We start from the raw sequence: 57,671 nt of genomic DNA, 5'->3' as shown, positions 1-57,671 counted from the left end.
AAGGTCTTTTCCAAGAAACTCAGCCAGTGTCCCGGAACCAACCCGGCGCATCATTTCCAGTTGGAAAAGCCGGTCTTGAGCATGCACATAGCCTAATGCCCGATAGGCATCGGTTTCGTTTTGAGCATAGATATGAGGGATGCCGTATTTGTCAAAATGTACTTCCACTTCCTCTTTCAGGCCATCTAGTTTCAGTTCACCATTGTATTGGGGACTTTGGTAAAAGATAAAAATCAATAAGCCAATGACCAGCAACAAGGCTAGGAATCCTAGAAAACTTAGGAGTTTTTTCATTTCGGAAAAATTTCAGAAAAGATAAGAGAAAGGAGGATTTGAAAAAATTACCCAAGCAATTGCTTTAGCACAATGAAGGAGTTCAAAATTTAAGATTCTTCAATTGCCTTTAAAATTACTTTGCAGGCTTCTCTGATTTCCTCTTCAGTAATTACCAAGGGCGGTGCAATCCGCATAGAGTCATCGCAAAACAAAAACCAATCGGTAATCACTCCCAGCTCAATTGCTCGGTCGATAATGGGTTTGAGTTCTTCAAATGACTCAAATTCCACGGCCATCATCAGTCCTTTATTCCGGATGCTTTTGATTTTTGGATGTATAAGCAGGCTTTTGAAAAGTTCGGCTTTTGCCTCAACCTGTTCGATCAGGTTTTCTTCCTTCAAAATTTGAACTGTAGCCAATGAGGCTGCAGCGCTGACAGGATGGCCACCAAAAGTGGTAATGTGGCCTAGAAGTGGATTGTTTTTCAAAACTCCCATCACTTCCTTGTTCGCGATAAATGCCCCGATCGGCATTCCTCCGCCCATTCCTTTGGCACAAACCAAAATGTCCGGCACGATATCAAAATGCTCGAACGCCCAGAATTTTCCGGTCCGTCCAAAGCCTGCCTGGATTTCATCCAAAATCAAAAGTGTTCCTGTTTCGTTGCATTTTTTCCGCAAAGCCAGGAAATAATCCTTTTTTGCAACTCGAATCCCGGCTTCTCCCTGGATGGTTTCGATAATTATCGCCGCAGTTTGATCGGTGATTTTCCCCAAATCTGAAGCTTCACCGTAATGAATATGGCTGATTCCGGGTAGTAGAGGACGGTAAGCTCTTTTAAAGATTTCATTTCCACCTACGCTGAGTGAGCCGTGGCTGGAGCCGTGATAAGCATTGACACAGGAAATAATTTCTCTCCGGTTGGTGTAGCGCTTGGCGAGTTTGAGAGCTCCCTCAACAGCTTCCGATCCGCTGTTGACCAAATACACATTGTCGAGCTGGGAAGGTAGTGTGTCGCAAAGTGCTTTTGCCAATACTGTTTGTGGAGTCTGCACATATTCACCATACACCATCAGGTGCAGGTATTTGTCCAATTGAGATTGGATAGCAGCAATGACTTTTGGGTGGCGGTGGCCGACATTGCTTACTCCGATTCCTGAAATAAGATCGGTGTATTTTTCACCGTTTGGCCCAAAAAGATAGATTCCCTCGGCTTTCTCCACTTCGATCAACAATGGAAAGTCCGTGGTCTGGGCCAAATGAGAAAGGAAAAGCTGTCGGTTATTCATTTTTTACACTCTGATCAAAAGCTGGAAAACCGGAAGAAAATGCCCAATGGAAGTTTTTTGCCTTGCTTTTCTTCCAGATAGAGTTCTCCCTGTTCCGGATTTTTTACTTCTCCGAAATTGGACTTGATCAGATTGGCAGCAATCAGAGAGGAGAAGCTGAGGGAATACATGTTGAGGAGAAGGAAGTGGTCTTTCGGATCTAATATCTCCGCACAAGTTTTCAGCATGTCGTTGATTTGCTCCTCGAGGATCCATTTTTCACCTTCCGGACCTCGGCCATAGGCAGGTGGGTCAAGAATAATTCCCTGATAGATATTTCCCCGACGGGCTTCGCGTTTGATGAATTTCATTGCATCGTCCACCATCCAGCGGATTCCGTCCAAACCGGAAGATTCCATGTTGTGCTTGGACCAAGTGACCACCTGCTTCACCGAATCGAGGTGAGTGACATCAGCTCCTGCAGCCCGGCTGGCCACACTTGCTGCACCGGTATAGGCAAAAAGATTTAAAACCTTGGGTTTTTGGCCTGGAAATGATTTGATTTTCTGATATAAATAATCCCAATTGACAGCTTGCTCCGGGAAAAGTCCGATGTGCTTGAAGGAAGTCAGCGCAAGATTCAAGGTCATTTTCAACCCTTCTGCATTTTCATAGCCGATCGACCAATTGTGTGGCATCGATTTGATTTGCTGCCACTGGCCTTTTTCAGGATTGTTTTTTTCTTTGGCAAAGTGAGCATGAGCGAGACTTCTCCACTCTGATTCTGGTAAACTTTTGTCCCAAATTGCTTGAGGCTCGGGGCGGCTGAGGATATATTTTCCGATTCGCTCCAGTTTTTCAAATCCGCCGGTGTCGATCAGTTCGTAATCATTCCAGGGACCGGGGCAGAGGGAGAGGATGGTTTCTTTCATATGGTTATAATTTTTTCTTAAAGGCCATATAGCCTGTCCCGAACTTGTTTCGGGAGAATCTCGCATCGAGGATAACCATCCCTTTGTGTGTCGATTGCATTTTGCTAGATTTCATTGTGCCAAAAATAAGGAATTCGGTTGGCAGTCGCGGTGATCAATTCACATATCCCCCAAACATATTTGCTGGATAGAAAATGCAGCAATTAGGCCAAATAGCTTCGAGTTTTCTTTCGTTCCGCTCCGCTGAAATTTCATTTCAAATCCTGATTAGGACTTTCAAATTGCCCCAAACAATCTTGGAAATGCTTCTTGTTCTTCTTGGGTTCATAAATAATGTAATTTGAGAAGCGGGCTAAAAATCTACGCACTTGGTTTTCAGGATTCTAGTTTTAGTCTGGTTTACTGACGAATTGCAAAGGCTTATTTTTTGTACTTTTGAAATAATCAGTTGTGAAAATTTTAATTTTTCCTTCGATTATAACTTGAGCTTCTCAATTTTTTGACCCCATGTCAAAGAAATTTATCGATATCGAAAAAGCCATCCACGCTAAAAATCCCAAACTCCTCAAATGGATGCCGGGATTTGCTTTGAATTATATCAAGCGGGTGACCCATGAGGAATGGCTAAATTCGATTTTGAATAACCATCAGAATCAAAAAGGACTTGATTTTGCAGACGCCCTGATCAGAGAATTTGAAATGGATGTTAGGCTGATTGGAGGGGAAAATATTCCAAAAACAGGAGGGGTGATTTTGGCGTCAAATCATCCGCTAGGCGGAATGGACGGGATTGCTTTTATGCATGCAGTGGGCAAGATCAGGCCTGATGTGCGGTTTTTGGTCAACGATCTGCTGATGAGTTTTGATAATTTCGATCCGATTTTTATACCGGTCAATAAATTCGGCAAAAACTCAAAAGATGCCAATCAGCGAATTGAAGAGGCCTATTCAAAAGGTTACGCCGTGTTGATTTTCCCGGCAGGCCTGGTTTCCAGAAAACAGGAAGGGGAAATCAAAGATTTACCTTGGAAGAAAAGCTTCATCTCAAAAGCAAAAAAATACCAGCTCGACGTGGTCCCATGCCATATCGGTGGGAGAAATTCTGAGTTTTTTTACAATCTTGCCAACTGGCGAAAGAAAATAGGAGTGAAGGCCAACCTAGAAATGTTTTGGCTTGTCGATGAAATGTATCAGCAACGTGGGAAAAAAGTCGAAATTCGGGTAGGAAAACCCGTTTCTCATGACTTTTTCAATTCAGAAAAATCTGAAGTTCAGTGGGCAGAGTATATGAAAGATTTGGTTTATAAACTGGGAGAAAGACATGAATAAAGAAATGCCGATTATTTCAGCTGTAGATCGCAAGCTGCTTAAAGAAGAATTGAACCCCGAACGCTTTCTCCGGTACACCAACAACGGAGATAACCTCGTATATCTCGTCAATTACCATAATGCACCCAATGTCGTTCAGGAGATCGGGCGGTTGAGAGAACTGACTTTTCGTGCAGCTGGGGGTGGAACAGGGATGGAAATTGATCTCGATGACAACGACACTTGCGAAAACTGCTATGACCAGCTGGTTACCTGGAATCCGGAGGACGAGGAAATCGTCGCCGGGTATAGGGTGATTATGTGTAAAAATGCCATCGAACCGGATGGTTCGATCAATCTTTCGACAACGCATTTGTTCGATTTTTCCGAAAAATTCATCAAAGAATTTATTCCATTTACACTTGAGTTGGGCAGATCATTTGTCCAACCCATGTATCAGCCAAGCCTGGATAACCGCAAGGGTCTGTTCAGCCTAGACAACCTTTGGGATGGGCTTGGAGCAGTGGTTTTACTCAATCCGGATGTCAAATACCTTTTTGGAAAAGTGACCATGTATCCTCATTACAATAGAGAAGGACGTGATTTGTTGCTTTATTTCATGAATCATTATTTTCCTGATCATGAAGGACTTGTAAAGCCAAAAGAGAACCTGAGGTTGAGCTATGAAACGGACATTGCATCACAGCCAAATCCATTTCTGGGCTTGGATTACAAAGAAGGATATAAGTATCTGAACAGCAGGATTCGATCATTGGGAGAAAATATTCCTCCTCTGATCAATACCTATATGAACCTTTCTCCGACCATGCGGACCTTTGGAACAGCACTGAATGATGAGTTTGGGGAAGTGGAGGAGACAGGGATTATGATTACGCTTTCGGATATTTATGAAAGCAAAAAGCATCGGCACATGGATACTTTTGTTAGAGATCAGGTTTATGGAAAGCGGAAAATCTGAAGCAAAGAGAACCCTGATTGTTGGTGCCACGACCAATCCCTCGCGATATGCCTATTTTGCAGCGAAAATGTTTGCTGAAAGAGGCTTGGATTTCATACCTATCGGTATCAAAGGAGGAGAACTTTTTGGTAAGGAAATTCTCGATTTGAGAGCTAAGCCTGAACTGAAGGACATTCACACTATTACACTTTACATCGGTCCAGGTCATCAGGAAGAGTGGATGGAGTACCTGATCGGCCTAAAACCAAAGCGGATCATTTTCAACCCGGGCTCTGAAAATCCCGATTTTTTCAAACGAGCAAAAGAAGCCGGAATTGAGGTTCTCCCTGCCTGCAATCTGGTGATGTTGAGTACCTCCCAATTTTGACTTCTCACTTCCAATTTCCCCAAGATTTCCGAAGGATTTTGGTACAATTGAGTTTTGGGGAAAGCTGGGATAAGTGACTTTTTTTGCCTACCTTGCAGAATCTTAATTTGAACACAAAATCACCTTTCTAAGCCCGTTTTGAGGGGTTTTTCCAGAAAATATGAGTGAAGAAAAACATAAGAATTCCTCTGATTATTCAGCGGATAACATCCAGGTATTAGAAGGCCTGGAAGCAGTTCGAAAGAGGCCTGCGATGTATATTGGAGATATCGGTGTCAAAGGGCTTCACCACCTGATTTGGGAAGTCGTAGATAACTCCATCGATGAGGCCCTTGCGGGACATTGTGACACCATCCATGTGACCGTTCACGAAGATAATTCCATCACAGTAGAGGACAATGGTCGGGGTATTCCGACTGATATGCACCCTAAAGAGAAGAAATCGGCTCTTGAGGTGGTATTGACAGTTCTTCATGCCGGTGGAAAATTTGACAAGGACACCTACAAGGTTTCAGGTGGACTCCACGGTGTGGGTGTGTCTTGCGTCAATGCCTTGTCCTCAGATTTAAAGGCAACGGTTCATCGCAATGGTGTTATTTTTGAACAGGAATTTAAAATTGGGGTGCCTCAATATCCTGCTCGCCAGATCGGAACAACTGAAAAAAGGGGGACAATCATCCATTTCAAGCCGGACACCAGCATTTTTGTTATTTCTGAATTTAAGTATGAGACGATTGCAAACCGTCTCAGAGAAATGTCTTTCCTTAATGCCGGAATCAGGATTACCCTGACTGACTTAAGAGAAGTAGAAGACGGCATACCTAAGTCAGATGAGTTTTTCTCGGAAGGCGGATTGGTTGAGTTCGTTCAATACCTGGATGAGACCCGAGAGAAAATCATCGATTATCCTATTTACATCGAATCCGACCAAAACGGAGTACCTGTCCAGGTAGCGATGAACTACAACAGCTCCTATGCTGAAAATGTGGTTTCTTATGTGAATACCATCAATACTTACGAGGGTGGCTCTCACGTAACCGGATTCAGAAGAGCATTGACAAGGACTCTGAAGTCTTATGCGGATAAGTCCGGAATGCTGGATAAGCTAAAGTTGGAAGTTTCAGGAGATGATTTTCGTGAAGGATTGACAGCAGTGATTTCTGTAAAAGTACAGGAACCACAATTTGAAGGTCAGACGAAAACAAAACTTGGAAACTCTGATGTGATCGGAGCTGTAGACAGTGCTGTTTCGGAAACCCTCCAAAGCTGGTTGGAAGAGCATCCTAAAGAAGCCAAAACCATCGTTGGCAAAGTAATCCTTGCAGCCCAGGCCCGTCATGCGGCCCGAAAAGCGCGAGAAATGGTGCAGCGAAAAAGTGTACTCGGCGGTGGTGGACTTCCCGGAAAACTTGCCGATTGCGCGAATTCTGATCCTACGATCTGTGAATTGTACCTTGTCGAAGGGGACTCTGCAGGTGGATCTGCCAAACAGGGCCGAGACCGTGATTTCCAGGCTATTTTGCCATTAAAGGGTAAGATCCTCAACGTGGAAAAAGCGCACGAGCACAAGATCTACGACAACGAGGAGATCAAAAACATCCTCACAGCTCTTGGGGTGAAGTTTGGAACAGCCAATGACGACAAGGAACTGGACATGTCCGGACTTAGATACCACAAAATCATCATCATGACGGATGCTGATATTGACGGATCCCATATTCGAACCTTGATTTTGACTTTGTTCTTCAGATATATGAGAGCGCTGATCGAGCATGGCTATGTTTACATTGCTTTGCCTCCTCTCTATCTTTTGAAAAGAGGAAAGGATGAGCGATACTGCTGGACAGAGGAGGAAAGAAAACTCCTGACCGCTGACATGGCCAAAGACGGCAAAGAAGACAGCGTTGGAATCCAGCGCTACAAGGGTCTTGGAGAAATGAACCCGGAGCAGCTTTGGACTACCACAATGGATCCTAATGTGAGAACGATCAAGCAGGTGAATATTGACTCTGCAGCAGAAGCCGATCACCTTTTCAGTATGCTGATGGGGGATGAAGTCGCGCCGAGAAGAGATTTTATAGAGAAAAACGCGAAGTACGCGAAAATCGATACCTGATAAAGAAGGGGCTTTTCAGGCCCCTTTTTTTGAATAATTATTAAATTCCCCAATCGATCAGGCAGAGTTTTAGCTTGCTTTTTACCTGAATTTTGAATGTTATGAAATCGAGAAAGGTACAGGCGGCATACAGTGAGATGGATGTCAATCCTTCGAGATTCCATGTGACCGTCAAAAAACAAATTATATACACATGAAATTGGCAGTTGGAGATAAATATGAATCCATAATCCAAAAGAGTGATCTCGTAAGCCGGGATTTGAGCTGGGTTAAATTTAATGAGCGGGTGCTGGACCAATCCAAAAAAGCACAGCGGACTATTTTTGAAAAACTTAAGTTTTTGGCGATTACCGCTTCAAATCTGGATGAGTTTTTCATGATTCGGGTTGGATCTCTTTACAATTACCTGGATTATGAAAAGGAGCGTGTAGACTATTCTGGTCTCCGTGAAGAGCCTTTCAAAGAAAAGCTGATGAAGGATTGTCAGCGATTTCATCAAGACCAGCACGATCATTTTACTCAGGTCATTCTTCCGGAACTTCATCAGGAAGGAATTACAGTTTGCAATGTTACCAAACTGAATGAAGATGAGCAGGAAAAAGTTAGGCAATACTTTCTCAAGGCCATCTATCCGATGCTTACCCCGATGGTTTATGATGGCTACCGGACATTCCCGATTTTGATGAACAAGCTCCTGGTTTTTGGAGTGGTTACTACAAGTCCGGGTGAGCGCAAAGACATGCGGAAAATGAGTTTTGTCCAGATTCCTGCAAATATTCCGAGGTTTTTTGAATTGGAGCGGGAAAACTCCCTGACATTGGTTCCGATTGAGGAAGTGATCCGCGAAAACATCATTTCACTTTTCAGGAATGTGGAGATTGAGTCGGTTAGCATGTTCAGAATCACCAGAAACGGCGACTTTACGCTGGAAGAAAGTGAAGACATGGACGCGAATTTCCTGGAGGAAGTGAAGCGAAAACTGATGGAAAGGAAGACCGGACGAGTCGTGCGGATTGAGATAGAGGAAGGCTATTCCAAATGGATGCTAAACTCCCTGTTAGAGCGATGGAACCTGAGACCGGACTCTGTTTTTATGATCAAAAGAGCCAGTATGATAGACTTTACTGGACTTTGGCAGATTGTCGGTAACAAGAGATTCAGAGAAAGACTTCCCCAAATTCCAGAACCTGTCAAACCTTTATCCTATCCGGAGGAGGGTAGGGCGGATATTTTCGAGATTTTAAAGGAAAAAGATATCCTGCTTCACCACCCCTACAATAACATCGATTCCATTTTAGATTTGATCGAAAAGGCAGCGGATGATCCGGATGTGATGGCGATCAAGATGACCATTTATCGCTTGGCTAAGGAAAGCAGAATTACCAAAACGCTCCTCCGCGCAGCAGAAAATGGGAAACACGTATCTGTTCTTTTTGAAGTGAAGGCCAGGTTTGATGAGGAAAATAACATTCGTGAAGCAAAGAAACTTCAGAAGGCAGGCTGCTTTGTGATTTACGGAATTTCCAATTTGAAGACTCACACCAAGTTGCTTCTGATCGTGAAAAAAGATGATTCAGAAATCACCAGATATGTACACTTGGGATCAGGAAACTATAACGAAGATACCGCACGACTTTACACAGATATTGGATTATTAACGACCAATGAGACCTTGGCAAACGATGTTTCGGAATTCTTCAATGTAATCACCGGCCACTCGGTACCAAGTACCTATCGAAACCTGATTACAGCACCACGTGACATGCGAAATCAGCTGATCCAATACATTGAGGAAGAAGCTGAAAATGCGCGAAATGGAATTCCTTCCGGCATTTTTATCAAGGTAAATTCACTGGAGGACTCTGAAATCATCTATGCACTTTACCGTGCTTCGCAGTCCGGAGTAACTATCAAATTGATCGTCAGGGGTATTTGTTGCCTGAGACCAGGTAGACCTGGATTGAGTGAAAATATCGAGGTACTTTCTTTGGTGGGGGATTTTCTGGAGCACAGCCGAATCTATCATTTCCACAATAAAGGAAACACTCGAACCTATTCCGGAAGTGCCGATATGATGGTAAGAAGTTTTGACAAAAGGTTGGAATCACTTTTCAAAGTCGAGTCACCTTTACTTGAAAAGCAACTGATGAATATTATTGCCTTTAATCTAAAGGACAATGTGAATTCCTATGTGATGCAAGAAGATGGCTCCTATATCGCCAAGCATCCAATTGGTGCCGAACCGGAATTCAATGTCCATAGGGAGTTTTTCAATGTGGATGCTGAAGAAGTACACCAGGTGAAATTGGTGGAATAGCTAATTTGTGAAAATGGAAATGCTCCCGAATTCATTGGATTGGGGAGCATTTTTTATTTCCTTCTTCCGAGAAATACCAATGCTAATCCAGCTACTGTTACAATTCCTCCTGCATAGGTTGGCCAAGATACACGGTTTTCCTTATCTGCAGAAACCTGGATTGGGCCGGCGTCAATCACCTTTTCCTTGGTTGTAAAATCAAATCCGGGCACAAACAGCATTACCAGTCCCAATACAACCAGAATAATTCCTAAAGTCTTCATAAGTGCAATGTTTTATAATTAATTGACCAGCATAGAAGTTGCATTTATCAGGCCAAACTAAAACGGAATGAAAATCGGAATGGAGAAGTTGACTGCTGCCAAGCCAAATAATTGTTAATGATTAGTTTTTGTTCAAATTCTTTTTCCGTAATTCTATTTCTTATTTTTAGTCGTTTTATTTCAATACTAAAGTTTGTTTAATTCTAAATCTAAAGCTTATGAAGAACCTATTTACAATTTTTCTTTTTTTAATCACATTAGGGATTGCTTCAGCACAGGATACCACATCTGTTGCAATTGCTGACTCCGCAGCTGCAAAAGCAGACACTACTTACTGGCTTAAGGAGATTTCAGGGGGATTAAACATCAATCAGGCATCATTCAGCGGAAACTGGACGGGTGGGGGTGTGAACTCAGTCGCATTCAGCACCAATTTGCTGATGAGAGCAAACTACTTAAAGGACAAATGGTCCTGGGACAATACGCTGGATCTCATGTACGGAGTAGTAAAAAATGAAGATGAGGATGGACGTAAATCCAATGACCGGATTTACCTGGATTCTAAAGTGGGCTATAAAATTGGGAAAAAATGGAATGCTTATCTGGCAGTCAATTTCCTGTCACAATTCGCACCTGGATATGATTTTGATGAGGAGCCAAAGGCCTTAATTTCCAATTGGCTCAATCCGGGATATTTGACCTCAGGGGTAGGATTTGAATATAAGCCCAACTCAGAATTCAGCCTTAGACTATCGCCATTTTCGCCAAGGATTACTTTTGTCACTGATACGACTATTTATCGGCACGTAGAAGAAAATTACGGGGTGGAAATTGGTGAGACAGTCAGATATGAATGGTTGGCGTGGAATATCCAGGCAGATTGGAATAAGAAAATTTCCGAAAATCTTGCACTGACTTTAAGGTATTCCCTGTATGCCAATCTTCAGACAATTGCCTTTGAAACGATAGACCACAGATTGGATATTGCCCTTACAGCAAAAATCACAAAAGCGGTCAATGTGACCCTCACATCCTTGACCATTTACGATATTGACCAAGACGAAAAAATACAATTTAGTCAGGGGCTTGCGTTGGGTATTGCATTCAAACGGGGAAATTTCCCTGAACCAAAATAAAAAAAATGCAAATTATTCTTTGGGATTTTGATTTAAATAGAATTGTATTATTTTTGAATTCATTGTGGTAGTTAAATAATAGTTGGTTTAGTTTTCAAATAAAGGGCAGGAGATTTTCTCCTGCTTTTTTATTTCTCTACCTCGGAATAGTTCAATTTTTTTATTAACGCTTATTCAGGATGCAATAGTATAAGGGTAGGTGTAAATCCAGATTTTTGAACCCAATCTTTTCCAGTAGAAAATAGTTGTCAACCCTTATCCGAATGGTAACTTCTCAGGTTACAGCTTAGAAATAAGTGCAAAATTTTCCAATGCGTTTTGAGACAGCACGTTCAGGGTGTCAATTCTGTCCATGAGCTGAATTCTCATCGCCTTTAGAAAGAGTTTTTTAACAAGTAGCAGTGAAATGTTAAATGATGGTAGAGATTAGGAGTTTTAACTAAATGAATGGCAGAGTTTTAATTGATTTCCCATTTCTTTCAATCAGAAAATAAATACTAAACCAACCATCCCTGAGCAGGAATTTATGAATAGGGGTAGGAGCTTGTTCAGTTGTCCTACCTTGGATGATTGACCTTGAAATCCAAAAAGAATCCAAACTACTCCAACTATCTGATGAAAAATTTTTCCAAAATCCGCAGGATCATCCAAGTGTTTCACCGGTACGGTATCCGGCTTTCCGGGGAAAGGAAATTCGATAACCTATATCATGACCTAAAGATGGAACCTGTTTTTGTAATGGGACTAATCTTCGAACTGGAACTGGCATCCCAGGTGTATCTTAAGGATGAAGACGTTTATTCGTTTCAGGAGCCCATTCAGATCATTGATAAATTATTATGAATTGAGATTACTGATTCTGCTAAAAAAAGAAAGGCTTAGACAATTGTCTAAGCCTCGAAGTACGCGCGGAAGGATTCGAACCCTCAACCCTCAGAGCCGAAATCTGATATTCTATCCAGTTGAACTACGCACGCATCTTTTTTTATTATTTAGCCTCAAGTACCGCTTGTACTTTCTCGGCAGCTTCTTTCAGTGTGATGGCAGATTGTACTTTCAATCCTGACTCGTCAATGATTTTGGCACCTTCCTCAGCATTGGTACCCTGAAGTCTTACGATGATCGGAACACGGATGTCTCCAATAGATTTGTAAGCCTCAACAACACCATTTGCGATTCTGTCACAACGAACGATACCACCGAATACGTTGATCAAAATTGCTTTTACGTTTGGATCCTGAAGGATGATTCGGAAACCTGCCTCAACTGTAGTGGCATTTGCTCCTCCTCCTACGTCCAGGAAGTTAGCAGGCTCTCCGCCAGATAGCTTGATCATATCCATGGTAGCCATTGCTAGGCCCGCACCGTTAACCATGCATCCCACGTTTCCTTCCAACTTCACATAGTTCAGTCCAGATTTACCAGCTTCCACTTCCAAAGGATCCTCTTCAGCTAAATCTCTCAATTCTGCCAATTTGGGCTGACGGTAGAGCGCATTGTCATCTACGTTTACCTTTGCATCCACTGCAAGGATTTTGTCATCAGAAGTTTTCAAAACCGGGTTGATCTCAAACTGAGAGGAGTCAGTTCCAACATAAGCATTGTAAAGAGCAGTGGTGAATTTCACCATTTCTTTAAATGCATTTCCGGAAAGTCCCAATTTGAATGCAACTTTTCTGGCCTGAAATCCCTGAAGACCAACTTTTGGGTCGATCCATTCCTTGATGATTTTCTCAGGATGCTTTTCAGCTACTTCCTCGATGTCCATACCGCCTTCGGTAGAGGCCATGATCACATTGGATCCGGTAGCTCTGTCCAGGAGGATAGACATGTAATATTCTTTTGGCTCGGAAGCTCCGGGATAGTAAACGTCCTCAGCAACCAGCACTTTATTTACTTTTTTGCCTTCAGCTCCGGTCTGGATGGTCACCAATGTGCCTCCCAGGATTGCAGCTGCTTTTTCTTTTACGTCGTCCAGTTTCTTGGCAAGAACCACACCTCGCGAACCGGTTTCTTTTACCTCACCTTTTCCACGTCCACCTGCGTGGATTTGAGCCTTGATCACATACCAGGAAGTACCGGTTTGAGCGTTAAGTTTAACAGCAGCCTCGTGAGCAGCTTCAGGAGAATCAGCAACGATTCCTTCCTGAATCCTTACCCCGTAACCCTTCAATACTTCTTTTGCCTGATATTCGTGAATATTCATTCTCTGGAAATTTTTGCCCGAAGATAAGGCGATGATGTGGATAAATCAAACCCAGATTTTTCATTTTTCTTCAAGAAAAGGCTTTAATTCCTGTATTTTAGGGATTTGTTTTACTTTTAAAAACTCAAAAAAATCTACCATGCTGATAGCCAAAGGGATTCATAAATCCTACGGAAGCCTACACGTGTTGAAAGGCGTTGATCTTGAAATTTCCGAATCAGAAATAGTTTCCATCGTCGGTTCGTCCGGTGCGGGAAAAAGTACTTTGCTCCATATTTTGGGAACTTTGGACCAACCAGAAAAAGGTGAGCTGATCATGAAGGGTAAAAATTTACTTTCCTTAAAAGGTGACAACCTCGCTGATTTTAGGAATCAACAGATCGGATTTATTTTTCAGTTTCATAATCTCCTTCCGGAATTTACCGCACAGGAAAACATTCAGGTTCCTGGTTTAATTATGGGATCTTCAGTGGCAGACCTTCAAAAAAAATCCGGTGAATTGGCTGAAATCCTCGGAATCAGTCACAGATTGGATCATAAGCCATCCACCCTTTCCGGAGGAGAACAACAAAGAGTCGCTGTGGCTCGTGCGCTGATCAATAGTCCTGCGGTTGTATTTGCAGATGAACCGAGTGGCAATTTGGATACTTCCAATGCGAGAGGACTTCACGAACTTTTTTTCAAATTGCGAAACGAGCTCAAGCAGGCCTTTGTGATCGTGACTCACAATGAAGAACTCGCAGGAATGGCTGACCGAAAAGTAGTTATGAAGGACGGTTTGATCGTGAACAATTAAGGTTTCTTGAGCTTGGCGATCATCGCACTGACATGTTTTTTATTTTCAAAAAGCCCCTCAAAAACTCCTGCTATCTGGTGGTTTTCGTCTAGGAGGTAAGTGACTCTTTTTGGAATTCTGAGAACCGGGATCAAGGCATCATAGGAATTGCATACGTCTCCGCTGGGATCTGAGAGCAATTCAAACGGCAACAGATGGGCTTTTTTGAATTTTTCGTGAATGTGGATATTGTCCCTGCTAATGCCAAATACAGGCACTTCCATGTCTCGAAATTCGGAAAACTGATCTCTGAATTCACAGGCTTCGGCGGTACAACCCCGGGTGAAATCTTTGGGGTAAAAAAACAGAATTAGTGATTTCCCTTTTAAATCCTTTGAAAGTCGAAGCGTAATTCCAGAGGTGCCGGACAAAGAAAAATCCGGTGCTTTTGAGCCAATATTGAGAGCCATTTAGTTTGGTTTACTGTTAAACCTTTCCGGAACAGCAATGGTTTCCACCAAATAAAATTCCGCAAGCTTGAACTATTCACTGGGTGATTAGCTTTGCAAAAAAAGACCACCTAAAATCACCCATCAGACTTGAAAATCAGCAGTGTCCAGTCCATGCTTTTGGCGGGGATTTTTTTTGCAATGATGAATGTCTCCGTAAAGTTCATTCCTCATATTCCTGCAATTGAGATCGTCTGGTTCCGGTCTGTTTTTAGTTTGATTTTCACCTTTATAGTATTGAGCAACAAGGGGATTTCCGTTTTTGGAAATAACAAAGGGAACCTGATCACAAGGGGAATTGTCGGCAGTATCAGCTTGATTCTCTTTTTCTACACCCTGCAACGTATCCCACTTGCCAGTGCTGTGACCATGCAATATCTGTCCCCGATATTCACGACGATATTGGGCGTTTTTATCCTGAAAGAAAAAGTCAAGCCGATTCAATTTCTGTATTTCGCAATGGCATTTGCCGGAGTTTTGATCATTCAGGGAGTCGATCCAAGAGTTGATCCTTTGAGTGCAGTAATGGGTATTACTTCCGGGCTTGCCGCGGGTATTGCTTATAATATGATCCGGAAATTGAAAACTTCGGAGCACCCCTTGGTGATCGTATTTTATTTTCCCTTAGTCACACTCCCGATTGCTTCTATCATCATGGTTTTTGACTGGGTGATGCCGAGCGGATGGGATTGGCTGATGTTGCTTTGGATAGGATTCTGTACCCAAAGTGCCCAATATTTTATGACCGTAGCTTATCAAACAGGTAACCTTTCGAGAGTCTCCAGCTTGAGTTATATGGGAGTTCTTTACGCACTGATTTTTGGATTCTTCCTGTTTGGGGAAACTTTCCCTTTTGCATCCTACATTGGAATGGCCTTGGTCTTGGTGGGGATTTTGCTGAACTTAAGAGTAAAATAGTAGTGAAATGAGATTACATTTTTTTGATCAGATTCGACTTAAGTTTAAAAATGTAATGATGTTTCACTTTTCCCCCGTTCGATTATTGCCAATTGTTTTGGTTTTAGGAACATGTATGTTCTCTTGTTTTTCAGAAAATGAGGATCCTAACGACCAAAATCTAGAAATCGACTGTGCGGATCTTGCCTATCCTGATACTCTTTTTCATATCAGACCTGATCAAACTTACCTAGTTAATCCAGTCAATTCTCTATTAGGAGAATATTCAGTGATTCCGGATGGCCTTTCTATTGATCCTACTACCGGAGTGATCGATGTCAATACCAGCGAAACTGGGTTGAAATATAAAATTTCCTTTACACCTACAGGCACAAATCAGGTTTGCGAAACCTTTGTCACCATCGGTGGGGTAAATTACCTCGACGGAGTATACATATTAAGTCAAAATCAGCTGACCGCCTCTCCGGTTTATAATGGAGTTCCGGCTTTGGCTTTACCCTGTGATGATGACGATGATGATGATGACGACGACGACGATGACAGTTGCAATTTTGACGCAGACAATCCGACCGGGCAACTGTTAAAAGACCTCGGGTTTGAAATTTCAAGCAAGGGGATAATTGACCTAAAAAAGACCGTTGAAAACGGCACCTTTGGATCTACTCCTGTGAATGGGACAATTCTGGATGTAGAACTTTACTATCAGTTGAATGATTTGAGCGCTTTGGCTTTGAACAAAATTCCCCTCCGATTTTTTTATTATGAAAGGCTTTCTGATGTGCCTCAGCAAGTTTTAGATGATATTGAAGAAAAAAGTAAGTTGATCAATGCATCTTCGGCAACCAAAAATTCTAATTTTAGGCTTTTAGAAACAGTTCGTCCGGCCGGAAAACCTCGTCCTCCCTATGTGGTAATCGTAGCGAGTTTTGAATAATTGGGCCGATTTCCGACCCAAAAATGAAAAGAATACTGGTCTTTATTTTTTTGTTTTTTTTGATCCAGATTCTGAGCGTAACCTTTTCTCAAGACAAAAATCCTAAACTCAGGAGGGCAAACGAACTCTATTTCCTAGCTAACCCTACAGAAAAAGATGACCGTGAAGCAATCAGGCTTTTCGGGGAAGTTTTAAATGAAACTCCTGACAAGAATGAAGCACCTGAATTTATCCAGGCTGCCGAGCATCTGGGAAATTTGCTTTTGACTTATGGGAATTCTTCTGGCGCGATTCAAAGCTACAGGCAGGGAATCTTCTGGGCTCATGCTTATGACTATTCAGACACTTTAGTTTATAACCATCACTTATTTTTGGGAGAAGCACTTTTCTCGCAAAGTGAAATTGACAGTTCCTTGTCCCACTTGCAGGAGGCTGAGCGGCTTCAGACACAACTTAACAGTCTGGGAGAACCTGAAAGGCTTTATAATGCCTTGGGGGTTTATTTTTTTGAAACGGGGAATTATATCCGCAGCGTCTCTTACTTTGACAAAGCCCAGTCTTACCTGTCCGGCGAGCGACCCGAAATGGAGCTTTACGCTAAGTATAGCTTCCAAAGTAACAAAGCATCAGCGCTTTATCACTTAGGTGAATATGACTCTGCCCAGCGGATTTACAATGAGCTATTGAGTTTTGGCATCAATCAGGATCAGATACGGATCAATCTGGCCAATACTTATCTGCAGGAAAATGAGGGTGAAAAAGCTTTGGAAATCCTTGGCCAAATCAGCATAAACTATCAGAATGGCTCACTGTCATTTTACAATCTGAAAGCCAAAACTCAAATCTTATCAAGATTTTTGGACTCTGCTTTAGTCACATTAAACCTTGGAGAAAAGCTGATCCAGGAGGATTCCACACAATCCCGCAGTTTCCAGGAAGGGATTTGGAAGGAAGTAAAAGGGGACTACTTCAGAAGTCTTGGCCAAAACGAAAATGCCTTATCGGAATATCAAAAAGCAATCGTTCAACTTTTGCCGGGCTTTGAAAATTTGGATGTGACATCAAATCCAACCCGATTTGCTTTGGGGATGTCTTCGCTCACAGTATTTGAAATCCTTCGAAAAAAGGCTGAGACTTCTTGGGAACTCTATCGGGAAAATAAAGACCGAGCTTATTTTGAAATTGGTCTGGGAGCATGGGAAAGTGCTTTTGGACTAGCCAGATTTATCTCGGTCAACTTTGACAATGACAAAGCAAGGGTCTTTCTGGGAGAAAAAGTTTTGGGAGGCTATGAATCCGCGATCGATCAATTGATCGGATTTGCAGAAAAAGATGAGGATGAAACACTGATTTTTAAAGCTTTTTCATGGGCGGAGCTAAGTAAATCCGAAGGTTTAAGAATTGGAGCACTGCAAGAATCTCTGAAAAGAAAGGCTGGACTTCCGGCTGATTTGATCCAGGAGGAAGGAAATCTTCTTTTCGAAATCTTCAGAAACAACCAAAAGCAGATTGGAGATGTAACTCCTGCAGTTAAGGCTGAACTTACACAGGAGGCACTGGATCTGGAGGTACAACTCTCAAGACTTCGCGAAAAATTCCGCAAGTATCCGGGTTTTGGAGAGGATATTGAAATTGGTTTTGATCCCAAAGTGCTGCAAAAATCACTTCCGGATAAAGCTTTTCTGCTTTCTATATTTCATTCAAAGTCAAATTTGGTTGTTTTTGGGTTGGAGAATCATTCCTTCTCATGGTCTAAAATTCCCACTGACTCCATTCCTTTTGTTGAATTGAATCGTTGGATTCAAAGCATAACCAAAGAACCCATGGGAAATCGATTTGAGACTGATCTGGCGGTTGCGAAATTTGGCGCCTCTGTTTTTGAAAAGTTTGAAGATCAAATTTCTGATTCCAGAGAATTGATTATTGTCCCGCAGGGGATTTTCAATTCATTGCCGTTTGAGCTTCTGCCATTTTCAGATGGACAAATGCTTCTTGAGAAGACTTCCGTCTTTTACCAGTTTTCTGCTCAGTTTATTACATCAGTCAAGGGAATTAAAAAATTCAATAACCCGATTGGTTTTGCCCCTTTTTCGGAATCGGTCGCTGCTGGTGGGTTTTCAATTTTACCTCGGTCGAATGAGGAATTAGAGCTTGTTCCGGGGGCTAAATATTTTGGAAAGGATGCCACAAAAAAGAAGTTTCTAGCTCAGGCAGAAAATGCAGATTTAGTGCATTTGGCTACTCATGCTGTTGCATCTTCGTCTGATCCCAATGATGCATTTATTGCTTTCTTTCCCGATGACGATGATTTTAGACTTTCGGCTCCTGAATTAGCCTTTCAATCTCTTGAAGGCGCAAAGTTGATTTATTTAAGCGCGTGTGAAACAGGAGCTGGGCAATTGAGTAGAAGTGAAGGGTTTATCAGTTTGGCAAGGAGCTTGGCTTTTGCAGGCGCTGAGCAGATGGTAATATCCCAGTGGGTAAGTGAGGATCGTGTAGCAGCCTATCTAGCAGGCAAATTTTATCAGAACGTTGGAAAGGGTCTGACTTTTTCAGCGGCACTTCAAGAGGCAAAACTCGAACTGCTCCAAGATGAAAGCATGGCGCAGTATCACCATCCTTTTTATTGGGCAAATTTCAGAATGATCGGCCAACCCACAGAAGTTAATATCCTTTCCAGATGGAGTTATGTCGTTTCTTTTATACTGATCATTTTAGCAGCCGGATTTTGGTTTGGATCTAAAAAATGGAAACGAAGGATGGATTGAACAGGGTATGGATTTAAAAAAAAACACCGCAAAGCGGTGTCCTTTCTTAAGCATGGTGGTTACTTTTTCAATTCATTTTGAGTTCGATATCGCTGGAATTTTTGATTCGAGATTCGACTTTTCCATAGATCGATTTGTTCACGTCTTTGTTTATAAGTATTACTCCATCAGTGAGTTCCGCATCTTCAAGTTCTGAAGTACTTACAGTGCTAAACCATCCCTGAGCATCGATTTGGAAAAGCGCCAGTGGATTGTTCACTCCATCCAAAAAGAATAGATCGTCGTCGTCGTCGCTTTCAAGCTCAACTTCAAAATCAAAATCATCGTCATCATTTCCGTAAACCTCAAATCGCATCGGTACAGACCTTCCGTCCTGGTACGTGTATGTTCCCACTAATTGGATACTTGGTTGATTTCTGTTGTCAATCAAGTCGATGTCAAACTCGATTTCTTCGTAGTTTCCAGAAGGTATATTGATGAAAAAATCCACTCCTGAATCAAATTCATTGAAGTCTATCTTCTTGATTTCTTTGAATTTCAATTCCAATTCTTTTTCGAAGTTGTTGCCGCTATCGTCGAGGCCTTCTGTTTCCAATTCGATTTTTTTAATCTGCAGGAAACCACTTTTAACTTCTATTCCTGCATTCAACATTCGAGCACCGGGGTTGGCAGAAGATCGAAGTTTTACGCCCATTCCGATGCGGACGTCACCTTCGCCTATTACATCCGGATCAGCATCTTCGGAGCAAGAAATTAAACCCAAACCTAAAAGGCCAATGGATAATGCGTAAATTCTGTGTGTAGCTTTCATTTTTTATTTGGTTGTTTTCAATTAGTAGGAGTAGGTGCCAACTTTGTAACCACAATCCAAGAAAAAAATAAAATCCTCCGAAATGAGAGGATTTGACTGATTATTGGTGAATAAAAATCAATTCTTAATTTTAAGAATTTGGAGTTTGATCAGATCCAATCGTCCAAAATTGCTGTGATAGGTGTGATTTGGGTCTTCAGTGATTTTCTCAATTCTCTCTTCCGCTTCTGTGATTTTACCCTGCATTAAGTATGCTTTAACCAGGTAATAATCCACCTGATCAGCAAATTCCAGATTAGAGGTTCGCCGGTTTTCTTCTTCGATTTGAGTTAAAAATTCTTCGGCAGCCAATCCAAGATTAGTTTCAAGATTAGCTAATCCTACAAGTAAATATGTCCTGGAATCATAGCTGTTGACACCTTTGGCCAATTCTAAAACCTCCTCATAATCTCCCTTTTGATATGCACTTTCTAAAGAAGAAATTTGATCCGCAGACCTCATTACAGGAAGAGAAAATCCCACCTGATTGCTGGTAATGCTTTCAGGACTTGTAGTAAAAAATAAAACGGCCAGGGCACCAACCAATAGTAAAGTAATAGAGGCGGCTATTCTTCCAATCCAAGTTCCGATGTTGAATTGCGATGTTCGATTCGGTTTGATTTGGATTTTGGCTCTTTCGGAGATAAACTCTTTTTGAGATTCTGCAATGATTGTTTTCCACCCTGCTAATTCTACTGCTTCCAGGCTTATTTGCAATGCACTCAGTTCTTTCAGAAGTTCCGGTTCTGTTTTGATGCTTTCCTCCAATTGTGTTTTTCTCTCTGCCGAAAGCTCACCAGAAAGGAAAGTTTCCAATTCTTCAAGTGTATAATTTTTATTCATGACGCAATGCTTTTTGGAGGTTTTCGGAAAGGGACGGAGAAGATTTGACCTGATCAGTGAGATTTTGTAGGCATTTGTACTTTTTGTTGCGGAGTACCTGCTCGGAACTGAAGTCCAATTTTTCTCTGATTTCCTTCATCGGCAGTTCCTCAAAGTAAAAGAGCGTCAACAGCTGTTTACATTTTTCACCCAACTTTTCGAACAGATCCATGACAAACTTCAGGTTTTCGTTTCTGCTGATTTGCTCGCTGATATCTGTGTCCATTTGATCCTTTTCCACTTCATATTTCTCATTTCTAGCGGAAGTACTTTTTCTTTTTCTCAGCTCGCTGATCCATAGATTTTTGCAAATACTGTAGAGAAATGACTTGATTGAGGCTTCGCCACGGTATTTTTCCAATTTGACCATCTTTACAAAAACGAGCATAACTTCTTGGATTTGATCTGCAGCGTCATCGGATGAACCTGAGTTTTGAAGTATGTAGTGCTCCAACATTCCATAATGCTGGAGATACAACTGACTGATGGCCTGATTGGGATCGGATTTGGATTGGATCTTTTCCAAAATTTCCTGATCAGTCAAATTCCGGTTTAGCTTCATCGGCTATTCAAATCTTTGTCGTGGATGGTTAGAAAAATGTAACCGTAAATTGAGGAATTTTCCTGACCCTTTACCAAAATCGCTAATTCTTGGTCAGATAAGCAGATCAGCTTACCTTTAGTTTTGTTTTTTAAAGTCCCTACATGAAAATCACCAAAGACCTCTATCAAAGCAATCTTGTATTGCTTACAGACTTTTACCAGCTCACGATGGCTTATGCTTATTGGAAAGCAGGAAAAGGGGAACAAGAGGCAGTTTTCAATTTGTTCTTTAGAAAGCATCCCTTTGAAGGCGGATTTACACTGGCAGCGGGCTTAGATTATGTCGTTGATTTTTGCCAGAACTTCAGGTTTGAAAAAGCTGATTTGGACTATCTGGAAGTGATGAAGAACAAGGATGGAACACCATTGTTTGAGGCGGATTTCCTGGATTACCTCCAAAAACTGGAATTTACCTGTGACATCGATGCAGTGGAAGAGGGAACCGTAGTTTTTCCAAATGCGCCATTGGTCAGAGTAAGAGGCCCGCTGATTCAGTGCCAATTGCTGGAAACTCCTTTGCTCAACATTATCAATTTCCAGACCTTAATAGCCACCAAAGCTGCCAGAATCAATGTCGCCGCGCAGGGCGAACCGGTTTTGGAATTTGGTCTAAGAAGAGCACAGGGAATCGACGGCGCTCTGGCTGCCAGTCGGGCTTCATACATTGGGGGCTGTACTTCGACTTCCAATGTGATGGCCGGAAAACTGTTTGGAATTCCCGTCTCTGGAACTCATGCGCATAGTTGGATTATGTCTTTTGAGACGGAACTGGAAGCGTTTGAAGCGTATGCAGATGCTTTTCCGGATCAATGTATTTTTTTGGTAGATACCTATGACACGCTGAATGGGGTGAAAAATGCGATTAAAGTCGGAGAGATTTTGCGAAGCAAAGGAAAAGAAATGATTGGAATCCGCATCGATTCCGGTGACTTGGCATATTTCAGCTCAAAAGCAAGGCAGATGTTGAATGAAGCGGGTTTTCCTGATGCAAAAATTGTTGCTTCCAATGACTTGGATGAGCATATTATTGCCTCGCTCAAATCCCAGGAAGCTGATATTAATGTGTGGGGCGTGGGTACCAAATTGGTGACGGCTTATGATCAACCCGCCTTGGGTGCGGTTTACAAACTTTCAGCAATCAAGAATGCTCAAGGCGAATGGGAGCCCAAGGTGAAAGTTTCCCAACAATCCCTGAAAATCAATATTCCGGGAATACACAATACCAAGAGATATTTCAGCAAGGGAAAAGCGGTTGCTGACATGATTTTTCTGGAAGATCAAGAAATTGATCCAAGAGGAGTAGTGATCATTGATCCGGTAGACGCCACCAGAAGGAAAAGATTGATGCCGGCATTTTATCAAGAAGAAATCCTTCTGAAGCCGATTTTCCATAAAGGAAAAAAAGTCTATAATCTACCCAGCCTCACGGAAATCCGAGATCGCGCTGCAAAGCAACTTGAATCGCTGGACAAGACTCACATGCGCTTGGTCAATCCTCACCTTTATCCGGTGGGTTTGGAAGAAAATCTACACCATTTGAGAATGGAATTGGTTTTGAAAGCAAAAAAATTTGAAAATGAAGAGGAGTAAGGAGAAATCAGCCTTGATCGTCGTCGATGTTCAAAATGACTTTATACCCGGAGGAGCCTTGGCTGTGAATGAAGGTGATTTGGTCGTTCCAACAATTAATGGACTTCAGGAAAAATTCAAGTATGTGGTCGCTACTCAGGATTTTCATCCCTCTAACCACGGAAGCTTCGCTGCAAATCATGCCGGAAAAATGCCAGGTGAACTCATCGAATTAGCTGGACTGACTCAGATTTTATGGCCGGTTCACTGCGTGCAGGGAAGCTCTGGAGCTGATTTTCATTCCGATCTGGATCAAAGCCAATGGGCGGCAGTTTTCCGAAAAGGCAAAAATCCAGAGGTTGATTCGTATTCAGGTTTCTTTGACAATGCCAAAAGGGGAGATACCGGACTTGGAGATTATCTCAAATCTCTTGGAATTGAGCAGGTTTTTGTGTGTGGATTGGCTTTGGATTATTGTGTGAAATTCACGGCTTTGGATTCCAAAAGCCTCGGATTTGAAACATTCTTAATCACCGATGCCACAAAGGCAGTCAATTTGAATCCGGCTGACGGATCGAATGCAATTGCCGAGATGGAAAAGGCAGGAATCAAAATAATAACCAGCAAAGAACTTTAAGCTATGTTTGAATATAATCCGGACAAGCACTATCCCAGCGAAACCGAAAGCAGAGTAGTCATCCGTTTTCAGGATTGCGATCCCCTGAGGCATCTCAACAACGCCAAATATTTTGATTACTTCTTCAATGCCCGGGAAGATCAGGTTCCCAAACTTTATGGCTTGGAGATCATCGATTTGATCAAAACGTACAAAGCTGCTTGGGTGGTCTACAATCACAACATCAGCTATGTCAAGCCTGCGATGGTAGGGGAATGGGTGCGGATCATGAGTCGGATTCTTTGGCATAATCACAATACCATCGTCGTCGAATATTACATGACCGATGATTCTAAGACTCAGCTGAAAACCGTGCTTTGGTCTACCATGCGGTATGTGACTCTTGCCGAAGGAAAATCAACAGACCATACAGGGGCCGTAAAGGACTTTCTGAAAGCCACTTCTGGAAATCTGGATGTTTCCAATTTGAATATCAAGGACCGGGTCAAAGAATTGAAAGAACTGATCGAAAAGGGGATGTGATTCCCCTTTATTTTTCAAATCCATAGTCCCTCTCCACCAATGCTATTCGGGTTTTGTAAGCGGAATACCATTTTTCCCGACCGTACTTTTGGGCGATCAGGTGATCGGAATTGGCTTTCCAATTTTTTATAGCTTCCAGATTTTCCCAATATGAAATAGTGATTCCCAGCCCGCTTCGTACACTTTCATGTCCTAAATATCCAGGTTGTTCCTCGGCCAAGCGAACCATTTCATCTGCCATTTCTCCATAACCCTCGTCAATTTCAGTTCTGAGATTGGAGAAAATCACTGCATAATAAGGGGGTGGTGGGGTATTCGCTATCATTTTTTTTAAAGGGGAATAGGGGTAAGGGAACTTGTAATTGTCTTAGCTAAAATCAGAAGAATTTAACTCAGGAATTGAAGCTGAAGCGAATGAATTTAGCCTAAAAAGGTGAGGATAAGGAGATTGACCTAAATCAAATAAGTCACAGAAAAGCTTAATCTCCTTAACTCCCCCTGAATTTCAACCGTTAACGACTTCTGGAAAATAAGAATCATTAAAATATTAATCAAACCAGCTATGAGAATTATCAATGTTAATCACAAAGTAAAAAGTTTGGGCCTGCTTCTTGGCCTCCTGATTTTCTTCAGCTCCTGCGAAGGGGAATTGGAGGTAGTACAAAGTATCGATGAAGAATTTTCCGGGATCGAGAGAATTGAAATCAATTCTGAATTTATGGAGGTCAATTATGAAGGGAAATCCGCTCAAACCGCTGTAGAGCTGGACGGGCTTTTAGAGTCAAGCCGTTCCGGAAATTTCAAAATTGAGTATTCAAAAGAAGGAAATACCCTTTTCATAGAATTGGATAAAAATGGAATGCTTGGCGGCGGTAATCATAGAGCCTTGATTAATCTGGTTGGGCCAAAAAACCTGGAATTGAATATCAATTCTGGTTCCGGAAAAACCGTGGTTTCGGGAATTGAATTCCCTAATTTGGATATCAACTCCGGATCTGGAAATATTCAGGTCTTCATGGTGAAATCACCTTCCATCAACCTTGAAGTGGGTTCTGGGTCAATTGAAGGATATAACCTCCTCGGTAATGTGGATGCGGAAGCTGGTTCAGGTAAAGTGGAAATCGATCAAATGGAAGGGAATTTGGATATTGAGGCATCGAGCGGTTCAATCAGTGTTAGAAGGCTATCCGGAAAATTGAATGTTGATATGAGTTCTGGCAATCTCGATATGGGTGATGTCTCTGAAATCGAAAGTCTTAAGGTTAGTTCAGGGAATATCTCTGGATCAGGTGTTGGTTTGGGACCAAAAACCCGGTTGGTTACTTCCTCAGGAAGAATTGATATCCAGACTTTTTCAAACCTGAAAGCCTATAATTATGATTTTGAAGCGGGCAGCGGTAAAGTTGTTGTTGGTCAAAGTTCTTCTTCCGGATCTTTGAAAATAGACAACGGGGCAGCCAACACCATAGCAGGTTCTGTGTCCAGTGGATGGATAGAGATTAAGAATTGAGTGAAATTAATCCTTGTACCCCGATATTATTTCGGGGTATTTTTTTTGTCTGAAAACACATGGTTTACCTATTCAGGTACTTGGTTTGAAAGTCTGGATTTTCTGAAAAAAAGAAAGAACATTTCGGGAGAATCGGCAAAAAAGCCGGTTTGACATTTATCAAGAAAATTCCAATCATATAGATGGCACCAGGTTTCTCGATAACTTTGTATGCATGACGAGTAAAATGAGTTTAATTATCAATACTTTATTTGGTAATTCATCATACAAAATCATGTTTCGAAGCGTTATCTATTCAAAGTAGTTTTGGATAAATAGATTCAAAAGCGAGGGATTTTTAAGCCCTATTCGAACATTTTCAATGCAGTCTTCCTTTCTGTGTCGTAGGCCAATTCCCAATTGGCTTAGTTAAAAGGATAGTGAAAAGTTGTTCACATCACCCAAGCCCTGGTCTTTATGGCCGGGGTTTTGATTTTTTACTTTTCCTGAATCAAAATGAAAATCAGATAATTAGGAGACTGATTGAATTTTTTTAAATCAAATAAGGTTTTTGTTTTTGAATTCATAAAAATTCTAAATCATTATTGAGTATTGTAAAAAACCTGTAGATTTCGAAGTTTTACCAATACAAATGATTTCCACTCTCCAACTGATTACGCTCTTTTTACGACTTTCCCTGTCTTTTCAGGGACAGGTTGTCGAGTTTTCGGAATTGGGGATATCCCAGGAAAACATTCATTGCAAGGAACATTCTGCACCTCAAGAAATTATTTCCGAGAATTCAGAATGGATTTATGGAAATATCAGTTTAGCCCGCAAACTTGAAAAAGAGGAAAGGGTAGAGGTTGAAGGTGAAAGTTTTGCAGGGTTTTCTGACCTGTTTTCATTTAGCTTTCCCGAGCAAGTTTCCATTTTGGTCTCCAATCCCACATTTGGAAATAAAGCCCTTAGAGGAAGTCTTCCTCCACTTTACGATTTTTTCCATTCCTGGAAGATCCATCTGAGTTGATTTTTTGCCTTTAGGGCAATGATTTTCGGGCTTTCTGCCGGCTTTTGGCTTTCAGCCAATTTCAAATCATTCACTCAGAACTTATCAAAATGAAACATCAATCGAAGCGTCATGCTTTTGGTGTGGAAGAAATCTTGCATGAATTAAGGCATTTTCTTCCTGCACAGGCACCGCTCAAGGACTTTGTCCATCATAATACGCTGCATGCTTTTCAGCATTTGCCTTTTAATCAGGCACTGAAGCAGGCAAAAACCCAGGTTGGGTACAAAGGATATTTGCCTTTGGAATCCTACCGCAACTTCTACCGGGAAGGTAAAATCAAGGGTGTAATTCTCAAGAATGTACTGGAAGAGCACTTTGGAAAACAGGAGTCAAACCATTGGGTAGTCAAATTACTCGATCAAGAATATCAGGAGAATCAAAACCCAAAAGTTGGCTCCTTCAGGGCCCACTGGAAAAGTGATTATCACTTTAATATGGATAAGGTGGTACATCCTTTTCTGTTCAGGATCTTATCAGCCTACCTGGATCAGGGGATTTCTATCTGGTCTTTTCCCATCGAAACCACTGGCTTTCTCGAGGCGATCAAAAGCCTGCAGACTCAAAGTTATTCCTCAATTCTGAAGGGAAAACGAGCATTGGATCTGTTGTTTGATCCGGAATTATCCCTCGAAAAGCTGCTGGATATTCTGGTCGGGAATCCGGATAGTAATGGCTGGTATTTGTTTGATCAGCAATTTGCCCATCCAGGATGGTCAGGTATGGTTTCCGTGCTTGAATCTCAGCCTGAGTCGCTTTTGGATGCCAAAAAAATCTGCCTGGAGGAGGTCATCAAGTTTGAATGCCTTCTGGAAATCGATGCACTCGACCAAAAATTCGATGAAAATTGGAGCCCGATAGGACACCGATTCCCCTACAGGACAGCTGAGCTGTTTGAAAACAGCCCCTTTGAAGAACTGGATTTGGTCCTACAGTGCTGGCAACAAGCCTACGAGTGGAGCTATTACGATGAAGTTTTGGCCGGAATTTCAGCAGTTGAAGCGACGGCAAAGTCTCCTGAAGCACCGAGCTTCCAAGCTTTGTTTTGCATTGATGACCGGGAATGTTCCACTCGCAGACATTTGGAATACATCGATCCGGAATGCGCTACCTTCGGAACGCCGGGTTTCTTCAATGTGGAATTCTATTTCCAGCCTGAGTTCGGGAAGTTCCATACCAAATCGTGTCCTGCACCGGTCACTCCGAAATACCTCATTAAGGAGTCCGCTAACCATAAAAAACTGGCCAAGGACGCCCATTTTCACCAAAACAGCCATTCTCTGGTACGAGGCTGGGTCAGTGCCCAAACTTTGGGTTTCTGGTCTGGGTTCAAACTGGTGGGAAATATCCTAAAACCATCCAGTTCTGCTTTGGAAGTGTCTTCTTTCAAACACATGGATCCCAAAGGTACACTGACCATTGAATATCAGGGATTGGAGGAAAACGGACTCCAGGTCGGTTTTAAGGTGGAGGAAATGGCAGATCGGGTGGAAGGCTTACTTAGAAGCATCGGTTTGCTGGAAATGTTTTCTCCCCTGGTTTACCTGATCGGACATGGTGCATCGAGTATAAACAATACGCACTATGCAGGCTACGACTGCGGTGCCTGCTGCGGTCGACCGGGTTCTGTCAATGCACGTGTGGCCTCAGCGATGGCCAATCACCCCAAAGTCCGTCAGATTTTGAGCTTTCGTGGAATCGAGATTCCCGAATCCACTCAGTTCCTCGGGGGATTGCATGATACCACCAAGGATGAAATCGAGTATTTCGATGTGGCAATTCTTTCTCCGGAAAATTTGGCTCTTCATCAGGAAAATCAGGGCAAGTTTACCCAAGCCCTCGACTTCAATGCACTGGAGCGATCCAGAAGATTTGATACGCTTAAAAAGGACAAGCCTTTGAACGGAATTCATGAAGCAGTGAAAAAGAGAGCATTTTCTCTTTTTGAACCACGGCCTGAATACAATCACGCGACAAATGCACTTTGCATCATCTCCAGAAAATCCACCATCAAAGGTCTTTTCTTTGACCGTCGGGCTTTTTTGAATTCCTACGATTACAGAAAAGATCCGGAAGGAAAAGCCCTTGCAAAAATCCTAGGGGCAGCTGCTCCTGTTTGTGGGGGAATCAATCTGGAATATTATTTCTCCAGAATGGATCCTGACAAGCTTGGTGCAGGCACCAAATTGCCTCACAATGTGATGGGACTGATCGGTGTGGCCAACGGTGCAGACGGGGATTTGAGAACTGGTTTGCCTTACCAAATGGTCGAAATCCACGACCCAATCCGCCTGATGATGATCGTAGAGCAGGACCCGGAAGTGGTCATGAATGTGATCAAATCCAATCCTTCCACCTACGAATGGATCAAGAATTATTGGGTCCATTTTGTAGTGATCGAACCTTCAACCAAGGAATTTCTAAGGTTCAAGGACGAGGGCTTTGTACCATATCATCCAGTAGCTCACATCGAGCATCTGGACCATCTTCAGGATAAACTCCTGAGTACCAAAGAAAATCTTCCTGTTTACTTAATCGACTCACTCTGATGGACCTTTCACCTTGGATTCAACTGATGATTGGGATACCTCTTGTCGGTTTTGTTTTGAGCATTCTGGTGGCCGAAAATCAGGAAAAAACCCTGTCCAGAGTAGCCTTTTATACTGCAGGGCTGAATTTGTTAAGCGTTTTGGTATTTGTGGTTTTCTGGGCTTTCAATGGGTTTGAGGCAATTAATCTCAAGGAGATGGTTTTGTATAAAACTGACCATTTTGAGTTTTTGGTTGACTTCTTCTTTGATCGGGTTGGAGCAGTATATATGGTAATCGGAGCAATGTTGACCTTCCTGATTACATTTTACAGCAGGTATTACCTGCATCGGGAAAGCGGCTACAAGCGGTTTTTCAATACCGTTTTGTTCTTCTACCTGGGCTATAATGTCACCGTTCTGGCCGGAAATTTCGAAACTCTGTTTGTGGGTTGGGAAATTCTTGGATTGTCCTCCTTCCTTTTGGTGGCTTTCTACCGGGAGAATTACTTACCTACCCGAAATGCCGTCAAAGTGTTTTCGATCTATCGGATTGGAGATGTGGGTTTGATTTTGGCTATGTGGGCAAGCCATCACCTTTGGCATGAAAACATCACCTTTCTCAAGTTGAATAATGCCGAACTTGTTTCTGAACATTTGGCTGGCCATTCGGGAATCGGGATGTTTATTGCCTTGATGCTGCTGCTTGCCGCCGCCGCCAAATCCGCCCAATTCCCTTTCTCATCCTGGCTTCCCAGAGCAATGGAAGGGCCGACACCTTCCTCTGCCATTTTCTACGGCTCGCTTTCAGTACACTTAGGAGTGTTCTTATTGATGAGGACTTTTCCTTTTTGGGAAAATCAGATCACAGTTCGAATCCTTATCGGATTAATGGGCTTGGTTACTGCGATCGTCTCCACCATGATTGCTAGGGTTCAGACTTCGGTCAAAACCCAGATCGGATACGCCTCGCTGACTCAGATCGGGATCATGTTTATTGAAGTTGCCGCTGGTTTGGAAGCTCTGGCATTGATCCATTTTGCCGGAAATGCTTTTCTGAGAACCTACCAACTATTGGTTTCCCCTTCTGTAGTCAGCTACCTGATCCGGGAGCAGTTTTATGGGTTTGTTCCAAAATCCAAGATTCAAAAATCCGGACTAGTGAGCCGCCTGAGAATATCCTTCTACGTCTGGAGTCTGAAGGAGTGGAACCTGGACCGTTTTATCAACCAGTTTGTATTCAGACCGATGAAGGGGCTTGGTCACCGACTGGATTTTCTGAGCTACAAGTCAGTCCTGTTTTACTTCGTTCCCAGCTATCTGATCGGTCTTGGCTTATTGGTGATTGGTTACAAAATCCCGGTTCAGATTCACACTTGGTTGCCATTGCTATTCGCATTTATTGCGCTGCTGATGGTGTTGAAGGCCTTTACCGAGCGGAAATCTGCACGACTAGCCTGGACTTTGCTTCTGATGAACCATTTCTGGATGGTCTTGGCTATAGCCGAAAATGAAAATTTTTCCGGTGGAGAAATAGCCATGTACCTCAGCGGGGTGATTTTCTTCGGGATTTCCGGACTTCTGGTGATTTCCTGGATGAAGAATAACATCGGTCAATCGGGTCTCTACGGGTACCACGGCTACATCCGAAGGTTTCCTTTCCTTGGTTTTCTTTTTCTACTCAGTGTGTTGGGATTGATGGGTTTTCCACTTTCCCCAACATTCATCGGCGAAGATCTACTCTTCAGTCATATCCATGAAGATCAGTACCTGTTGGCCTTCTTTGCCGCACTGACTTTCGTTATGGAAGGAATTGCTGCAATTCGGATTTTCTCAAGGCTTTTCCTTGGAAGCAAGCCTCCAGAACCCGAATTGACTCTCGGGGATTCACTTTCCCCCAGTTTAAAACTAAACGGAAAAACATCCGAAGTTTTCAAAAACACAACTCTCAAAAATTCCATCTAGTCATTCACTCAGGAGGATAATTCCTCTGAAAAAATATTTCATCATGAAAAAAGAAACAAGACTTCAACCACCAAGCGACGGCTGGAAAGGCCTGATCGAAAATTTCGGTTCTGATGCCAGTGCCGGATTTGTGGTATTTCTCCTCGCCATGCCCTTGAGTTTGGGTATCGCCAAGGCATCCGATTTCCCGCCCATTATGGGTTTGGTGACTGCTATTATCGGCGGTATTCTGGTTAGTATTATATCAGGTTCCCGCCTGACCATCAAAGGCCCTGCTGCCGGTTTGATCGTAGTTGTTGCCGGTTCGGTGGCGGACTTTGGAGGAGGGGAGACCGGATGGAAACTCGCCCTTGGAGCCATGGTTGTGGCAGGTTTGGTCCAGATCCTGTTTGGTGTGTTCAAATTGGGCAAGTTGGCCGATATCTTTCCGCTGTCAGCGATCCACGGGATGCTGGCTGCCATCGGGATTATCATTATTGCCAAGCAGATTCCTGTTTTATTGGATGTAAATCCTGACTTGTACAAAGGGATGAGCATTGCGAAAATGATTACTTCCATTCCAATGTTCTTGGCCAATTTCGATCCTCGGGCTACCATGATCGGGGTTTATAGCTTGGCTATTATGCTGGGCTGGCCTTATTTGAAAGATTTCAAATTGGGTAAAATCCCTGCTCCATTGATGGTGTTGATCGTGGCAATTCCTTCAGAATTGGCTATGGATTTCCAGCACACCGAGCCTCCTTATGCCTTGCTTCACATCGGAAATTTGGTGGATAATGTGAAGTACAATGCTGATTTCTCCGGGATTTCTCAGGCTGGCATATTCATCAAATATGTCATCATGTTTGCTTTGGTGGGAACTTTGGAATCACTTCTGACTGTCAAAGCGATAGATCTTTCTGATCCTTTCAAGCGGAAATCCAACAACGATAAAGATCTGATCGCCGTGGGTGTGGGCAATACCGTAAGTGCTTTGCTCGGTGGATTGCCGATGATTTCGGAAGTGGCCCGTAGCTCTGCGAATGTGAACAATGGTGCCAAAACCCGCTGGGCAAATTTCTTCCACGGGTTCTTTATTCTTGCTTTCGTTTTGGTAGCTACACCGGTGATCGAGCTGATTCCCAATGCTGCACTTGCGGCTATGTTGATCACTGTCGGTATCAAATTGGCCCATCCAAAAGAGTTTGTAAATACGTTCCGAATCGGAAAAGAGCAGTTGGCAATCTTCCTGGTGACTATCGCTTTCACGATTTTCGAAGACTTGTTGATTGGTATCGCTGCGGGTATTGTCCTGAAAATGATCCTTCACGTGATTCACGGTACTCCGATCAGCTCCTTCTTCAAAGCTCCGACTGTGGTGTCTTTTGACAAAAATGAGTACCTGGTGGAAATCGACAAAGCTGCTATTTTCTCTAATTTCCTTGGAATCAAAACTAAACTGGAGGAAATCCCGGCCGGATTCAATGTGACTATCGACCTGAAAAACACCAAGTTGGTCGATCACTCGGTGATGGAAAACCTGCACCATTTCCAGCATGACTATGAGGAGCGTGGCGGGCATGTCAAGATCATCGGTTTGGAAAATCACAAGCCGGTATCCGATCATAAGTTGGCTGCCCGAAAACTGATTACTAATTGATCTTTTGCAAAGATTGAATTCGGTATAGGCCAAATTTCAAAATCAACATCTCGGTGATTTAAACACCTGCCTCAAAAGAGGCTGGGAGATTTGATGCATCCTATTCAATCAAAAAATTAAACCTCAAACCTGGTTTAACCGGATTTCGGGCACCATTCAATTGGTGCCCCGGAGTCTCATTTTCAACCAAAAAGCATTTAAACGTGAAAAAATATAGCCATATGCTTCTGTTGGCTGGGATACTTATGATGGCAATTATTACTTCTGCCAAAGCCCAGACTGATAAAGAAGTCAAACTATTTCTGAATCAAGAGCAGACCCACTGGGTCAAAGGAACCGGACTCGGTCAAATCTGGGTCCGGTACACGGACCTGAACCCTGGATCTACGGTTTTTGGTACTCCCAAAGATCAGACCTTTGATGTGGGACTCAGACGGGTCCGCTATCAGGTGATGGGACAGATTACCGATCAGGTTTTTGTCTACACCCAGTTTGGGATAAACAGTTTTGGGTCACTTTCCGGTAGAAAGCCCGGTCTTTTCCTCCATGACGTGACTGCAGAATATGCCGTGATCAAATCCAAACTGAGTCTGGGAGCCGGACTCCACGGTTGGAATGGAACCGTGCGCTATTCCTCCTCTTCGGTAGGCTCAATCCTGGGATTGGATTTGCCTTACATCGAAGAAGCGACCAATGACGTCACTGATCAGTTTGTGAGGAAGCTCGGTGTCTATGCAAAAGGTCAATTGGGGAAATTGGATTATCGTATTTCAGTATCCAATCCCTTCCCGGTTCAGACTGCTTTAAGCCCGATTCCTGTCTTGCCGAACAATGTTTCCAACATTGCTTACTACAGTGCGGCCGCCCCGGCAATCAATTATCAGGGGTATTTCTTCTGGCAGTTTCTGGACAAAGAAGCCAATCAGATTCCCTATATGACCGGTACCTATTTGGGTAAAAAGAGGGTCTTTAATATTGGTGGGGGTTTTTCGACCCAGGATCATGCCATGGAATACCGCGAAATTGACGCCGGACAGGTAATTCAGCAAGGCAGTAAACAAGTCGGCTTGGATGTCTTTTATGACGCACCTATAAATGTGGAAAAAGGAACCGCGTTGACAGCCTATGCGGCATTGATTGATTACGATTTCGGTCCAAACTACCTGCGAAGTGCCGGGGCAATGAATCCCGCAAATGGAGTAAATGATCAGGGATCTTTCAATGGTCCCGGAAACAATATCCCGCTAATCGGCACCGGGCAGGTTTACTATGCACAGGTAGGCTATTTGATGAAAAAGGACCTGCTGGGCAAACTGGGCACACTTCAGCCCTATGCCCAATTTATCGTTTCGGATTACCAGCGAGTGGAAACAGCGATCACTACCTATGATGTAGGCGTCAACTGGCTTCAGGCAGGGCATCGGTCCAAGCTTTCGTTGGATTACCAAAGCAGGCCGATCTTAGCAAAAGGGGAGACTGAAAAACTGGTTAAAAATGAATCAGATCCCCGCAAAGGCATGCTCGTGCTGCAATACCAATTTTCATTTTAAGTAAGGTTATGTTGATAAGTTGACCAATAGCCCCGGAGGATTCCTCTGGGGTTATTTTTCAAAACCCCAGTTTAGAATTCGCTGAAGGAAGCGTACTTGAATTTTTATAAAAACTGTCAACAATTTCAGTTTTGCAGGTGACAAAAGTTCTGATTACTGATACTAAAAGAAAGGCTCCCCTTATGTCGTTTTTCTTTTAAGCCAATCTTAAGATTTAGCTAAGGAAACCTGAAGGAGGGCACCGCTAAATTTACTTAACATCCTAAAAGTCAAAACCATGAATGAGAAAATTAACCGGATGGAGTTTCTTAAATCCCTGGGATTGAAAGGAGCTTCTTTGTTTGCAGTTTATTGTGCTGCCTCGGGTTTGAGCAGTTGTGTCAACGAAAGCATGGACCCGACTTTGCCTCCGGGTACAGGAGGAAACACCAATGAATTGGTTCTTGATCTCACCAATCCAACCTATTCCAAATTGAACACAGTTGGCAATTATGTCATCGTGAACAGTATCGTTATCGCAAGGGTATCTGAAACAGCCTTTGCCGCGGTCACACAGGTATGTTCTCACGAAGGGAAAAAGAAGGTCAATTTCCGAAATGGGGAATTCTATTGCCCTGAACATGGGGCAAGGTTTGGTACTGGAGGAAATGGACTGAATTCGGAGGGGAAAAAAGGACTGAAAACCTATCAAACAGAATTTAGCGGAACAAGCCTTAAGGTTTTCTTATAAAGATGAACCGAAACTTAATAAAGAAGCTGTTGCCACTCGTTTTGGCAGGATGTATTGGATTGAGTTGGATGCCGGAGGCCAAAGCCCAGGATGATTTGCTGAAGATGTTGGATGAGGAGCAATCCAAGGATCCTGTCTATACCCTGGCAACCTTCAAAGGCTCCCGGATGATCAATGGACAGACCATTGAGACTGTCTCCAAAAACCATCTCAACTTCTGGATTTCCCACAGATTCGGGGCTGTCAACAGCGGGTTCATCGCCAATTTCTTTGGCTTGGATGAAGCAAAAATCCGATTGGGATTGGAGTATGGACTGACTGATAATTGGTTGGTAGGAGCGGGGAGGAGTTCTTTGGAAAAGACCTACGACCTTTATACCAAATACAAGGTACTGAGGCAATCCAATAAATTTCCGGTCACTGTCACCGGCTTGGCAGGCTGGGCAATCAACACCATGGAAACTGGCTACGTGATGGAATCAGGGGCAGAAATGCGCTTTGACAACAACATGGAGCGTTATTCCTATTGGGGACAGGCCCTGATCGCGAGGAAATTCAACGAGAAACTTTCCCTTCAGGTGATGCCGACTTTCCTTCATTACAATAAGGTCGAGGATCCCTCTATTTCCAATGACCTTTGGGCATTGGGCTTTGGCGGAAGGTATAAGTTGACAAAGAGGTTTACGCTTTCAGGAGAATATTACCATGCCTTTTCCGATCCAGGATCCTATGAGGCAAGTACCGGAAAAGCTTATCCCTATCATGATGCCATTTCGATCGGAGTGGATATCGAAACCGGCGGGCACGTCTTCCAACTACACTTTACCAATTCCAGAGGCATGATCGAAAAGCATTTCATCGGACAGACGGTGGGTTCTTGGGAGGACGGAGACATCTATTACGGATTCAACATTGCACGGACATTCAGCTTTGACAAAGGCGCCAAACACAAAGACAAATGAGAACTTATTTAAAAGTAATCGCATTGATTTTCCTGCTCCAGGTCGGCCATGCCCAAGGGCAAACCCTGTATGGAACGTCAACGGGAGAGGTTTCCTTTTACTCCGATACCCCACTTGAGACCATTGAGGCGGTAAACAAAAAGACAGGAAGTATCATCAATTCCACTTCCAGGGAACTGGCAGTACAGATGAAAATCACGGATTTCGCCTTTCCCAATAAACTGATGCAGGAGCATTTCAATGAGAATTACCTGGAAAGCGAAAAGTACCCTACGGCCACCTTTAAAGGAAAAATCAAAGAGCAGGTGGATTTGACGGTATCAGGTTCTTACCCTGTAAATGCCGAAGGAAGCTTAACGATTCACGGGGTAACCAAGCCCGTAACTGTACATGGAACAATAGTGTCTAATGGAAGCGAGCTAAAGTTAGACTTCAAATTTCAGGTGAGGACAGAGGACTATCAGATTGAAGTTCCCTCTCTGGTAATAACCAAAATAGCAGAAACAATCGATGTAACTGGCAAAATGACTTTGGCAAAAAAGTAAGCATAGGATTGGTTTAGGTTGAAAAAGGAAGGTCTGTGACTTTCCTTTTTCTTTTCCAGATGGCCTTTCATACCCATATTCAGAAACAATAGGCATTCTCCAAACAGTCTTAGTAGGTCAGCCATCCCATAAGCTAATGGAATAAAGGTTAACTTAGGAATAGGTTTTTTTGATCGGACATATGACCAAACCCAATAATTCTTCTAAAAGGATTTTAGAAAATAAGAAGCAAAAAGTGCTCTCTTTCCCATCTTTCTTAATCCGTGTAAGCCGCTTTGCTTTATTTGCTTTTTCCCTGGTGGTGGTTTCAGTCAGTATTGGGACATTTGGTTATCGATTTTTGGCAGATCTTTCCTGGGTGGACAGCTTTTACATGGCCTGTATGATTCTGACCGGCATGGGACCCATCACAGAGATGAAAACCGATGTAGGTAAGTTGTTTTCTTCCTTTTATGCCTTGTACAGTGGAGTTGCCTTTTTGAGTATTACGGCAGTTTTTTTTGCTCCCATTATCCACCGACTTCTACATATCCTACACGTGGAAGACTCCAATCCTGAAAACTTCTAATCCATGAACCTGAAAAACATCCAAACCGAAATTGATGCCGGCTACCTCTATCAGCTTTTGGCAGATCACGAAGAGGACGAAAACGTGGCCGTGGTTTTCCGTCAAATGAGTGAGATCGAGCATACCCATGCGGTGGCTTTTGCCAAGAAATTCAATTTGGATCCAGCGCAACTTCCCAAGCCTTCGGGGAGAGCGAAAACGTTGGCTTTCATCGGTAAGATCTTCGGCTATGACTATGTGCTTGGAGTTTTGTTGGATACCGAGAAGAGCATCTCTACGGCCATCGCCGGAGCCAGACAAAAATCCAAAACCACCTCCTCCATCTCTGATACCGCCCACGTCACGATCCTCAAAAATATCCTGAACAGCTCCAAAACAGTTTCTGGATCCAATCTGGCCCGATTTGAAAAGCGACACCGATCCGTTGGAGGCAATGCCCTTCGAGCGGCGGTCTTGGGCGGTAATGACGGCCTGGTCTCCAACTTCAGTTTGGTAATGGGTATCGCCGGAGCCACGAGCGGTCAGGATACCGTGCTGTTGACTGGACTCGCAGGCCTTTTGGCAGGTGCATTATCCATGGCTCTGGGCGAATGGATCTCGGTGAAGAGTTCACAGGAACTTTTTGAAAATCAAATGAACCTGGAAATGGAGGAATTGGAGGCCAATCCGGAGGGGGAGGAGCAGGAATTGGCGTTGATCTATCTTTCCAAGGGTGTGCCTGAAGTGCAAGCGCTTCAAATGGCGAAGAAAGTCATTGGCGATACCGATCATGCCCATGAGGTGTTGGTGAAGGAGGAACTTGGGATCAATACCCAGGATCTACAAGGATCAGCAATGGAAGCGGCCATCACCTCTTTTATTTTATTTGGAGTGGGAGCGATTATTCCGGTGATCCCGTTTATGTTTCTGGGAGGACTCAAAGCCGTTTTGGTCAGTGCCTTGTTCAGTGCGATCGGCCTTTTTGGGATTGGTTCAGCCATTACGCTATTTACCGGAAAGTCCATTTGGTTCTCCGGATTCCGTCAGGTGCTGTTTGGCTTGGCTGCCGCGGCGATCACGTTTGGAATAGGCAAGTGGATTGGCGTATCAATGGCAGGTTAGGTGATCGATTGATCCGCCACCTCGGCGTAGTCTACTACTTTTCCCAGCTGGGAGTAGAATGTTTGCCTAATCGTAGTCCACGATGGCCATCGGGAGCATCTACGCTTTTTTATCTTTTAGAATTTGTAATTCCATTACCCTAAAGCTGTCTGAATGATTGGGCTAAAGCCCAGAATGGCCTGTGATAATTTTCTATCCCCCAGCTGAAGCTGGGGGCAATTCATAGACTGGTTTCCAGCTTATTGAATTGGAATGTGGCATTCCCCCATTCCAAAAATGGTTCACAAATATCATTGGGCTTTAGCACAAGATGGGGAAATGGATTGGGCTAAAGCCCAGATGCCTATTGCATGATTTCTACCCCCCAGCAACGATAGCTATCGGGGCAGGAGGCAATTCATGGATGGGTATTTATCGGCTATGAATTGGAATGGTGCTTTAGCCCATTCCTAAAGGAGATTACCTATCACCTCGGGCTTTAGCCCAAGATTGGGAAATGGGTTGGGCTATATCCCTTTTGTAAAGAATCCAAAAATCCATAAATTATTGACGCTGTTCTTTATCCAAACCAATTTCTAGATTTTTATGCCGAAAAGGTTTTCCCGTCTTGCTGATCTTTTACAAAAACAACTGGAAGTCATTCCTGCCTCAAATTTCCAAATTTCATTTTCCCTGATTAGCCCTGATGGGGAAGAACGGGTTTTTGGTTCACCTCCGCTGGGATTTTCCCTAATTCTGAAAAACGACCAGGCAATCGCTGCACTGAGTACGATGGATCAGGAAAATATCGCCAGGGCTTATTTGATGGATGACCTTGAAGTAAAGGGCGAATTGATGGAAGCCCTTTCCCTGCGGGATCTTTTTTCCGACTCCAAGGGCTTCAATTTTGTTTGGAGATTGATTCAGCCCCTTCTTTTTGGTCAGGTCAAAAGTGACAAAAAGTGGATCGCCCAACACTACGATCTGGATGAGAATTTCTTCCGGCTTTTTTTGGACCGAAGACACCGTGCCTACTCTCAGGCGGTATTTTCATCCGATGAGGAAACTCTGGAAGATGCCGAATCAAGAAAATTCCAATTCGCCCTTGATGCTGTACATGCGAAGCCCGGAGACAAAATCCTGGAAATAGGAGGGGGCTGGGGTTCTTTCGTGGAATATGCCGGGCAAAGGGGAATTCACGTGACTTCCTTGACGATTTCTGAGCGATCTCAGGCTTTTGTCCAGAAAATTATAGACGATCAAAACCTTCCCTGCAAAATTTTGCTGGAGCACTTTCTTCACCATAATCCCGGAATCCAATACGATGCGATTGTCAACTGTGGGGTGACTGAGCATTTGCCGGATTACAAGTCTTCACTCCAGCAATACCAAAAACTGCTCAAGCCAGGCGGGCACCTCTACCTGGATGCCAGTGCCGATAGGGTACGAAATTCTCACGGGACTTTCATGAACAAGTATGTCTTTGAAGGAAACGGCCACCTGATGGTGTTGCATGACTACCTGGCCGAAGTGGCCAAAACGCCGTTTTTGCTTCGGGGAGTTTGGGATGATACCCATAATTATTACCTGACTTGCCGGGAATGGGCAAAGCGCCTGGATTCCAATCGGTCAATCATCGAAGAAAAGTGGGGGAAAGCCTTACACCGAACTTTTCAACTATACCTCTGGGGCAGTGCCCATGGATTTTTGCAGGGTGCCATCCAAGCCTATCGAGTGGTGCTGCAGCGGCCGAATCTGTAAGGGGATTTTCCTGGGGAGGCAAATTCGAGTAGTGGATAGTAGGTCAATGTTTGGAAATCTTAGATCCGAAGGATCAAAACAATTCATAACCCCCGGTGTAGCCGGGGGTAAAATCACAACAATAAAAAAGAAGCCCTGAAGGGGCGATAGATTGAAGTTTCACCCTTTCAGGGCTCAAAGGAAGAGGATTCAATGGCTACCCTGCACTTCGTACAGGGTCATGAATAGTTTGGCTCCTTCGGAGCTACCTAAGAAGTCGATTTGATTTTTTTAGAATTTTCGACTTTCCAAATCTTACTATTCTTTCATCTTCCTGGGGGTGCCAAAGCGGATATTCATTTTAATAAATTAAGGCCTAGGACCAGCCTCCCTGTTTGCAAAAAACCAATTAATCAAAGTTGCGAGTTGCTAAATGTCCTTAATTCCCTTAATGGTTCAATTTCAGCCAAATGATGGATAAAAAGGTGATTTTAAAAGCGAATTCCCTAATCCAAACTTTGGAGCACCAATCGGACCAATTCGGCTTTGTCTGCATTTGGAATCCATCGGGCCACGATGACCAAATCGTTTTCCTGATCCACATAGACCATATTTGTTCCGGCACCGATATGCAGAAAAGCAGTTTTTGGAGCAGCAGGAACTTCTTTTTGATCGTTGTTTAGGAAATAGTTCATAAATCCGTAGCCGGGTTGGGCGGGTGTTGGAGTGCGTGACTTGTCGATCCAGGAGCTTGGAATTAGCTGTTTCCCATTCCAATTGCCATTTCGCAAAGTCAAATAACCAAACCTGGCTTGATCCCATGCCGAAAGCATCATTCCGCCTCCCCAATGTGAGCCTCCGCTGATGGATTGCATGATTTGTCCGTCCAAGATCACAAAGGAATTCTCATAGCCAGTCCATCGCCAAGTGTCAGATGCTCCGATCGGGTCCATTATTTTTTCTTTCAAAACTACCGGAAGTGGTTTTCTCCAAACATTCAAAAGGGCCAGCGCTAGGACATTTACACGCGTGTCGTTGTATTCATAAACTGCACCGGGGGCATTTCTGGGGCGAGTTCTCCATTCCTTGGCTTCCCCGCTTGGTCGGTCCGCCCAGTCCGGTTTGCCCCAAAGGCTACCTTCCCAATCCGAGGTTTGCCGGAGCAGGTCATCCCAGCGGATTTTCCGGTTGTGCTCTGTCGAGAAAAGCTCAAAAACATCGTCTTCGAACAGGTGATCTGCCTTGTTCATCCCAGCCCGAATCGGATCATAAGGATAAATCGGCGCCATGTACGGGTAGACCAGGTCCTTTTCATCCCTGATCAAACCCTCTACGACTGCCAATCCCGCAGTGGTCGAAAGAAAGCTTTTGGCCACACTGAAAGTCAAATCCACACGCTCAGGTTCTCCCCAAGTTCCCACGACATAGCCTTTGTAAATTATCAATCCGGAGGCTGGGCCTCGGGTTTTCATCGGTCCAACTGGATAGCCAAAAGGCTCTCTGCCGAAAGCACTTTCGTAATGCGCGATTTTCAGGTTTGGGTTTTCCTTGCTCTCGTGGGATTTGGCAAATTCGATGGCCTCTGAGATTTTAGCTTCGTTTAATCCCAGCTCGTTGGGCTTTCTGGATGCCCAATTGTTTTTCTCCGGAAAATAAGTCTGGGCTGGAAGTGAAATAACCGAAAAACTTAAATACAGAAGGATTAGTACCTTTTTCATAGATCAGGTGGTTTGATGCGATTTTAGGCATTTTGGGCGGTTGATTTTTTCCGTTTGTCAAACTTTAAACAGCCCTTCAAAACTTATGAACACATTTGAATATCGATAGTTGTTTAAATTAAATTGACTTTGCCGAACCAGCTTAAATTGTACAAGTTTTAGGAGGTTTGTTTTTGCAGAGTTGGAAGAATTATGAAAGAAGAAAAAATCTACATTGTCGGGGCCGGGTTAGCCGGATTGATTGCTGCCCTGGAGCTGGAAAAAGCCGGATTTTCACCGATTATTCTGGAAGCTTCCGATGGAATAGGTGGCAGAATGAAAACCGATGAAATTGACGGGTTTTTACTTGACCATGGATTTCAGGTGTTGAATACCGCCTATCCAGAGGCGAAAAAGTACCTGGATTTTCAGGCTTTGCATTTAAAAACCTTTGACCCAGGAGCTGTGATTTTCGAGGGAAAGGACTTTTATACCATCACCGACCCGATGAGAAATCCTCTCAAAATTGTCGGAATGGCTTTTTCCAAAGTCGGAACCTTTCTGGATAAGGTGAAGATGTTTAGCCTGACCCAAGATTTGAAAAAGAAATCCATTGAGGAAATATTCAACGAACCGGCAATTCCCACGCATCAGTATTTGAAAAATTATGGCTTCTCTGAGTTGATTATCACCAATTTTTTCAAACCTTTTTTCAGGGGGATTTTCCTTGAAAAGCACCTGAATACCTCCTCCCGAATGTTTGAGTTTGTGTTCAAAATGTTTTCCCTGGGCCATGCAGCTGTGCCTGAAAAGGGCATGGGCGAAATTCCGGCCATGATCCGCCGACAGCTAAGTACAACTCAGATCTATTTCAAAACTCCTGTAAAGCAAATTGAAGGAAAGACAATTCATCTGGAAAATGGAGAGACTTTGGAAGCTGATCGAATTATTATTGCAGTTCAACCAGACAAGGTGATGAAGCAACTTCAGGGACAGTTTGCACCTGCTCATCAGGTGACGAACCTGTATTTTTCCCTTCAGCGATCCTTCATGGCCAAACCCATGATCGGACTGGTGCCTGGCGATCATTTGGTGAATAATATTGTCTTCATGGATGACGTGTCCAAAGCCTATTCAAGCAATGGGAGGGCACTTTTATCAGTTTCTGTTTTGGAATCTGAACTGAGTGAAAATGAACTCATAAAAGCTGTTCAGGCGGAATTGGAGTCGATTTCCGGAGTAAAGTCGGAATATTTCAAGTTTGTCAAATCCTATCAAATTCCCTACGCCTTACCCAACTTGGATGATCTGAAATACAGCATTCCGATCACAGAATGTAAAGTTACAGATCATGTGTACTTGGCAGGAGATTATCTGCTTAATGGCTCAATCAATGCTGCGATGACCTCAGGCAGGATTGCTGCCGAGGCAGTGGTGCATAGTTATATGCAGACGCATTGATTGATTCACCACAGAGTTCACAGAGGAAAAATGAGAGGGCGCAAAGGATTTTTACCCGATGGCGGTATACGCAAAGGTTTAATTAATTAAATAAACTGATCGGACTTTCGAATTTTACCAAAATCACACTTGTTAAAAAAAAGTAATGGCGCTGAAAATCCATTTCCAGCGCCTTTTTTTTAAATCCGAAATCCGAAATCCAAAATCCGAAATCCAAAATCCGAAATCCGAAATCCGAAATCCTTATTTCTTCAAAGGGGTTTCATCGCATTCTACATCACCCGCCACATACTGCATCCCATCTAGGTAGAATTGAAGTAAATCTGGGTTTTCAAAACTCTGCGCATTGTGAGAAGGTGAGATGTACATCACTTTTCCTTTGCCTTCAGGTCTGATCCAAGCGACATAGGTTTTTCCTTCGGTCAGTTCCTGACCTTTTCTTTGGCTTTCAATCTCCGAGTTGTTGAAGTAGAGCAAAGGTTTGAAATCCAGCTCGGCATAGGCGTTTTTGTAGAAATAGGGTTCGTCGACGTGATTGAAACCTTCTGCTGGGAAGGCCTGCACCAAGGGGTGTTTTGGATCTTCCAATCTTACCTGAATAGGCTGTTGTTTTGGATGGTAGTCGAAGCTTGCCCCCAATAAACGGCTAAAATCCCAGGAATTGTTCAGTGTCGTCACCCCACCGTGAACAACCAGCAAACCGCCACCTTTTTCGACGTACCTGAGTAGATTAGCTTCCAGTTCCAAGGCTTTTTTCATAGAAGTTGCTGAATCCACAGCGGTATTTTCCTTCAATTTGTCCCAGAAAAGATTGCGGTGATCACCGATCGAGCAGGTATTGTTCAGGATCACGGCGTCATACTTTTTAAGGTTTTTGGCTTCAAATTCAGCGATATCCTTGCTGCCGGTCACGGAAAAAGTCCCGCTTTTTTCCCCGACGATTTTGAGCATTTCTTCGGTATGCGGGATCACCCAATGGTTGAATCCGGTGTGCAGGGAGAAGACCAGGATGTTTTTCTTTTTAGCAGGGAAAGTGGCCTTTTCGGGTGCAAGAGATTGGATTTTGTCTTTCCAGGCCTGATCCAAAGTGACTTCTTCAAGGCTTTGTGCGCAGGCAAAATTCAGGGTGAACAGGAAAACGATTGCGTAGAAAATGGGACGCTTCATAGGTTAATGGGATAATTGACTTGAGTCTTTGTGTGAGATTTTGATAACTTGAATTCTCAAGCCCAATAACCTCAATTTTCAATGCGTTTCAAAAGCATTTTCCTTGGACAGCTCTTTTTTCTGGTTTTTTCTACGGCATCGTTTTCGCAAAAAGTAGATCTGAAAGAAACTTCCAGCGGAGTGGATTTTCTGATTGACAATCAGCGTGTTTTGACCTATCAGACAGCCACCACCGAAGTGCCGGAAGGTGTGAAAGCTGACTTTAAAAAATCAGGCTTTATCCACCCAATTACCTCGCCTAGTGGCCAGGTTCTCAGTCGAGTGCAACCTCCGGATCATTACCACCATTACGGGATTTGGGGGCCTTGGACACGTGCCACCATCAGTGGGAGAGAGGTGGATTTTTGGAATTTGGGGGACGGAAAGGGTCGCGTAGACTTTGCAAAAATCCTCTCCAAAAAAGTGGCTGGCGGTGCAGCTGAGTTGAATGTCCGACAAAATCACTTGGATCTAAAAGCTCCGGAAAGTGAGAAGTTGGCCATTGAAGAAGACCTTCGCATCAAAGTAAAACCGGCTGACAAAGGTCGGTATATGGTCGATTATACCACGACGATATCCACCAAAATCCCCGGCGGAATCCTTTTGGACGACTACAGATACGGTGGTGGAATTGGTTTTAGAGCCACTGAATTGTGGGGAGATGCGAACAGCACAATCCTGACTTCTGAAGGGAAAAGCCGGAAAGATGCCGATGGCTCCAATGCCAAATGGATTATCGTGAAAGGCAAAACTGCCGATGCTTCAGGACAAAGCGGTATTCTTTTTCTAAGCCACAATACCAATAAATCCCATCCCGAACCGCTTCGTGTGTGGCCGTTGGGTCAATACAAAGGAGAGGGAAATGTTTTTATCGAATTTTGTCCGATTCGACACGAATCTTGGGAAATCCAGCCCGATCAACGATATACCTTGAAATACAGAATGATTGCCTTCGATGGAGAACTTTCGCCTGAGGAGGCCGAAGCTTATTGGAGAGCATTTGTGAAATAAATAGACCCTTTACTACCTGATATTATAGCTATGGAAAGAAGAGATTTTATAAAAAAAACCGCTCTGGCAACGGCTGCTTTTGGGTTTCCAACGATTGTACCTGCCTCTGTTTTTGGCAAAAATGCCCCAAGCAACAAGATCAACATCGGCCAAATCGGTTGTGGTAGAATTGCCCGGGATCATGATTTACCCGGAACTTGGCAGCATGATGTAGCCCGGATTGTGGCTGTCTCCGATGTGGACAGCAAGCGGATGGCTGATGGGAAAAAATTGATTGAGGAGTATTACACCAAAAAGCTTGGTGAGAAATACATGGATGTGAAGCAATATGGCAACTACCGTGAAATGCTTCTCAGCAAGGACATCGACGCAGTGATCATTTCCACACCAGACCATTGGCATTCTCAGCCGGCTATGGAAGCTGCTTTGGCAGGAAAGCATATCTATGTCCAAAAACCAACTTCTCTGACCATCCGTGAAGGCAGACAATTGGTCAATGTGGTCAATAAAACCGGAGTAGTACTTCAATTGGGAACACAACAGCGATCCAGCGAGCAATTCCGTGTGGCTGCTGAATTGGTGAGAAACGGTCGAATAGGAAAACTTCATACGGTAAGAATCGGCCTACCCGGAGATCCAGCCGGTCCGGCAGCACCAGTAATGCCGATCCCTTCAAATCTCAATTTTGGCATGTGGCTGGGATCTACTCCAGAGGTGGATTATACCGAAATCGGCGTTCATCCGCAAAACGATTACAGCCGTCCTGGATGGCTCAGGCTTGAGAATTATGGTGCTGGGATGATTACCGGCTGGGGTCAACACCATTTTGATTCAGCAGCTTGGGGAATGGATACCGAACTGACTGGACCAAGATTTATTGAAGCAGTAGCAGAATTTCCGAGATCCGGACTTTGGAATGTCCATGGTGATTTCATGGTCAAAGCAGAATATGACAATGGTATTACCATGCTAACCTCGGGAGGATATCCAAATGGAATCCGCTACGAGGGAACTGAGGGATGGATTTGGGTATCAAGAGGTAATTATGTCGCTTCTTCCTCAGATCCGGTTGTGGCCGGTAACAGTGCTAAAGCACTCGACGCATCCGATCCGAAGATTTTGCAATCCGTCATCGGTGAAGGTGAAATACGCCTGACCCGAAGCACCGAGCACCATGGCAATTGGCTAGACGCAATCCAAGGCAAAGGCGAATTGCTTTCTCCTGTTGAAATTGGTCACAGAGCCTGCTCTGTATGTCTGGTAAGCCATGTCGCAATGAAACTGGGAAGAAGACTGGAATGGGATCCTGCCAAAGAGCAGTTTGTCAACGACACGGAAGCCAACAGCCATCTCAGCAGAACCCAGCGAAAACCATGGGGAACAGATTATGTGAAAGTCTGATTACCTGTTATCCGATTATTTAACTGATTCCACTTTTGGTATTTCCTAAAATTGAAACTATGTATTCCAATAAAATTAAAATGGGGGCCGCATTGGCCCTTTTTGCCGTTTCTTGTTCCAGCCCAGAGGTGAAAACAGAAAATGCTGAATCCGATTCAAAAGTGAGAATCATGACTTTGGATCCGGGGCATTTTCATGCCGGATTGATCCACAAATCCATGTATCCTTCAGTGGATTCCACGGTTTATATTTTTGCTCCGGAAGGACCGGAGCTCAAAGATCACCTGAATCGGATTGCCGGATATAACAACCGTCCTGAAAATCCCACTGCCTGGAATCTGGAAGTGTACACAGGTGCAGATTTCCTGCAAAAAATGATTTCCCAAAAGCCCGGAAATGTGATGATGGTGGCTGGAAAGAACGACCGAAAGGTGGATTATATCCTGGCGGCAATCGAAAACGGAATCCATGTTTATGCCGACAAACCTTTGGTGATCAATCCTGAAGGATTCAAGAAATTGGTGAAAGCATTTCAGCTTGCCGAGGAAAAGAATCTCCTGCTTTTTGATATCATGACGGAGCGGTTTGAGATTACCACTTTGCTTCAGCGGGAAATTTCCATGATACCGGATGTTTTTGGGGAGCTTGAGACAGGCACGCCTGAGAATCCCGCGATCACCAAAGAATCGGTTCACCATTTCTTCAAATACGTTTCAGGTTCGCCATTGATCCGGCCGGATTGGTTTTTTGATGTGAACACGGAAGGCGACGGAATTTTGGATGTGACGACGCACTTGGTGGATTTGATTCAGTGGGAGGCGTTTCCTGAAGTGATTTTGGATACTACGGATGTTCAGATGCTTTCCGCAAAAAGATGGGCGACTTCACTGACTTTAGAGGAATTCCAGAAAGTGACGGGCAAAACCGAATTCTCAGATTTTCTTCAAAAGGATGTTAAGGATGGCAAATTGGAGGTTTTTTCAAACGGAGAAATGAACTACACGCTGAAAGGCAAGCATGCAAAAGCAAGTGTTATCTGGAATTTTCAGGCACCGGAAGGAAGTGCAGACACCCATTACAGCATGATGCGCGGTACCAAAGCCAATCTGATTATCCGTCAGGGAAAAGATGAAAACTATCGACCTGCTTTGTATGTGGAGTTGATCGATTCGGAGGTGGCTCAATTGGAAAAGGCGGTAAAAGAAACACTTCAGGCTAAGTATCCGGGTATTGATTTGATGAAAATGCCTTCTGGCGAATACCAAGTGATCGTTCCTGATTCTTATCATAATGGGCACGAAGCGCATTTTGCGCAGGTGACTGAGCGGTTTTTGGAATATTATAATGCCGGGAAAATGCCAGTTTGGGAAGTGCCCAACATGATCACCAAGTATTTTACTAATATTAAAGCAAGGGAATTTGCGCTTAAATAAAGAGAAAAAATAAACAGAGGAAGGCTGAGTTGGTTTCATTTTCCAACTCAGCCTTTTTTTATGCACGATTCCAGCCCTCATGTAGATAGCCAAAAACTCACAGTTGCCATCGCAGGTGCAGGAGGATACATTGGAAGCTGGTTTATTAAACGTTACCGTGATAAGTATAATCTGATTGGGTTAAGTAGGCAACAGGTTAAATCGAATCCTTTCCCAGAGGTGGAATGGAGACAGGTGGAGCTATACTCGATTACTTCGACGGTAGAGGCTTTGAAAGGGGTGGATGTGGCGATTTATTTGGTTCACTCCATGAATGCATCGACTCGGCTCAATCAGGGGAGTTTTGAGGATACTGATCTGTTGCTTGCAGATAATTTTAGCCGGGCTGCTGCCATCAATGGTGTCCGTCAAATCATTTACCTCGGAGGACTTCTGCCAGATGAGCAGGAGGAAAAGCTCTCTCGGCATCTGAAAAGCCGGCTGGAAGTGGAACGAACTCTTGGGTCCAGAAAGTCAAAACTTACCGCCCTTAGGGCCTCGATAATTGTTGGTCCTGGAGGATCGAGTTTTGATATGATCAAAAACCTGGTGCGGAAACTCCCAGTGCTGATGTGCCCAAAGTGGACCGAATCCATGACCCAGCCCATTTCTCTAAAAAACACGCTGGAGATACTTGATTCCTGTATTAGTAATCCAGATGTGTTTGGAAAAGTGATTGAAATCGGCAGTCCTGAAGTCATGTCCTATCGAAGCATGCTTGAAAGAACCTCCAGAGTAATGGGCAAAAAGCGATTGGTGTTTTCTGTCCCCGTTTTTTCACTCGGCCTTTCCAAGTTTTGGGTTGGGTTATTTGGCGAAAGCCCACCTCAGTTGGTTTCACCATTGGTAGAAAGTCTACGGCATACTCTGATAGTGACACCCGAACTGAGTTTCAAAGAAAAAGTAATCAATTACCAAAGTTTTGAGGATTCGGTGAAAGACGCTTTAAATTCAAGTGAAACGCCAAATCTGCCAACTTTTTTCAAAAACAAAGGAGTCAAAAATACAGTAAGGTCAATCCAGCGGATGAGTAATCCGGGAAGAAACTCTGCCCTTTGGGTTGCCAAACGGTATAATCTCTGGCTTCCGAGTTACTTCCGTTTTTTGATCAATGGAAAAGTGAATGAAAAAGGTGAAATCGGGTTTCATTTGCTATGGGGCAAAAAACCTATGCTTCAACTTACCCTGATTCCAGATCGGAGCGAAAAGGAACGACAATTGTTTTATATCACAGGAGGATGGTTGGTGAAGCGGTTTGATTACGGTTGGCTGGAGTTTAGGGAGGTCTTGGACAGCAAATACATTATCTCTGCTATTCACGAGTTCGTACCAAGACTTCCTTGGTACGTATATGTGAGTACGCAGGCAAAGTTTCATGTTTGGGTAATGCACCAGTTCAAAAAATACCTAGAAAAGAAGTAGATTTATAAAGATGAAATTCATTTTAGGATAAAGTTTTAACCCAACTATTTTAGAGAAATCAGTAAAAACTACACCATGAAAAATCTGGAATTTAAGAACGGAGATAAGGTACCCATCTTGGGTTTAGGAACTTGGAAAAGTAAACCCGGAGAGGTGAGGCAGGCGGTCTATTGGGCAATTGAGGCTGGTTATCGGCATATTGACTGTGCTGCTATTTACCAAAATGAGCGGGAAGTCGGTCAGGGAATTGCAGATGCAATGGGAGATGGATTGGTCAAGCGAAAGGACCTTTTCGTGACTTCAAAGCTTTGGAATGACAGCCACAGACACGAGGATGTCAAGCCTGCCCTTGAAAAATCTTTGGGCGACCTTCGCCTGGATTATTTGGACTTGTATTTGGTGCATTGGCCGATTGCATTCAAACCGGGAATTGGTTTTGCCACTCACAGGGAAGAATATTACACCTACCAGGATGTGCCATTGACTCAAACTTGGGAAGCTATGCAGGAACAAAAAGCCAGCGGATCGACCAAGCATATTGGAGTATCCAACTTCAACCAACCCAAATTGAAAGAGCTTTTGGGGTTGGGGGGAGAAGGTCCTGAAATGAATCAGGTCGAAATGCATCCATTTTTGCAACAGGCAGAATTGGTGAAATTTTGCTCCGAAAATGGGATTTTGATGACAGCCTATTCACCACTGGGTTCACCGGATTCTCGAAGTGAGAAACATAAAAACGATCCATCGCTACTTGAAAATGTTGTGGTTAGCTCTATTGCTAAAAAACATTCTGCGACGATTGGTCAGGTTTTGATTGCTTGGTCGATTGCCAGAGGAATTGCCGTTATTCCCAAATCTGCGAATCAAGGTCGGATCATCGAAAACTTAAAATCCGCAGATCTGAATTTGGATGTGCAGGATATGGATGCTCTGGCAGCAACCGGAATTTCACATCGTTTTGTAGATGGGAAATTTTTCACCGGTACTCAGAGTCCCTATAAGTTGACAGACTTGTGGGATAGTTAACAAAACAACCCCGGCCAATTTCGGTCGGGGTTTCTTTTATTCCTCAGTTTCAAGTATTTCAAGGATATCGGCCAACTGGTCCAAATCTTTCAGTCCGGGCTTGGTTTCTTCCCCTCCGCTCAGGGAAATTCCAAAAATCTCACAAGTTTCGACCAAGTCCATTACATTGTTTGAATTGATGCCTGATCCAAGGATTACCTTGCAGTTTGTGGCAAGTTTTTTAACTGCAGCAAGTTGATCTTGGGATAGTTGGTCATTTTTAGAGGTCAAATGTAAAATGATCCCTTGTTTGCTGAGAATTTGGGCGACTTCGGGTTCGAGGTGAAGAATTCCTCCGAGGTCCGCCTTAAAAATCAGGGAATAGCCTTTGCCTACTAGGGATTTTAATTCCTCGATTTGATCATATTCAATCCATGTGATAGCCGGGTAATCTTTGAGAATTTCCAGAAGATTCGGCTTAGAATTAAAGGTGAATTCCCCAACAAACTCCACTCCGGATACCCATCCGGTGATTTCTTTGAACAGTTCCGGATCGATGATTTTTCCGGAAGGATCATTCAGATTAAACCCCAAAAGGTTGACATACATCCCCGCTCCATATCTGGCCTCGGTGAGATTGGAAATACTGTTTAATTTGACAAAAGTCTTAAGTGCCATGGTAGAAATTGAATTGGGCGCTAAGGTAAGCAGGCCTTTTTTCCCGGAAAAGTAATTGACCTGCATCAAAAAAAACTCTAATCCTTCCACGCAGCCGAAAAATGAATGTATTTTTAAGAATAAATATTAGGTATGCAAAAACGGCTTCCATTGCTCTTGATGGTACTTAGCTTTCTTTTTACAGCTTGTGAAGAAAAGACTGAATCACCTGAGCTTGATTTGCAGCAGGAATTTCAACCCTTGGGCATTGGGCTATTTTGGATATACGAAGTGGATGAGACAATTTATTTCGGCGAAAATGATGCTGAAACCTTTCATTATTTTTACAAAGATTTAGTCAGAAGTTCTTATCTGAATGCTGAAAATGAAGTGACCTATATTGTGGAAAGGACCAAATCATCGGATCGGACAGACTGGAGTTTCGAATTGGAATATACCCTCATTTATCGGGACAGGCTGTTGCTCAGAACGACCAACAATTTGCCGCTTGCTGCTTTGGTTTTTCCACCTCAGGTTGGAAGAATTTGGAACGGAAAATCCTACCAGTCCGAAGGAGATGACGATTTTGAAATCGAATTTTCCGGTCAATCCCAAACTCCTGGATTTGAAGATATTTCTGCTGTGAGAGTTTCCCAGGAAAATCTGGACGATAAAATAACCATCCGCGACATACGGTATGAAGTGTTTGGGGAGGAAGTGGGTCTTTTGGAAAAATATGACGAAGTTTTGACCTATTGTTCCCGGAACGATTGCTTGGGCGATCTGTTAATCAATGGTGGCAGCAAGACTCATTTGAAATTGGTGGACTATGGGAGGAATTAAATTTTGCTTGGGGTTTTTGGTGTTTCTGGTAGCTGGATTTACGGTCCAAGCTCAGGATCGCTATGCGGTTTATTTCAAATACAAACCCCAATCTGCTTTGACGCTTTCCAAGCCTCAGGAATTTTTAACCCAAAAAGCAATCGATAGAAGAACTAGAGAAGGAATCCAGGCTGATAGTTTGGACCTGCCGGTTTCTGCGAAATATTTGGAGCAAGTTGCACCCATTTCCAAATATGTTCTCTATTCCAGCAAATGGATGAATGCTGCTGTTTTGGTCACTGACCAGAAAGGTGCAGAACAAATGGAGGCCCTTCCTTTTGTCCAAAAAGTGGAACTCGTGGCCCATGATTTCCTTGCGATGCCAAATGCCAGAATGAGGTATAAGGTATTTGCTTCGGTCACTTTGGCAACTAACTGCAATGAACCCAAGCTGAACACCCGCGAGCTTGCCATTTCCGCCAACTCTTATGATTTTCAAAATCAGCTGATCGGTATCGACAAAATGCATGAGGAAGGCTATACCGGAGATGGGGTCACTGTTGCGGTTTTTGATGCAGGATTCCCAGGGACAAATACCGCTTCGGCCCTATCACACCTGGTGAGCAACAAGCAAATCGTGGGACAGCGGGATTTTGTAAGACCCTGGAATACGGAAGTATTTATGGATAATCAGCACGGGACAAATGTTCTTTCGCTAATCGCGGCAAATGAACCCGGAAAACTGGTTTCAGGCGCTTACGACTCAGATTACATTTTGGTTCTGACTGAGGAAGTGGCTACAGAATATCGAATCGAAGAATTCAACTGGGTCAGGGCGGCCGAATATGCAGACAGCCTTGGAGTGGACATTATCAATAGTTCAGTCGGTTATTGGGATTTTGATGATCCAGCTATGAATTATACCATTGAAGATCTGAATGGTGAAACTGGAACCATTACAAAAGGAGCTACAATAGCTGCGGAAAAAGGGATTTTAGTCGTAAACAGTGTCGGGAATTATGGTTCCAGAGGAGTTTCCAGTTTGGTGGCACCTGCAGATGCCAAGGGAATTATTTCCATCGGCTCGGTTACTACAGCTGGAGGAGTTTCCGGGTTCAGTTCTCGAGGTCCAACCGGCGACGGCAGGTTTAAGCCAGAACTGGCCGCATTCGGTGATAATCCGGTTTTGATCAGATCCAACGGAGCTGTGGGATCTTCCAACGGTACTTCTTTTTCAGCGCCTCAGATATCAGCTTTGGCGGCAGGACTTTGGGAGGCAAGGCCTGATTGGACCAAGGATGAGTTGATCGAAGCACTCATCCGGAGTGCAACCCAATATGAATCTCCCGACAACCTCCTGGGATATGGTGTCCCAAACTTTTTTGATGCGCTTTACGGAGAAATCCTGGCTGTGGAGGAAAATGAAAACCTTGACTGGAAGGTTTACCCCAATCCATTGGTCGAAAATGAAATTTCCATTCGTTTTGGTATCGGTCTAAAAAGCAGCTTTGAGCTGATCGAAATGACCGGAAGAACTCTGATTCAATTGGAATTGACCCGTAACGATCCAAAATCCCCATACAAGGTCCAATTGGAAGGCATCAAACCGGGACTTTATCTGATTCAGATGCGAGAAGGAGCTTTGGTCAAACAAACCAAACTTTTGAGACAATAGGAGATTTTGGCACAGAGAAGAATTTCACTTGATTTGTAAAGCTTAAGTAATTGCCATGTTTCCTTTGATTGCCCCCTCAATACTCGCCGCCGATTTTGCCAATCTCCAAAAAGAAGTAGAAATGCTTAACGGCTCCAAGGCCGATTACATCCATGTGGATATTATGGACGGAGTTTTTGTACCCAATATTTCCTTTGGTATTCCGGTCACAGAAGCCATCCATAAACATGCAAAAAAGCCCTTGGATGTGCATTTGATGATTGTAAATCCGGATGCTTACCTAGAATCGTTTAGGAGGGCAGGAGCTGAGATCATTTCGGTGCATTACGAAGCCTGTGCTCATTTGCATCGCACGCTTCAGGCAATCCATAAATTGGGAGCCAAGGCCGGAGTGGCCATCAATCCACACACCTCTGTGAACCTTTTGGAGGAAATCATATCGGAGGTTGATTTGGTATGTTTGATGTCCGTCAATCCTGGTTTTGGTGGCCAAAAGTTTATAGAAAACACCTTTTCCAAAGTGGAAAGACTCAAGGAGCTGATACTAAGAAAGGGCTCTCAGGCTATGATTGAGATTGATGGAGGAGTGAATTTGGAAAATGCCCCAAAGCTGATTGCCGCAGGGGCAGATGTGTTGGTAGCGGGAAGTTTTGTGTTCCATTCCCCTGATCCTAAAGCAACTATTGCCGGTTTGAAGTTAATTTGAGCCTTTTCAATTTTTTCTTAAGCCGTTTATCATAAAATATCTTAAACGGGCCTTTTTCTGCTTGGATTTGGTTTCCAACCCTTTTTTATTGTAGAATTAACCATTTAAAACCAATACAAGTATGAGAAAGATTTGGATGTTTTTGTTCCTTTTTGGAGGATTGAACTTGGCAGCATTTTCACAGGAAGCTGCTGTGGAAGAAGAGGTTACGGAGGAAGATCTTAAGAAGTTCGCAACCGTTGAAGTGATGACATCAGAATTTGTGGAGAAAAAAACCGGAGAGTTAAAGGATATGATTCTCAACAACGAGGTCATCGAAGGTGGAGCAAGGTACAACGAGATCAAGGTGGCCTGGGGAGATGCTGCAAAAGAGGCTGTGATTAAGTTGACAGATGAAGAAAGAACTGCCTATAAAGCAATCAAGGATTTTCAGGATTCTCTTCAGGAATCAGTTGTTGAATACAAAACTGAATTGATCAAAGACGATAAGGTACTTGGTGTCGCCACTTACAATAAAGTAAACGGAGCAATCAAAGAGGATCCGGCGATGAAAGAAAAACTGGATCAACTGGTGGCTGAAATGAAAGATAAAGACGACGACGGAAAGATAAAGTCTGGTGAATAAACCGATTGGCAAAAGATTTGAAGAAGCCTCCCAAAAAAAGAGGCTTTTTTTTTTTCACACAAACTGTTCCTGATTTTCGTTATCAAACCATGACCAAAAGAAATCTTCTCCCCATCGCCTTTGCCTTCATGCTTGTACAAATTCCTTCCTGGGCTCAGGATGAGGATGTTTTTGGGATTAGCGAGAAAGCAAAGAATCCAAAAAGTGAATCAGGAGTCGGAAACGTAGTCCGCAATGTGATGGAAATGTTTGCGTTGGAGATTTCCACTGGTGCGGCATACCACCAAATGAGTACCAATTTTTACTCACCAAACCCATCACTTTATCCCATATCCCAATATCAAAACTTCGAAAGTTCCAGCTATTCACTTCAGGACACACTTTCCTTGTCGAGTAATGAGTGGATTTTCCCACTTATTAATGGAGGTGTTAGAGTCAATTTATTTAACCTGCTAACCATTGGTGCAGGGTATGGAATGGAATGGGGGAATTTGGCTCCAATGAGAGGAAATGACTATGAATTCCCATTTGAAGGCTCGACCTATCAAATCAGTAAAACCTACGGAACCGTCGGTTTGGTGCTCTACGACGCCAAGCGCCGTCAGGGATTTCTCAGATGGAAATACAGAAGATACAGTACCAATAACCTGTATATGCAATCCGAACTCACCCAAAGAGCACGACAAAATTATCCCTGGAGATTTATTTTGGAGGGTGAGTTTGGGAAAATGAAGCTTAAAAACGCCTATGATCCGGCTCTTGATGCAGGATCCATTCCATATGTTCCAAGACTGGCGGTCTCCGAGGATCCTTACTTTGGAGTTTCGATGCGGGTTGAATATGATTTTTCAGAATACGCCAAGCTGTTTTTGAAAGGTGGAGCTGAGTTTAGAGAGTTTACCTATGCAGCATCTGACTTTTCTGAATTTCAGAACATTGAGCAAAATGTCTATGGCTTGCTGGCCGGTTTGGCTATCAAAATCCCCGGGACAAAAAGATGTAAAATCGGAGGCTGTGGGGTGGTGATGAAACACCTACACGACGGGATTGAATACCGGGGCAGTTCTATTTTTAATATGCAAAACCGAAAAATCGGGCAGTGGTATTGAGTCTTTGAATGGGCTACAAGGTTTGAATCAGGGGTTTCGTAACCTTACAGTTTTTACTATCTTGCAGCTTAATTTGAAGCGCGAAAAAGTACAATATGGCCCAAGGAGAGAACGAGCACATCATACCAATTAACATTGAGGAGGAAATGCGGGGTGCCTACATCGATTACTCGATGTCGGTCATTGTTTCAAGAGCACTTCCTGATGTCCGAGACGGACTTAAGCCAGTTCACAGACGCATTCTTTATGGAATGCAAGAACTTGGCGTTTTACACAACAAGCCTTATAAAAAGTCAGCAAGAATCGTAGGTGAGGTTTTGGGAAAATACCACCCTCATGGTGACTCTGCAGTATACGAGACCATGGTTCGGATGGCCCAGGATTGGTCCTTGCGATATCCAATGGTGGATGGACAGGGTAACTTTGGCTCAGTCGACGGAGACAATCCTGCTGCGATGCGATACACTGAAGCAAGGCTGAAAAGAATTGCTGAAGAATTGCTCGTAGATATCAACAAAGACACGGTTGATTTCCAATTCAACTTTGACGATTCCCTAAAAGAACCAACAGTTCTTCCGGCTAAAGTACCTGCACTGCTACTGAATGGGGCTTCAGGTATCGCCGTAGGTATGGCCACAAATATGGCTCCTCATAACCTGGGTGAAGTCATCGATGGTATTGTAGCCTATATCGAAAACAGAGAAATTACCATAGCTGAACTGATGAAGTTTATCATCGCTCCTGATTTCCCGACAGGAGGCATCATCTATGGTTACAATGGGGTAAAAGCGGCATTTGAGACCGGTAGAGGCCGAATAGTTGTCCGTGGAAAGGCCAATGTGGAGATCAAAGACGGTGGAAACCGGGAGATGATTGTCATCACTGAGATTCCATATATGGTCAACAAGGCGAACATGGTGGAAAAAACCGCCGCCCTGATCAACGAGAAAAAAATAGAAGGTATCTCTGCTATTCGTGATGAATCTGACCGATCCGGTATGCGGATTGTGTACGAACTCAAGCGTGACGCGATATCCAGCGTGGTATTGAATAACCTTTACAAGCACACTGCACTACAGACTTCATTCTCAGTTAATAACGTAGCACTTGTCAAGGGCCGTCCTTATACATTAAATCTTAAAGATCTTATTGTTCATTATGTGGCACACAGGCATGAAGTCGTGGTCCGCAGAACTGAATTCGAACTGAAGGAGGCTGAAAAGCGAGCACATATTCTTCAGGGATATCTGATTGCTTTGGACCATTTGGATGAGGTGATATCATTGATTAGAAGTTCTCCGGATCCTGAATCTGCCCGAAATGGCTTGATGGAGCGATTTGAATTAAGCGAAATCCAGGCCCGTGCGATTCTCGATATGAGATTGCAGCGTCTTACCGGCATG

Annotated in this window: 51 protein-coding genes and 1 tRNA gene (2 of these 52 cut by a window edge); 38 read left to right on the top strand and 14 right to left on the bottom strand. The window is 43.5% G+C overall.

Features of this window, described 5'->3' with window-relative positions; all coding sequences use genetic code 11:
* The 3 genes from B0E43_RS16095 to B0E43_RS16085 form a co-directional block, all read right to left on the bottom strand.
* A protein-coding gene (locus tag B0E43_RS16095; RefSeq protein WP_077351579.1) for a penicillin acylase family protein crosses the window boundary here: on the bottom strand, positions 1 to 294 show its beginning. Its footprint begins 2,106 nt before the window's first position; the window shows 294 of its 2,400 coding nt (coding positions 1-294); it begins with the start codon at positions 292 to 294; its stop codon lies beyond the left edge, outside the window.
* Between the two features lie 89 nt (positions 295 to 383).
* Positions 384 to 1,565: an aspartate aminotransferase family protein gene (locus tag B0E43_RS16090; protein WP_077351577.1), complete on the bottom strand. Its 1,182-nt coding sequence runs from the start codon at positions 1,563 to 1,565 to the stop codon at positions 384 to 386.
* 14 nt (positions 1,566 to 1,579) lie between these two features.
* The gene (locus B0E43_RS16085; protein ID WP_077351575.1) at positions 1,580 to 2,476 is read right to left on the bottom strand and encodes a class I SAM-dependent methyltransferase; all 897 of its coding nucleotides are present in this window, start codon (positions 2,474 to 2,476) and stop codon (positions 1,580 to 1,582) included.
* A gap of 507 nt (positions 2,477 to 2,983) precedes the next feature.
* Between B0E43_RS16085 and B0E43_RS16080 the strand changes: the two genes are divergently transcribed.
* From B0E43_RS16080 to ppk1, 5 genes are all read left to right on the top strand, one after another.
* Positions 2,984 to 3,805 (top strand): 1-acyl-sn-glycerol-3-phosphate acyltransferase, encoded by an 822-nt coding sequence (locus B0E43_RS16080; protein WP_077351573.1) that lies wholly within the window; start codon positions 2,984 to 2,986, stop codon positions 3,803 to 3,805.
* Positions 3,798 to 4,763 carry a GNAT family N-acetyltransferase gene (locus B0E43_RS16075; protein WP_077351571.1) on the top strand — a complete coding sequence of 322 codons (966 nt, stop codon included), beginning with the start codon at positions 3,798 to 3,800 and terminating at the stop codon, positions 4,761 to 4,763. The genes B0E43_RS16080 and B0E43_RS16075 overlap by 8 nt, the downstream gene beginning before the upstream one ends.
* The gene (locus tag B0E43_RS16070; protein ID WP_077351569.1) at positions 4,744 to 5,130 is read left to right on the top strand and encodes a CoA-binding protein; all 387 of its coding nucleotides are present in this window, start codon (positions 4,744 to 4,746) and stop codon (positions 5,128 to 5,130) included. The genes B0E43_RS16075 and B0E43_RS16070 overlap by 20 nt, the downstream gene beginning before the upstream one ends.
* Before the next feature lie 160 nt (positions 5,131 to 5,290).
* Positions 5,291 to 7,246, top strand: coding sequence for a DNA topoisomerase (ATP-hydrolyzing) subunit B (gene gyrB / locus B0E43_RS16065; RefSeq protein ID WP_077351567.1), 1,956 nt, complete (start codon positions 5,291 to 5,293; stop codon positions 7,244 to 7,246).
* 193 nt (positions 7,247 to 7,439) lie between these two features.
* On the top strand, positions 7,440 to 9,563 hold the full coding sequence (ppk1, locus tag B0E43_RS16060) for a polyphosphate kinase 1 (RefSeq protein ID WP_077351565.1): 2,124 nt from the start codon (positions 7,440 to 7,442) through the stop codon (positions 9,561 to 9,563).
* 53 nt (positions 9,564 to 9,616) lie between these two features.
* On the opposite strand, the gene B0E43_RS16055 is transcribed toward ppk1, so the two are convergent.
* On the bottom strand, positions 9,617 to 9,826 hold the full coding sequence (locus tag B0E43_RS16055; protein ID WP_077351563.1) for a hypothetical protein: 210 nt from the start codon (positions 9,824 to 9,826) through the stop codon (positions 9,617 to 9,619).
* 218 nt (positions 9,827 to 10,044) lie between these two features.
* Between B0E43_RS16055 and B0E43_RS16050 the strand changes: the two genes are divergently transcribed.
* A complete protein-coding gene (locus B0E43_RS16050) occupies positions 10,045 to 10,962 on the top strand; it encodes a DUF3078 domain-containing protein (protein ID WP_077351561.1) in 918 nt (305 codons plus the stop codon).
* A gap of 615 nt (positions 10,963 to 11,577) precedes the next feature.
* Positions 11,578 to 11,805: an acyl carrier protein gene (locus tag B0E43_RS16045; protein ID WP_139352791.1), complete on the top strand. Its 228-nt coding sequence runs from the start codon at positions 11,578 to 11,580 to the stop codon at positions 11,803 to 11,805.
* A gap of 60 nt (positions 11,806 to 11,865) precedes the next feature.
* Here the strand turns inward: B0E43_RS16045 and B0E43_RS16040 are convergent.
* Both B0E43_RS16040 and sucC read right to left on the bottom strand, forming a co-directional pair.
* Positions 11,866 to 11,939: transfer RNA gene (locus tag B0E43_RS16040), tRNA-Arg, on the bottom strand.
* Between the two features lie 11 nt (positions 11,940 to 11,950).
* Positions 11,951 to 13,168: an ADP-forming succinate--CoA ligase subunit beta gene (sucC, locus tag B0E43_RS16035; protein WP_077351557.1), complete on the bottom strand. Its 1,218-nt coding sequence runs from the start codon at positions 13,166 to 13,168 to the stop codon at positions 11,951 to 11,953.
* Positions 13,169 to 13,307: 139 nt separating this feature from the next.
* Here sucC and B0E43_RS16030 point away from each other — a divergent pair, with 139 nt between their 5' ends.
* Positions 13,308 to 13,964, top strand: coding sequence for an ABC transporter ATP-binding protein (locus tag B0E43_RS16030; protein ID WP_077351629.1), 657 nt, complete (start codon positions 13,308 to 13,310; stop codon positions 13,962 to 13,964).
* On the opposite strand, the gene B0E43_RS16025 is transcribed toward B0E43_RS16030, so the two are convergent.
* Positions 13,961 to 14,413, bottom strand: coding sequence for a peroxiredoxin (locus tag B0E43_RS16025; RefSeq protein WP_077351555.1), 453 nt, complete (start codon positions 14,411 to 14,413; stop codon positions 13,961 to 13,963). The genes B0E43_RS16030 and B0E43_RS16025 overlap by 4 nt on opposite strands.
* 153 nt (positions 14,414 to 14,566) lie before the next feature.
* Here B0E43_RS16025 and B0E43_RS16020 point away from each other — a divergent pair, with 153 nt between their 5' ends.
* From B0E43_RS16020 to B0E43_RS16010, 3 genes are read left to right on the top strand one after another with little or no spacing between them, the layout of a single operon-like run.
* Positions 14,567 to 15,370 (top strand): DMT family transporter, encoded by an 804-nt coding sequence (locus B0E43_RS16020; protein WP_077351627.1) that lies wholly within the window; start codon positions 14,567 to 14,569, stop codon positions 15,368 to 15,370.
* Positions 15,371 to 15,377: 7 nt separating this feature from the next.
* The gene (locus B0E43_RS16015; protein ID WP_139352790.1) at positions 15,378 to 16,304 is read left to right on the top strand and encodes a hypothetical protein; all 927 of its coding nucleotides are present in this window, start codon (positions 15,378 to 15,380) and stop codon (positions 16,302 to 16,304) included.
* A gap of 23 nt (positions 16,305 to 16,327) precedes the next feature.
* Entirely contained in the window at positions 16,328 to 19,072 is a 2,745-nt protein-coding gene (locus B0E43_RS16010; RefSeq protein ID WP_077351551.1) for a CHAT domain-containing protein, read from the top strand.
* Positions 19,073 to 19,139: 67 nt separating this feature from the next.
* Here B0E43_RS16010 and B0E43_RS16005 read toward each other — a convergent pair whose 3' ends face one another.
* The 3 genes from B0E43_RS16005 to B0E43_RS15995 all read right to left on the bottom strand — a co-directional run bounded on the left by B0E43_RS16005 (position 19,140) and on the right by B0E43_RS15995 (position 21,366).
* Entirely contained in the window at positions 19,140 to 19,883 is a 744-nt protein-coding gene (locus tag B0E43_RS16005; RefSeq protein WP_077351549.1) for a hypothetical protein, read from the bottom strand.
* Positions 19,884 to 20,000: 117 nt separating this feature from the next.
* Entirely contained in the window at positions 20,001 to 20,765 is a 765-nt protein-coding gene (locus B0E43_RS16000) for a hypothetical protein (RefSeq protein WP_077351547.1), read from the bottom strand.
* Positions 20,758 to 21,366 carry an RNA polymerase sigma factor gene (locus B0E43_RS15995; RefSeq protein ID WP_077351546.1) on the bottom strand — a complete coding sequence of 203 codons (609 nt, stop codon included), beginning with the start codon at positions 21,364 to 21,366 and terminating at the stop codon, positions 20,758 to 20,760. The genes B0E43_RS16000 and B0E43_RS15995 overlap by 8 nt, the downstream gene beginning before the upstream one ends.
* 143 nt (positions 21,367 to 21,509) lie before the next feature.
* Between B0E43_RS15995 and B0E43_RS15990 the strand changes: the two genes are divergently transcribed.
* From B0E43_RS15990 to B0E43_RS15980, 3 genes are read left to right on the top strand one after another with little or no spacing between them, the layout of a single operon-like run.
* Entirely contained in the window at positions 21,510 to 22,997 is a 1,488-nt protein-coding gene (locus B0E43_RS15990; protein ID WP_077351544.1) for a nicotinate phosphoribosyltransferase, read from the top strand.
* Complete coding sequence (gene pncA / locus B0E43_RS15985) at positions 22,984 to 23,613, top strand: bifunctional nicotinamidase/pyrazinamidase (RefSeq protein ID WP_077351542.1); 630 nt, start codon at positions 22,984 to 22,986, stop codon at positions 23,611 to 23,613. Before B0E43_RS15990 ends, pncA begins: the two co-directional genes overlap by 14 nt.
* 3 nt (positions 23,614 to 23,616) lie before the next feature.
* Complete coding sequence (locus B0E43_RS15980; protein WP_077351538.1) at positions 23,617 to 24,135, top strand: thioesterase family protein; 519 nt, start codon at positions 23,617 to 23,619, stop codon at positions 24,133 to 24,135.
* Between the two features lie 7 nt (positions 24,136 to 24,142).
* On the opposite strand, the gene B0E43_RS15975 is transcribed toward B0E43_RS15980, so the two are convergent.
* Positions 24,143 to 24,460 (bottom strand): antibiotic biosynthesis monooxygenase, encoded by a 318-nt coding sequence (locus B0E43_RS15975; RefSeq protein WP_077351536.1) that lies wholly within the window; start codon positions 24,458 to 24,460, stop codon positions 24,143 to 24,145.
* Positions 24,461 to 24,697: 237 nt separating this feature from the next.
* Here B0E43_RS15975 and B0E43_RS15970 point away from each other — a divergent pair, with 237 nt between their 5' ends.
* From B0E43_RS15970 to B0E43_RS15915, 12 genes are all read left to right on the top strand, one after another.
* A complete protein-coding gene (locus B0E43_RS15970) occupies positions 24,698 to 25,645 on the top strand; it encodes a DUF4097 family beta strand repeat-containing protein (protein WP_077351534.1) in 948 nt (315 codons plus the stop codon).
* A gap of 631 nt (positions 25,646 to 26,276) precedes the next feature.
* Positions 26,277 to 26,654, top strand: a complete 378-nt coding sequence (locus B0E43_RS15965) for a hypothetical protein (RefSeq protein ID WP_077351532.1) — start codon at positions 26,277 to 26,279, stop codon at positions 26,652 to 26,654.
* 89 nt (positions 26,655 to 26,743) lie between these two features.
* On the top strand, positions 26,744 to 29,242 hold the full coding sequence (locus B0E43_RS15960) for a YbcC family protein (protein WP_077351625.1): 2,499 nt from the start codon (positions 26,744 to 26,746) through the stop codon (positions 29,240 to 29,242).
* Entirely contained in the window at positions 29,242 to 31,185 is a 1,944-nt protein-coding gene (locus B0E43_RS15955) for a proton-conducting transporter membrane subunit (protein WP_077351529.1), read from the top strand. The genes B0E43_RS15960 and B0E43_RS15955 overlap by 1 nt, the downstream gene beginning before the upstream one ends.
* A 43-nt stretch (positions 31,186 to 31,228) precedes the next feature.
* Positions 31,229 to 32,824, top strand: a complete 1,596-nt coding sequence (locus B0E43_RS15950) for a SulP family inorganic anion transporter (protein WP_077351527.1) — start codon at positions 31,229 to 31,231, stop codon at positions 32,822 to 32,824.
* A gap of 203 nt (positions 32,825 to 33,027) precedes the next feature.
* Positions 33,028 to 34,374: a hypothetical protein gene (locus tag B0E43_RS15945; RefSeq protein ID WP_077351525.1), complete on the top strand. Its 1,347-nt coding sequence runs from the start codon at positions 33,028 to 33,030 to the stop codon at positions 34,372 to 34,374.
* 277 nt (positions 34,375 to 34,651) lie between these two features.
* Entirely contained in the window at positions 34,652 to 35,104 is a 453-nt protein-coding gene (locus B0E43_RS15940; RefSeq protein WP_254423444.1) for a Rieske 2Fe-2S domain-containing protein, read from the top strand.
* A 2-nt stretch (positions 35,105 to 35,106) separates the two neighbouring features.
* A complete protein-coding gene (locus B0E43_RS15935; protein ID WP_077351523.1) occupies positions 35,107 to 36,066 on the top strand; it encodes a DUF5777 family beta-barrel protein in 960 nt (319 codons plus the stop codon).
* Entirely contained in the window at positions 36,063 to 36,611 is a 549-nt protein-coding gene (locus B0E43_RS15930; protein ID WP_077351521.1) for a YceI family protein, read from the top strand. The genes B0E43_RS15935 and B0E43_RS15930 overlap by 4 nt, the downstream gene beginning before the upstream one ends.
* 235 nt (positions 36,612 to 36,846) lie before the next feature.
* On the top strand, positions 36,847 to 37,179 hold the full coding sequence (locus tag B0E43_RS15925; RefSeq protein WP_217349175.1) for an ion channel: 333 nt from the start codon (positions 36,847 to 36,849) through the stop codon (positions 37,177 to 37,179).
* A 3-nt stretch (positions 37,180 to 37,182) separates the two neighbouring features.
* Positions 37,183 to 38,280, top strand: coding sequence for a VIT1/CCC1 transporter family protein (locus B0E43_RS15920; protein WP_077351517.1), 1,098 nt, complete (start codon positions 37,183 to 37,185; stop codon positions 38,278 to 38,280).
* Between the two features lie 585 nt (positions 38,281 to 38,865).
* A complete protein-coding gene (locus B0E43_RS15915) occupies positions 38,866 to 40,020 on the top strand; it encodes a class I SAM-dependent methyltransferase (RefSeq protein WP_077351515.1) in 1,155 nt (384 codons plus the stop codon).
* A gap of 485 nt (positions 40,021 to 40,505) precedes the next feature.
* Here B0E43_RS15915 and B0E43_RS15910 read toward each other — a convergent pair whose 3' ends face one another.
* Positions 40,506 to 41,717 carry a serine hydrolase gene (locus tag B0E43_RS15910; RefSeq protein ID WP_077351513.1) on the bottom strand — a complete coding sequence of 404 codons (1,212 nt, stop codon included), beginning with the start codon at positions 41,715 to 41,717 and terminating at the stop codon, positions 40,506 to 40,508.
* Positions 41,718 to 41,909: 192 nt separating this feature from the next.
* Between B0E43_RS15910 and B0E43_RS15905 the strand changes: the two genes are divergently transcribed.
* The gene (locus B0E43_RS15905; protein WP_077351511.1) at positions 41,910 to 43,157 is read left to right on the top strand and encodes an NAD(P)/FAD-dependent oxidoreductase; all 1,248 of its coding nucleotides are present in this window, start codon (positions 41,910 to 41,912) and stop codon (positions 43,155 to 43,157) included.
* A gap of 243 nt (positions 43,158 to 43,400) precedes the next feature.
* Here B0E43_RS15905 and B0E43_RS15900 read toward each other — a convergent pair whose 3' ends face one another.
* Positions 43,401 to 44,324, bottom strand: coding sequence for a ThuA domain-containing protein (locus tag B0E43_RS15900; protein ID WP_077351509.1), 924 nt, complete (start codon positions 44,322 to 44,324; stop codon positions 43,401 to 43,403).
* Positions 44,325 to 44,405: 81 nt separating this feature from the next.
* Between B0E43_RS15900 and B0E43_RS15895 the strand changes: the two genes are divergently transcribed.
* The 5 genes from B0E43_RS15895 (at position 44,406) to B0E43_RS15875 (ending at position 50,695) form a co-directional block, all read left to right on the top strand.
* Entirely contained in the window at positions 44,406 to 45,374 is a 969-nt protein-coding gene (locus B0E43_RS15895) for a PmoA family protein (RefSeq protein ID WP_077351507.1), read from the top strand.
* 30 nt (positions 45,375 to 45,404) lie between these two features.
* Positions 45,405 to 46,775 carry a Gfo/Idh/MocA family protein gene (locus B0E43_RS15890; protein ID WP_077351505.1) on the top strand — a complete coding sequence of 457 codons (1,371 nt, stop codon included), beginning with the start codon at positions 45,405 to 45,407 and terminating at the stop codon, positions 46,773 to 46,775.
* A gap of 59 nt (positions 46,776 to 46,834) precedes the next feature.
* The gene (locus tag B0E43_RS15885) at positions 46,835 to 48,208 is read left to right on the top strand and encodes a putative oxidoreductase C-terminal domain-containing protein (RefSeq protein WP_077351503.1); all 1,374 of its coding nucleotides are present in this window, start codon (positions 46,835 to 46,837) and stop codon (positions 48,206 to 48,208) included.
* 60 nt (positions 48,209 to 48,268) lie between these two features.
* Positions 48,269 to 49,669 (top strand): NAD-dependent epimerase/dehydratase family protein, encoded by a 1,401-nt coding sequence (locus tag B0E43_RS15880; RefSeq protein ID WP_077351501.1) that lies wholly within the window; start codon positions 48,269 to 48,271, stop codon positions 49,667 to 49,669.
* Between the two features lie 75 nt (positions 49,670 to 49,744).
* A complete protein-coding gene (locus B0E43_RS15875; RefSeq protein WP_077351499.1) occupies positions 49,745 to 50,695 on the top strand; it encodes an aldo/keto reductase in 951 nt (316 codons plus the stop codon).
* Positions 50,696 to 50,731: 36 nt separating this feature from the next.
* On the opposite strand, the gene B0E43_RS15870 is transcribed toward B0E43_RS15875, so the two are convergent.
* A complete protein-coding gene (locus tag B0E43_RS15870) occupies positions 50,732 to 51,352 on the bottom strand; it encodes a phosphoribosylanthranilate isomerase (protein WP_077351621.1) in 621 nt (206 codons plus the stop codon).
* Between the two features lie 132 nt (positions 51,353 to 51,484).
* Between B0E43_RS15870 and B0E43_RS15865 the strand changes: the two genes are divergently transcribed.
* From B0E43_RS15865 to gyrA, 6 genes are all read left to right on the top strand, one after another.
* Positions 51,485 to 52,174, top strand: a complete 690-nt coding sequence (locus B0E43_RS15865; RefSeq protein WP_077351497.1) for a hypothetical protein — start codon at positions 51,485 to 51,487, stop codon at positions 52,172 to 52,174.
* Positions 52,161 to 53,828, top strand: a complete 1,668-nt coding sequence (locus B0E43_RS15860) for a S8 family serine peptidase (protein WP_077351495.1) — start codon at positions 52,161 to 52,163, stop codon at positions 53,826 to 53,828. Before B0E43_RS15865 ends, B0E43_RS15860 begins: the two co-directional genes overlap by 14 nt.
* Positions 53,829 to 53,883: 55 nt before the next feature.
* Complete coding sequence (gene rpe, locus B0E43_RS15855) at positions 53,884 to 54,534, top strand: ribulose-phosphate 3-epimerase (protein WP_077351493.1); 651 nt, start codon at positions 53,884 to 53,886, stop codon at positions 54,532 to 54,534.
* Between the two features lie 121 nt (positions 54,535 to 54,655).
* Entirely contained in the window at positions 54,656 to 55,159 is a 504-nt protein-coding gene (locus B0E43_RS15850; RefSeq protein ID WP_077351491.1) for a hypothetical protein, read from the top strand.
* Positions 55,160 to 55,248: 89 nt separating this feature from the next.
* The gene (locus B0E43_RS15845; RefSeq protein WP_077351619.1) at positions 55,249 to 56,268 is read left to right on the top strand and encodes a hypothetical protein; all 1,020 of its coding nucleotides are present in this window, start codon (positions 55,249 to 55,251) and stop codon (positions 56,266 to 56,268) included.
* A gap of 95 nt (positions 56,269 to 56,363) precedes the next feature.
* Positions 56,364 to 57,671 carry the 5' portion of a DNA gyrase subunit A gene (gene gyrA, locus B0E43_RS15840; RefSeq protein WP_077351489.1) on the top strand. It continues 1,215 nt past the right edge of the window, so the window shows 1,308 of its 2,523 coding nt (coding positions 1-1,308); the start codon lies at positions 56,364 to 56,366; the stop codon falls past the right edge of the window.

Origin of the sequence: Algoriphagus sp. A40 (genome assembly GCF_002002735.1) — a bacterium.
Classification (GTDB): domain Bacteria; phylum Bacteroidota; class Bacteroidia; order Cytophagales; family Cyclobacteriaceae; genus Algoriphagus.
This window is presented reverse-complemented; position numbering and strand designations above follow the sequence as displayed.

What these genes read in the sequence shown, in the direction of transcription:
- B0E43_RS16090 (WP_077351577.1), bottom strand. Translation starts at nt 1,565, where the DNA reads ATGAATAACCGACAGCTTTTCCTTTCTCATTTGGCCCAGACCACGGAC.
- B0E43_RS16085 (WP_077351575.1), bottom strand. Translation starts at nt 2,476, where the DNA reads ATGAAAGAAACCATCCTCTCCCTCTGCCCCGGTCCCTGGAATGATTAC.
- B0E43_RS16080 (WP_077351573.1), top strand. Translation starts at nt 2,984, where the DNA reads ATGTCAAAGAAATTTATCGATATCGAAAAAGCCATCCACGCTAAAAAT.
- B0E43_RS16075 (WP_077351571.1), top strand. Translation starts at nt 3,798, where the DNA reads ATGAATAAAGAAATGCCGATTATTTCAGCTGTAGATCGCAAGCTGCTT.
- B0E43_RS16070 (WP_077351569.1), top strand. Translation starts at nt 4,744, where the DNA reads ATGGAAAGCGGAAAATCTGAAGCAAAGAGAACCCTGATTGTTGGTGCC.
- gyrB (WP_077351567.1), top strand. Translation starts at nt 5,291, where the DNA reads ATGAGTGAAGAAAAACATAAGAATTCCTCTGATTATTCAGCGGATAAC.
- ppk1 (WP_077351565.1), top strand. Translation starts at nt 7,440, where the DNA reads ATGAAATTGGCAGTTGGAGATAAATATGAATCCATAATCCAAAAGAGT.
- B0E43_RS16055 (WP_077351563.1), bottom strand. Translation starts at nt 9,826, where the DNA reads ATGAAGACTTTAGGAATTATTCTGGTTGTATTGGGACTGGTAATGCTG.
- B0E43_RS16050 (WP_077351561.1), top strand. Translation starts at nt 10,045, where the DNA reads ATGAAGAACCTATTTACAATTTTTCTTTTTTTAATCACATTAGGGATT.
- B0E43_RS16045 (WP_139352791.1), top strand. Translation starts at nt 11,578, where the DNA reads ATGAAAAATTTTTCCAAAATCCGCAGGATCATCCAAGTGTTTCACCGG.
- sucC (WP_077351557.1), bottom strand. Translation starts at nt 13,168, where the DNA reads ATGAATATTCACGAATATCAGGCAAAAGAAGTATTGAAGGGTTACGGG.
- B0E43_RS16030 (WP_077351629.1), top strand. Translation starts at nt 13,308, where the DNA reads ATGCTGATAGCCAAAGGGATTCATAAATCCTACGGAAGCCTACACGTG.
- B0E43_RS16025 (WP_077351555.1), bottom strand. Translation starts at nt 14,413, where the DNA reads ATGGCTCTCAATATTGGCTCAAAAGCACCGGATTTTTCTTTGTCCGGC.
- B0E43_RS16020 (WP_077351627.1), top strand. Translation starts at nt 14,567, where the DNA reads ATGCTTTTGGCGGGGATTTTTTTTGCAATGATGAATGTCTCCGTAAAG.
- B0E43_RS16015 (WP_139352790.1), top strand. Translation starts at nt 15,378, where the DNA reads ATGAGATTACATTTTTTTGATCAGATTCGACTTAAGTTTAAAAATGTA.
- B0E43_RS16010 (WP_077351551.1), top strand. Translation starts at nt 16,328, where the DNA reads ATGAAAAGAATACTGGTCTTTATTTTTTTGTTTTTTTTGATCCAGATT.
- B0E43_RS16005 (WP_077351549.1), bottom strand. Translation starts at nt 19,883, where the DNA reads ATGAAAGCTACACACAGAATTTACGCATTATCCATTGGCCTTTTAGGT.
- B0E43_RS16000 (WP_077351547.1), bottom strand. Translation starts at nt 20,765, where the DNA reads ATGAATAAAAATTATACACTTGAAGAATTGGAAACTTTCCTTTCTGGT.
- B0E43_RS15995 (WP_077351546.1), bottom strand. Translation starts at nt 21,366, where the DNA reads ATGAAGCTAAACCGGAATTTGACTGATCAGGAAATTTTGGAAAAGATC.
- B0E43_RS15990 (WP_077351544.1), top strand. Translation starts at nt 21,510, where the DNA reads ATGAAAATCACCAAAGACCTCTATCAAAGCAATCTTGTATTGCTTACA.
- pncA (WP_077351542.1), top strand. Translation starts at nt 22,984, where the DNA reads ATGAAGAGGAGTAAGGAGAAATCAGCCTTGATCGTCGTCGATGTTCAA.
- B0E43_RS15980 (WP_077351538.1), top strand. Translation starts at nt 23,617, where the DNA reads ATGTTTGAATATAATCCGGACAAGCACTATCCCAGCGAAACCGAAAGC.
- B0E43_RS15975 (WP_077351536.1), bottom strand. Translation starts at nt 24,460, where the DNA reads ATGATAGCGAATACCCCACCACCCCCTTATTATGCAGTGATTTTCTCC.
- B0E43_RS15970 (WP_077351534.1), top strand. Translation starts at nt 24,698, where the DNA reads ATGAGAATTATCAATGTTAATCACAAAGTAAAAAGTTTGGGCCTGCTT.
- B0E43_RS15965 (WP_077351532.1), top strand. Translation starts at nt 26,277, where the DNA reads ATGATTTCCACTCTCCAACTGATTACGCTCTTTTTACGACTTTCCCTG.
- B0E43_RS15960 (WP_077351625.1), top strand. Translation starts at nt 26,744, where the DNA reads ATGAAACATCAATCGAAGCGTCATGCTTTTGGTGTGGAAGAAATCTTG.
- B0E43_RS15955 (WP_077351529.1), top strand. Translation starts at nt 29,242, where the DNA reads ATGGACCTTTCACCTTGGATTCAACTGATGATTGGGATACCTCTTGTC.
- B0E43_RS15950 (WP_077351527.1), top strand. Translation starts at nt 31,229, where the DNA reads ATGAAAAAAGAAACAAGACTTCAACCACCAAGCGACGGCTGGAAAGGC.
- B0E43_RS15940 (WP_254423444.1), top strand. Translation starts at nt 34,652, where the DNA reads ATGAATGAGAAAATTAACCGGATGGAGTTTCTTAAATCCCTGGGATTG.
- B0E43_RS15935 (WP_077351523.1), top strand. Translation starts at nt 35,107, where the DNA reads ATGAACCGAAACTTAATAAAGAAGCTGTTGCCACTCGTTTTGGCAGGA.
- B0E43_RS15930 (WP_077351521.1), top strand. Translation starts at nt 36,063, where the DNA reads ATGAGAACTTATTTAAAAGTAATCGCATTGATTTTCCTGCTCCAGGTC.
- B0E43_RS15920 (WP_077351517.1), top strand. Translation starts at nt 37,183, where the DNA reads ATGAACCTGAAAAACATCCAAACCGAAATTGATGCCGGCTACCTCTAT.
- B0E43_RS15915 (WP_077351515.1), top strand. Translation starts at nt 38,866, where the DNA reads ATGCCGAAAAGGTTTTCCCGTCTTGCTGATCTTTTACAAAAACAACTG.
- B0E43_RS15910 (WP_077351513.1), bottom strand. Translation starts at nt 41,717, where the DNA reads ATGAAAAAGGTACTAATCCTTCTGTATTTAAGTTTTTCGGTTATTTCA.
- B0E43_RS15905 (WP_077351511.1), top strand. Translation starts at nt 41,910, where the DNA reads ATGAAAGAAGAAAAAATCTACATTGTCGGGGCCGGGTTAGCCGGATTG.
- B0E43_RS15900 (WP_077351509.1), bottom strand. Translation starts at nt 44,324, where the DNA reads ATGAAGCGTCCCATTTTCTACGCAATCGTTTTCCTGTTCACCCTGAAT.
- B0E43_RS15895 (WP_077351507.1), top strand. Translation starts at nt 44,406, where the DNA reads ATGCGTTTCAAAAGCATTTTCCTTGGACAGCTCTTTTTTCTGGTTTTT.
- B0E43_RS15890 (WP_077351505.1), top strand. Translation starts at nt 45,405, where the DNA reads ATGGAAAGAAGAGATTTTATAAAAAAAACCGCTCTGGCAACGGCTGCT.
- B0E43_RS15885 (WP_077351503.1), top strand. Translation starts at nt 46,835, where the DNA reads ATGTATTCCAATAAAATTAAAATGGGGGCCGCATTGGCCCTTTTTGCC.
- B0E43_RS15880 (WP_077351501.1), top strand. Translation starts at nt 48,269, where the DNA reads ATGCACGATTCCAGCCCTCATGTAGATAGCCAAAAACTCACAGTTGCC.
- B0E43_RS15875 (WP_077351499.1), top strand. Translation starts at nt 49,745, where the DNA reads ATGAAAAATCTGGAATTTAAGAACGGAGATAAGGTACCCATCTTGGGT.
- B0E43_RS15870 (WP_077351621.1), bottom strand. Translation starts at nt 51,352, where the DNA reads ATGGCACTTAAGACTTTTGTCAAATTAAACAGTATTTCCAATCTCACC.
- B0E43_RS15865 (WP_077351497.1), top strand. Translation starts at nt 51,485, where the DNA reads ATGCAAAAACGGCTTCCATTGCTCTTGATGGTACTTAGCTTTCTTTTT.
- B0E43_RS15860 (WP_077351495.1), top strand. Translation starts at nt 52,161, where the DNA reads ATGGGAGGAATTAAATTTTGCTTGGGGTTTTTGGTGTTTCTGGTAGCT.
- rpe (WP_077351493.1), top strand. Translation starts at nt 53,884, where the DNA reads ATGTTTCCTTTGATTGCCCCCTCAATACTCGCCGCCGATTTTGCCAAT.
- B0E43_RS15850 (WP_077351491.1), top strand. Translation starts at nt 54,656, where the DNA reads ATGAGAAAGATTTGGATGTTTTTGTTCCTTTTTGGAGGATTGAACTTG.
- B0E43_RS15845 (WP_077351619.1), top strand. Translation starts at nt 55,249, where the DNA reads ATGACCAAAAGAAATCTTCTCCCCATCGCCTTTGCCTTCATGCTTGTA.